We start from the raw sequence: 56865 nt of genomic DNA, 5'->3' as shown, positions 1-56865 counted from the left end.
CACGTTGGCGCTCTTGCCGCCCAGCTCCAGGGTGATCCGCTTGACCTGCCCGGCGCACTTGGCCGCGATCTCCTTGCCCACCTCGGTCGAGCCGGTGAACACGATCTTCGCCACGTCCGGATGGTCGACCAGCCGGGCCCCGGCCACCTCCCCGGTCCCGGGCAGGACCTGGAGCACCCCCTCGGGCAGGCCCGCCGCCAGGGCCAGCTCGGCCAGGCGCAGGGCGGTCAGCGGCGTCCACTCGGCGGGTTTGACGATCACGGTGTTGCCCGCGGCCAGCGCCGGGGCCACCCCCCAGGTCATGATGACCATCGGGAAGTTCCACGGCACGATCACGCCGACGACGCCCAGCGGCTCCTGGAAGGTGACGTCCAGCCCGCCGGCCACCGGGATCTGCCTGCCGTGGTTGCGCTCCGGCGCTCCGGCGTAGAAGTTCAGCACGTCACGGACGTTGCCCGCCTCCCAGCGGGCGTTGCCGACCGTGTGCCCGGAGTTGGCGATCTCCAGCTGGGCCAGCTCCTCGGCGTGCTCCTCCACCAGGGAGGCGAAGGCGCGCAGCAGCCGGGCCCGGTCTCCGGGGCCGACGGCGCGCCAGGTGGCGAAGGCGCGCCTGGCGCGCTCCACCGCCCGGTCCACCTCGGCGGCGTCCACCGGCTCGACCTCGGCGATCACCTCTTCGGTCGCCGGATTGATGATCTTCATGTTCACATCCGCTCGAATCCCCGGAACAGCTCCCAGTCGGTGACCGCCGCGTCGAAGGCGGCCAGCTCGACCCGGGCGTTGTTGGCGTAGTGCGCCACGACGTCCTCGCCGAAGGCGTCGCGGGCCTTGCCGGAGCCCTCCCACAGCTCCAGCGCGCCGCGGAGCGTGTGCGGCACGGTCTCCGCCCCCGACGCGTAGGCGTTGCCGGTGAACGGCTCCTGGAGCGGCAGCTCGTTGTCGATGCCGTAGAGCCCGGCGGCGATCAGGGCCGAGACCGCCAGGTAGGGGTTGACGTCGCCGCCGGGCACCCGGTTCTCGATCCGCAGCGACGGCCCGTGGCCGACCAGCCGCAGCGCGCAGGTGCGGTTGTCCACCCCCCACTTGACCGCGGTGGGGGCGAAGCTGCCCGCCACGTAGCGCTTGTAGGAGTTGACGTTCGGGGCGTAGAGCAGGGTCAGCTCGCGCAGGCAGGCCAGCTGCCCGGCGATGAAGCGCCGCCCGGTCTCCGACAGCCCGTACGGCCCGTCCCCGGCCATGACCGGTTCCCCGGCGGAGTCCCGCAGGGAGATGTGGATGTGGCAGGAGTTGCCCTCGCGCTGGTTCGGCTTGGCCATGAACGTGAGCGACATGCCCTCCTGGGAGGCGATCTCCTTGGCGCCGTTCTTGTAGACGGCGTGGTTGTCGCAGCTGGTGAGGGCGTCGGCGTAGCGGAAGGCGATCTCGTGCTGGCCGAGGTTGCACTCGCCCTTGGCCGACTCGACGTACATCCCGGCGCCCTCCATGCCGAGCCTGATCCTGCGCAGCAGCGGCTCGACCCGGGCGGTGCCCAGGAGGGAGTAGTCGACGTTGTAGAGGTTGGCCGGGGTCAGGTCCCGGTACGCGCGCCGCCAGGCCTGCTCGTAGGTGTCGTTGTAGACCACGAACTCCAGCTCGGTCCCGACGGACGCGCCCCAGCCCCGCTCGCCCAGCCGGTCGAGCTGGCGGCGCAGGATCTGCCTCGGCGAGGCGGCCACGTCCGAGCCGTCCTCCCACACCAGGTCGGCCATCAGCAGGGCGGTGCCCTCCTGCCACGGCACCCGGCGCAGGGTGGACAGATCGGGTCTCATCACGAAGTCGCCGTATCCCCGCTCCCACGACGACATGGCGTAGCCGTCCACCGTGTTCATGTCCACGTCCACCGCGAGCAGGTAGTTGCAGCCCTCGGAGGCGTGGTGCAGCACCTCCTCCAGGAAGTAGCGCGCCGACAGCCGTTTCCCCTGCAGGCGGCCCTGCATGTCGACGATCGCCAGCAGCACGGTGTCGACCCGTCCCGCGGCCACCTCGTCGCGAAGCTCGCTGACGTCCAAGCGGCTCCCCTCGTCGGAGTCTTATTGGGCTACTCTCATACCATTGAGTTCCATGTGAGGATCTGTTGTCAAGGGTGGAGGTGAGATTGGACGAGTCGCCGCGATTGACGACCGTGCTGCGGCCGGTGCGTGCGGGGAACGCGTTCGAGGAGACCGTGGAACGCCTGCTCCAGGCGATCAAGCTCGGGGTGGTGACCGAGAAGCTGCCACCGGAGCGGGAGCTGGCGGTGCAGCTGGGGATCAGCAGGGTCACCCTGCGCGAGGCCATCCGCGCGCTGCAGGAGGCGGGCTACCTCACCGTGCGACGCGGCAGGTACGGCGGCGCGTTCGTCACCTACGCCCCGCCGCGCCCGAGCCAGGGCGACCTGCGCAAGGTCGTGGCCGACATGGGCACCGACGAACTGGCCGACGCGCTCACCTTCCGGATGGCCGTGGAGTGCGGCGCCGCCCAGGTGCTGGCCACCGCCGAGCTGAGCCAGGCGCAGCGCGACACGCTGCGCCAGCGCCTGGCCGGGGTCAACTCGGCCGGGCCCGACGACTACCGCCGCCTCGACACCGCCTTCCACCTGGCCATCGCCGAGCTGACCGGCTCCCCGCTGCTCGCCGCGACCTGCGCCGACGCCAGGCTGCGGGTCACCGACCTGCTCAACGCCATCCCCGTGCTCCAGCGCAACATCGAGCACGCCGCCACCCAGCACGAGGCGATCGTGACCGCCATCCTGGCCGGAGACCCCGACGCCGCGCGCCGCGCGGTGGCCGAGCACCTTGAGGGGACAGCCGCGCTGCTGCGGGGATTCCTCGCATAATCTGGTGAAACCGTGGGAGATCTGTTAAGAGAGCGAATCGTGGACACAGGGCGGCTGCCGCTGTTCTGTTTCTTCGTCGCGCTGATCGTCGCCTTCGTGTTCACCCGGATCAACGTCCGGCTCATCCGCGCCGAGGTCGGCTGGTTCCGCAACGTCAACGTCGGTGAGATGCACATCCACCACGTGGTGTTCGGCGTGGTGCTGACCCTGCTCGGCGGGGTGTCGGGGCTGGTCGTCTCGGGCATCTCGCAGGGCTGGTACGCCGTGACGGCGGCCGTCTTCGGCGTCGGCGCCGCCCTGATCCTGGACGAGTTCGCGCTGATCCTGCACCTGCACGACGTCTACTGGGAGGAGGAGGGGCGCACGTCGGTCGACGCGGTGTTCATCGCGATCGCCCTCACCGGCCTGCTCCTGCTCGGCCTGCGCCCGCTCGGCTGGGAGCGTTCCGACGGCACGCCGCAGGGGACGTGGCTCACCGTCGGGATCATCGTCGGCAACCTCGTGCTCGCGGTGATCACCCTGCTCAAGGGCAAGATCTGGACCGGGCTGGCCGGGCTGTTCATCCCGTTCCTGCTGATCTCCGGCGCGCTGCGGCTGGCCCGCCCGGGATCGCCCTGGGCCCACTGGTTCATGGCGTCCGGCGCCCGGCGTCCCCGCCCCCGCCAGATGGCCAGGGCCGAGCGCCGCGAGGAGCGCTGGCGCCGCCCGGCGATCCGCGCCAAGATCGCCTTTCAGGAGTTCGTCTCCGGCCGGCACGACCTGCCCTCCAGCCGCCGCCGCGCCCGGTGGTGAGCGGGCGGGGCCCGGTGGTGGGCGGGCGGGCATACTGGGAGGCGTGAGCGCGCTTCCATCCCGCTGGGACGGTGTCGATCAGCGGGTCCCCGACTCCCTGGCCGACCTGCGAGGTCCGGCCACGGGGGTGGTCGCCCTGCCCGTCCACCTCGGCTGGTCGGGGCTCACCGAGTTCGACCTGATGAACCCGCTGCTGCGGATGAGCCTCTACCGCACGGTCATCACCGGCGGCGGCCGGGGAGACGCCGAGTCCTACCTGAACGCCGAGCTCCTGGTCGCCGACTGGCCCACGCTCCGCCGCGGCCTCGGGCCGAGCTACCGCCGGGCCTGGGAGGGCAAGATCGCCGCGCTGGGCTGGGAATGATGCTCCTGCCGCCCCTCCAGCAGCGGATGCTCCAGGCCGTGCTCCCGGTCTGCGCCCGGTTCGGGCTGGTCCTGGCCGGCGGCTACGCCATGAACGCCCACGGCTTCACCGAGCGTCCCAGCAACGACCTCGACTTCGCCACCGCCGCCGAGACGCCGCTGTCCGAGGTCGCGGACGGGGTCGCCCGGGCCCTGGCGGAGAGCGGGCTGGAGGTCACCGTGGTCGAGGTCACGCCCCGGATGGGCCGGCTGGTCGTGAGCGACCCGGTGACCGAGCAGAGCTGCGAGTTCGACCTGCTGCGGGAGGCGTTCCAGCAGCAGCCCGTGATCGTCGGCGACCTGTCCGTCGTCTCCCTGGACGACGCGGTGGGGCTCAAGATGCGGGCCCTGCACGAACGGAGCCTCGCCCGCGACGTCATCGACATCGCGTCGGTCTCCCACCTGTACGGCTTCCGCGATCTGGAGCGCCTGGCCCGCCTGCACAACGAGGAGTTCTCCCTCTCCGAGCTGGTGATGCGGCTGGAGTTCGTCGACCTGATCGCCGATGAGGACTTCGAGGCGTACGGGGTCACCGGGGAGCGCATCGCCGAGATCAGGCGCCTGTCCTACGCCTGGGTGGAGGACATCAAGCTCCGCCGGGCCGACGAGGGCGACGCCGAACACGGCGCCGACTACGACGACGTCCCCGACCCTGACTGACCGCGGGCCCCGCGAGGACGCCTGTCACGCCACGGCGGCCGGTCGGGCCCCGAGACGCATATCCGGCCGCCCGCCGGGCAGTCGACGGTCCTGCCTGCCGAAGGAGTGTGGATCGTGAGTCTCATCGAGAAGCTCAATCTGCGTGAGATGAAGGCCAGGGCCAAGCGGAAGCTGGGCAGCCGGACGGGCAACCGCCGGCTGGCGGCCGAGGGGCGGACCGAGGAGGCCGAGGCGAAGCTCCTCAAGACCCAGGACGAGATCCTGGACACCGTGGCCGAGATGCGCAGGGAGTACGGCGTCCGCCGCCGCGGCTGACCAGCCGCGGGCCCCCGGAGGCCGGTGCCCGGCGGACGTACGGCGGGCCGGTCCACGCGCCGGGGGCGCCCGGCGCGGAGCGCTCCTCACACCGCCCCGGTCAGGCCCCGTACGGCCGGCCCCAGGCCGAGCGCGACGACGACGGCACCGATGCCGATCAGAGCGCGCCGATTGATCCGGAGCTCCATGCGTCAGTCGGTCCTTTCGGCCGCCGGCCACGGGCGTGACCGGCCTGGTGGTGCTGGGGAGGGAGCCTGGTGGTGCTGGGAAGGGAAAGGACCCGGCCGGATTCCCCGCTCCTCCATTCGCCGCCGGGCCGCCTCCGGATTGGCCGATTTTCCGAGCAATGAATCATCGGTAAATGAGCGGAAATTTCCAGAATTTAGGCTGGTAGGGCATAGACAGAACTTGTGTCTGTTTCGCTATAGTCCGGGCATTGCGGGGACCTGAGTGGATCGATCCCTTTACTTTTAAAGGCGGGCGAATGGCAACCCTCGATTCAGCCACATCCGTAGTCCGGTCCGCGATCGCCGAGGTGCTCAGCGTGCCCAGCGATCAGGTCAAGCCCAGCGCCACCATCGCCGACCACCAGATCGACAGCCTGGAATGGGTGGAGATCGCCGTCATCATCGAGGAGAAGCTGGGCATCCAGCTCGAACCCGGCGACTTCGCGGGCGCGCGGACCGTCGCCGACATGGCCGGGATCCTGCACGCCGCGCTGGCGGCCCGGTGACGCGCGTCGTCGTCACCGGGCTGGGCGTGAAGAGTCCGGCCGGCAACACCGTCCGGGACGCGTTCGCCACGGTTCTGGCCGGCAAGTCGCTCGCGACCGTGATCCCGGCACTCGCCGAGGAGGAGACGCCGGTGCCGATCGGGTGCCCGCTGGCCCCTTTCGAGCCGCTGGACTACTTCACCGGACGCGAGCTCAGGACGCTGGACCGCACCTCCCAGATCGGCCTCGCCGCGGCGGCCGACGCCGTCACCGACGCGGGGGGCCTGCCGGCCGAGGGCTGCGGCGTCTACGTGGGCACCGGCGGCGGCGGGTTCGCCGCGCTGGAGAGCCTGATCGTGGGCCACACGCTCGGTCGGGAGAAGGTGCCCGTCCACGCCGTGCCGACGCTGATGTCCAGCTCGACGGCCGCGCGCATCGCCATCCGGTACGGCTACCGCGGCCCCTGCCTGACCTTCAACACGGCCTGCGCCAGCGGGGCCACGGCGATCGGGGAGGCGCTGCGCGCGATCCGCTCCGGGGTGGTCGGCGCCGCGGTGGCCGGCGGGCTGGACGCGCTGCTGTCCCCGCTGGCCATGTGCGCCTTCGCCCGGGTCGGGGCCCTGTCGGAGCGGATCGGCTCGCCCGCGGAGGCCTGCCGGCCCTTCGACGGGGACCGGGACGGCTTCGTCATGGGAGAGGGCGCCGCCTTCCTCGTCCTGGAGCGCGCCGACCTCGCCGAGGCCCGGGGGGCCCGTGTCTACGGTGAGATCGGCGGATACGCGGCCAACTGCGACGCCGCCCACATCGTGGCGCCGCTCAGGGACGGCTCCGTGGCTGCAGACTGCATGCGCGCCGCCCTGCTCGACGCGGGACTCGCCCCCGATGACATCGGCCATGTCAACGCGCACGGCACCTCCACCCCGCACAACGACAGCGCCGAGGCCGTCGCCCTGCGCGGCTGCTTCGGTGACCGCACGCCCCCGGTGACCTCCACCAAGGGCGTGACCGGCCATCTGGTCGGCGGCGCCGGGGCGCTGGAGGCGGTGATCGCGCTGCTGTCGGCCCGCGAGGGCCTCGTCCCCCCGACCGCCAACTTCACCGGCGGCCCCGAGGGCGACCTCATCGACCTCGTCCACGGCGAGCCCCGCCCCGTCCCCACGGCCCCGGTCCTGTCCAACTCCTTCGGCTTCGGCGGCAGCAACGCCTGCCTGGTGCTGATCCCCGCCTAGGTCCCGTCCCGCGGCCCACCGGCCGTTGAGCGGGGCCCGTGCCCGTTGAGCGAGGCCCGTGCCCGTTGAGCGGTCACCGGCCGTTGAGCGAGGCCCGTGTCTATTGAGCGGCCTGTGCCCGTTGCGCGGGGCCGTGCCTGTCGGCCTCCGCTGGGGCTTCGCGCCGCGCGGTCCGGGTTCGGGCCGCGCTCCGCACGAGCGCGTGAGGCGCTCGGACCCATGCCGGCTCTCGCCGTGGACCGGTCCGGCCGGGTCCTCCTCCGCCGGGGTGGGTGCGGTGTTCGGCCGGTCCGGCCGGGTTCTCCTCCGTCAGGGTGGGCGTGGCGCTCGGCGCTCGGTCGGCCACGCGGGATTCTCGCCCCGCTCCGCCCCCGATCCGGGAAAGGTGTTCCGCCCCGAGCCGGGACGGATCTCCCGCCCCCGAGCCGGGGCGGGTGTTCCGGAGATCTCACCTAACCCCTCAGCACCCCTAGACCCCCTGGCGGTCAACTTTGGTTGACATCGGTGATTGCGTCAACTTATGTTGACATCATCGACTTTCGTCTACGGATCCGGGCGGGACGCCCGGCGTGGGTCCGTGCGCGGTAGATAGGAAGGACGGCGACCGGGGGCCGGTCACGTCAGCTCAGAGGAGATGAAATTGCCCGAGACCGCCTCCTGGCGACTCCTGCTCGCCTACGTCCGCCCGCACAGACGGGCCCTGCTCCTGGGCGGCGTTCTCAGCCTCGTCGGCTCGCTGGCCGGGCTCGCGATGCCGCTGCTGGCGAAGGTGGTCATCGACGCCTTCGGCGAGCAGCGTTCCCTGGTCGGGCCGGTGCTCGGCCTGACGGCCGCCGTGCTCCTGGGCGCGGGTGTCGGCGCGCTCGGCAGATACGTGCTGGAGCGCATGGGTGAGGGCGTCGTGTTCTCCGCCCGGCAGAGCCTGGTGGGGCGGATGCTGCGGTTGCGGGTGTCGGAGGTCGACCGGCTCAAGCCCGGCGACCTGCTGTCGCGGGTCACCTCCGACACCACGTTGCTGCGGGCGGTGTTCACCGACGGCGTCGTCGAGATGGTCGGCTCGGTGTTCATGCTCCTGGGCGCCGTGGTGATGATGGCGATCATGGATGGGCTGCTGCTGGTCATCACGCTGGCGGTGCTGGTCCTGGTCGGCTCCCTCGTGGGCCTGGTCATGCCGCGCATCCGGCGGGCCTCGACGCAGGCGCAGGTGGCGGTGGGCGAGATGGGCGCGGTGCTCGACCGGGTGCTGCAGGCCTTCCGCACGGTCAAGGCCAGCGGCGCCGAGGAGCGCGAGATCGCCACCGTGGGAGAGGCGGCCCGCGAGGCGCGGGACCGGGGCATCGCGGTCGCCTGGTGGACCTCGATCGCCGGCATCTCCGCCTGGGTCTCCGCGCAGCTCGCCTTCGTGGCTGTGCTCGGCGTGGGTGGAGCGCGGGTCGCCTCCGGCGCGCTGGAGGTGTCCTCGCTGATCGCCTTCCTGCTCTACCTGTTCTACCTGGTCGCTCCGGTGGGGCAGCTGGTCCAGGGGTTCACCCAGATGCAGAACGGCCTGGCGGCGGTGAAGCGGATCCGCGAGATCGAGGAGCTGCCGGCCGAGGAGGCGGGCGGCGTGGCGGGGGAGATCGGCACGGCCCCGGCGGGGGTGACCTTCGAGGAGGTGGCCTTCCGCTACGGCGACGACCGGCCGGTCGTCCACCACGACGTCTCCTTCGCGGTCCCGGCGGGTGGCATGACCGCGCTCGTCGGCCCGTCGGGGGCCGGCAAGTCCACGGTGTTCGCCCTGCTCGAACGGTTCTACGAGCAGCAGGCCGGGACGATCACGGTCGACGGCCGCGACATCGGGCAGTGGCCGCTGCGCGAGCTGCGCGCTTCCCTCGGCTATGTCGAGCAGGACGCGCCGGTGCTGGACGGCACGCTCCGGGAGAACCTGGTCTTCGCCGCGCCGGGCGTGAGCGAGGCCGACATCGGACGGGTGCTCGCGCTGACCCGGCTGGAGGACCTGGTCGCCCGGCTCCCCGAGGGCCTGGAGACCATGGTCGGTCACCGCGGGATCATGCTCTCCGGCGGTGAGCGCCAGCGGGTGGCCATCGCCCGCGCCCTGCTGCGCCGCCCCCGGCTGCTCCTGCTCGACGAGGCCACCTCCCAGCTCGACGCGGTCAACGAGCTACGGCTCCGTGAGGTGATCGCCGAGGTGGCGAAGGAGACGACCGTGCTGGTGATCGCCCACCGCCTGTCCACGGTGACCAGCGCCGACCGGATCGTGGTGATGGAGGCTGGGCGGGTGCGGGCCGTCGGCACCCACCATGAGCTGCTCGACGACGACGATCTCTACCGCGAGCTCGCCGCCACCCAGTTCCTGCTGCCCACGTAGATCCGAGCTCGGGGCCGGTGTCGCCGGCGGCAAATTCTGCGGAACGTAACGTAATGATTCGGACACCCGTCCCGCTGACTGGTTGGCCGCCCAGGAAAGCGGGCATCCCGGCCTGTGCGGAGCTTCTCCTTCGCTCGGGGTGCCTGCCGGGCACCCGCCGTGTCCGGTCTCCGGTCCAGTCCGTGCGGGACGAGGGCCAGGGGAAAGATCGGGCCGGCGACCGGAAAACGGGGCATCCCGGATGAGCTGCCCGGGATGCCCCCCTCTGTCCAGGTTGACCGGTAGCCTCCAGGTGACAAATATGAATACATTCATTCAGTCCTGATGGGGAGGCTCGGTCATGACCGGCAGCCGGATCGTGCGCGCGCCGCGCGGCACCACGCTCACCGCCAAGGGGTGGCCGCAGGAGGCGGCCCTCCGTATGCTCCAGAACAACCTGGATCCCGAGGTGGCCGAGCATCCCGAGCAGCTCGTCGTCTACGGCGGATCCGGCAAGGCGGCGCGCGACTGGCGCTCCTTCGACGCGATCACCCGCACCCTGGCCACGCTGGAGGGGGACGAGACGCTGCTGGTGCAGTCCGGCCGTCCCGTGGGGGTCTTCCGTACGCACGAGTGGGCGCCGCGGGTGCTCATCGCCAACTCCAACCTCGTGCCCGACTGGGCCAACTGGGAGGAGTTCCGCCGCTTGGAGGCCGCCGGCCTGACCATGTACGGGCAGATGACCGCCGGCTCCTGGATCTACATCGGCACCCAGGGCATCCTGCAGGGGACCTACGAGACCTTCGCGGCCGTCGCCGCCAAGCGGTTCGGCGGCTCCCTGGCCGGGACGATCACGCTGACCGCCGGGCTCGGTGGCATGGGTGGCGCCCAGCCGCTCGCCGTCACCATGAACGACGGCGTGGTGATCTGCGTCGACTGCGACCCCAGGTCGATCGACCGGCGCATCGAGCACCGCTACCTGGACGTGCGGGCCAAGGACCTCGACGAGGCGCTGCGCCTGGCCTACGAGGCCCGCGACCAGCGCAGGCCGCTGAGCATCGGCGTCGAGGCCAACGCGGCCGAGGCCGTGCCCGAACTGCTCCGCCGGGGTGCCGAGATCGACATCGTCACCGACCAGACGTCGGCGCACGACCCGCTGATGTACCTGCCGATCGGCGTGGCCTTCGAGGACATGGCCGCCGAGCGGGAGAAGGACCCGGCCGGGTTCACCCGCAAGGCGCGTGAGGCCATGGCCAAGCATGTCGAGGCCATGGTCGGTTTCAAGGACGCGGGCGCCGAGGTCTTCGACTACGGCAACTCGATCCGCGGCGAGGCGCAGCTGGCCGGTTACACCCGCGCCTTCGACTTCCCCGGCTTCGTGCCGGCCTACATCCGGCCGCTGTTCTGCGAGGGCAAGGGCCCCTTCCGCTGGGCGGCGCTGTCCGGATCCGCCGCCGACATCGCCAAGACCGACCAGGCGATCCTGGAGCTGTTCCCGGACAACGAGCCGCTGGCCCGCTGGATCCGGATGGCCCGGGAGCGGGTCCACTTCCAGGGCCTGCCCGCCCGGATCTGCTGGCTCGGCTACGGCGAGCGCCACCTGGCCGGCGAGCGGTTCAACGACATGGTGGCCTCCGGCGAGATCGAGGCCCCGCTGGTGATCGGCCGGGACCACCTCGACTGCGGTTCGGTCGCCTCCCCCTACCGGGAGACCGAGGGGATGGCCGACGGCTCCGACGCGATCGCCGACTGGCCGCTGCTGAACGCCATGCTCAACGTGGCCTCCGGCGCCGCGTGGGTCTCCATCCACCACGGCGGGGGCGTCGGCATCGGCCGCTCCATCCACGCCGGCCAGGTCACCGTCGCCGACGGCACCAAGCTCAGCGCCGAGAAGCTCAACAGGGTCCTCACCAACGACCCGGGCATGGGCGTGATCCGCCACGTCGACGCGGGCTACGACGGGGCCGTCGAGGTGGCGCGAGAGCGCGGCGTCCGCATCCCGATGCAGGAGTCCTGAAAGGCCCGATGCGAGGGTTCCGGAGGGTCTGGTGCGGGTCCGGAAGGCCTGAAGTGAGGGTTCCGGAGGGTCCCTGAGACGGGAGTCCTGAAGGCCCGGCGCGGGAGTCCTGAAAGGCCCTGACATGGGGTCTCGACGGGCTCCGGCGGGCGGGTTCCGGAACGGACCGTCTCCCGCCCGTCCCGACGTGCCGGCGGGCAGGTGCGCCGCAGGCGGGCGGGTGGGAGACGGCGGGCGGGAGAGCGGGAGCCGGGCGGGAATTCCCGCCGACGATCGGGCGGTTGGAGGTGACGTGGGGGACGCACTCGATCGACTTCTGGAGGGCCGGCGGCTGTCGCCTGTGCAGCGGCGGATCGCGCGCTACCTCGACGACCACCTGGCCGAGGCCATCTTCCTGTCCAGTGTGGAGCTGGCCGAGCGGGCCGGGGTGAGCCAGCCGTCGGTGACCAGGTTCGCCATGGTGCTCGGTTTCGCGGGATACCCCGAGCTCAGGCAGGCGCTGCGGCCCTTCGTCATGGGCGAGCGGAGCCCGTCGCGGGCCAACGACCTGCAGACCGCGATCGACGTGGAGATCGAGAATCTGCGGAGGGTCCGAGAGGGGCTGAACGACCCGTCGTCCATCGCGGAGCTGGGCGCCGGTCTGGCCGGGTGCGAGCCGCTGCCGGTGCTCGGGCTGCGGGTGTCGAGCGGGCTGGCCACCACCTTCGCCTACTTCGCCCGCCGGATCCACCCCGACGTCCGGCTGCTGACCCACGGCGGCTCCGAGCTGGCCGACGGCCTGCACGCCGCGCGGCGGGCAGGGGCGGGCTGGCTGGTCGCGGTGGTGCTGCCCCGCTATCCGGCCGAGGCCGTACAGGCCCTCGCCGATGCCAGGGAGCTGGGCCTGCGGACGGCGGTGATCACCGACCGGCCGGACGTGCCGTTCGAGGCCGACGTGATCCTGGACGCCCCGGTCGGCGAGCGGCTGGTGTTCGACTCGCACGCGGCGCCGCTCGCCCTGGCCATGGTGCTGGTGGAGGCCATGGCGGACGCGGCGCCGCTGCGGACGCAGGCCCGGCTGGAGGAGTACGAACGGATGACCGACCAGGCCGGGGTCTTCGTCGACCGGCCGGCCGCACCGCGCTGAACGGCCAGCCACCCGCCGGCCGCGTACCTGACCTCACAGGGCGGTACGGCTAGCCGGCGAGCTTGCGCAGCGAGCGGACCGACCAGGTCAGGGCGAGCGCGCCGAGTACGAGGAAGACGCCGAAGGCCACCGGGACCGTGCCGTCGGACAGGTCGCCGGCGAACAGGGAACGGCCCGCCTCGACCGAGTAGTAGAGCGGGTTGAACCTGGCGGCCGTCTGCAGCCACTCCGGCCCGAGCGAGACCGGCAGCATCATTCCGGCGAGCAGGGTCAGCGGCAGCGCGAAGAACTGGACGAGCTGCGACATGCCGTTCTCGTCGCGGATCGCCAGCGCCAGGCCGTAGGAGAGGCTGGCGGCGAACAGGCCGGTCGCGGCCATGAGCAGCAGCATCAGGCCCAGGGCCGGCAGCGGCAGCCGCAGACCCATCAGCACGGCCACCCCCATCACCAGGAGCGCCTGCAGGACGAGGACGAGCATGTCCTTCATCACGCGGCCGAGGATGATCGCCGGACGCCAGGCCTGGCTGACCGCGAGCCGCTCCAGCACCCCGTTGCGGGTCTCGTTGATCATGCTGAAGCCGGTGAACAGCGAGCCGAACAGAGCGATCATCATCATCGCGCCGGGCGTGAAGACCCTCAGCGCGTCGACCAGCGTCCCGCCCGGGACCATCCCGGTCAGCAACGGGGCGAACAGCAGCAGATAGAGCACGGGTTGCAGGATGCCGAACAGCGGCCAGACCGGGTTGCGGCGGACGTTGCCGAGCTCGTAGCCGAAGAACAGCATGGTGTGTCGGAACATGGGGGTCCTAATGGGGGTCAGGCGGCGTCGCGGAGGGAACGGCCGGTGTGCCGCAGGAAGACGTCGTCGAGCGTGGCCCGGTCGAGGGAGATCGACCGGATCGCCAGGCCGCCGGTCTCCAGGGCGCGGAGCAGGGCGGGCAGGTTGTGCTCGCCGTCGTCGAGGTAGGCGCGCAGGCAGTCGTCCTCCGGCCGGGTCTCCTTGATGTAGGGCTGGGCGTTCAGGAGCTCCCCGGCGGCGGCCAGGTCGTCGAGCCTGAGCGTGACGACGTCGCCCGCCACCTCCTGCTTGAGCCTGTCGGGGGTGCCCTCGGCGACGATCAGGCCGTGGTCGACGATGACCAGCCGGTCGCAGAGCGCGTCGGCCTCGTCCAGGTAGTGGGTGGTCAGCAGCACGCTGGTGCCCTGGTCGCGCAGGCTGCGGACCTCGTCCCAGAGGTTGGCGCGGTTCTGCGGGTCCAGGCCGGTGGTGGGCTCGTCCAGGAAGACCAGCGGCGGCCGGTTCACCAGGCCGATGGCCAGCGCGAAGCGCCGCTTCTGCCCGCCGGACAGCGACCTCACCGGGCGGTCGGCGATCTCGGTGAGGCTGAAGGTCTCCAGCAGTTCGGCGGCGCGGGTGTGCGCCTGGCTCCGGGAGAGCCCGGACAGGCGCGCGGACAGCAGCAGGCTCTCCCGGCCGGGGGCGTTGTCGTCCACGCCCCCGGCCTGGCTGACGTAGCCGATCCGCTCCCTGACCTTCGCGGCCTCCCTCACCACGTCGTGCCCGGCCACCCGGGCGGTGCCGGCGGTGGGGGCGGTGAAGGTGGCCAGCATCCGGACGGTGGTGGTCTTGCCCGCACCGTTCGGGCCGAGGACGGCGAAGATCTCGCCCTCGCCGACGCTCAGGTCGATGCCCCGGACGGCCTCGACCTCCTCTGTCCTGCCTCGTCCGCGTCTGGCGGTGAAGGTCTTGCACAGGCCGTGCGCTTCGATGATCATCTTTCTCCGTTCCGGAGCGGGGGGTGGGGCCGGAGAGCCGCGGTCGCCGGCAGGGGCGGAGCGGTGGTCCCCGGCAGGGGTGAGGAAGGAGCGGTGGCCTCCGGCGGGGCAAGGAAGAGGATGGACCCTCTGGCCGGGGGAGGCTCAACCGGTTTCCGGGGCCCGGCGGCTCTCCGGGGGCGGGCGCCCCTCAGGGGAGCTCGCCGTTCCTGACCTTCTCGGCGGCTTCGTCGACCCAGGTCAGCTGGGCCTTGAGCTGGAGGATGTTGAGCCGCAGGCATTCGTCGATGTGCCGGGGGGCGCCGTAGGCCTGCTTGCCGCCGATGGCGCGCTCGGTCATCCCGATGGCGAACTGGAGCTGGGCGGCCCTGGCCTCCATCGCCGAGGCCAGCTCGGCGGGCGAGAGCCGGTCCATGAAGGTGATCGCCACCTGGAACGGATCCACGATCGGCTTGATCTCCCACCAGTGGCTGAGCAGGTGACGCCCGAACTCGGCCCGGCCGACGTCGGTGATCGCGTAGAGGGTCTTGCCACCTTTGCCTTCCTCCATCCGATCCAGCAGGCCCTCGTCGGCCATCTTGCCCAGCCCGTGGTAGATCGAGCCGTAGGCCACGTTGGCCCAGTGCTGGGTGCCCATGAGTTCGAGGCGGCGCCGTACCTCGTAGCCGTGGAGCGGGCCGTCGAGCAGCACGCCGAGAAGTAGAACACGGGTGGAAGACATATCCAAATTTTTATTAAAATTTGTATATGGTGTCAATCATGCGAGAGATCAGGCGTGACGACGACGGCGCCCTGCTGGGCTTCCTGCGGCCGGTGGACGGCGGATGGGAGCCGCTGACCGTGTTCGGCTACCCGCTGGGAGGGCCGCGCCCTGAGGGGGAGGCCGCCGAGGAGGTCCACCGGTCGGGGCTGGAGGTGCTGATGCGGCCGTGGGAGTTCCTGGAGGACGGCGAGTGGTACCGGTGCGTGATCCTGGAGGCCGCCGCCGGCGAGATCAGGATCCGCCCGAACGACCATCGCTACCCCCACGACGTCTACGCCCTGACGCTGGAGCGCCCCGGACCCGCCACGTTCCGCCCTCGGTAGCCGGGAGTGACCGGAGTAAGGTGACCTGCATGTCTGCACGACCGACCGCGCTGGTCACCGGAGCCTCCCGAGGGGTCGGGGCCGCCGTCGCGCACGCCCTGGCCCCCACCCACGACCTGCTGCTCGGCGGCCGCGACGTCGACGCGCTGGCCAAGGTCTGCGCGGGCCTGCCGCACGCGCGGCCCTGGCCGGTGGAGCTCACCGCCGTCACCGAGGCCGACGTCGCCGGGATCGACCGGCTCGACGTCCTCGTGCACAGTGCCGGGGTGGTGACGCTGGGGCGGATCGCCGAGACCCCCGCCGAGGTCTGGCGGCGGACGATGGAGATCAACGTGGTCGCGGTGGCCGAGCTGACCCGGCTGCTGCTGCCCGCGCTGCGCGCGGCCGGCGGCCACGTGGTGGCGGTCAACTCGGGGGCGGGGCAGCGGGCCAACCCTAACTGGGGGTCCTACGCGGCCAGCAAGTTCGCGCTGCGGGCCTTCGCTGACGCGCTCCGGCTGGAGGAGCCCGGCCTCAGGGTGACCACGGTCTACCCCGGGCGGATCGACACCGACATGCAGCGCGGCGTGCGGGCCCAGGAGAACGGGACCTACGAGCCGGAGAAATACCTGGCCCCCGAGTCGGTGGCCCGGGCGGTGGCGGCGGCCGTGACGGCCTCTCCCGACGCCCACGTCACCGAGATCACCGTCCGCCCGACGGCCGGGCCCGCGAGCTGAGCGCCGGGCCCGGGCGCCGGAGCGCGGGGCCGCGCTCCGGAGCGGATCCCGGTCCTGAGGCGGGGCCGTGTCCCGGGGCGGGGCGGGGTCCGCGCGCCGAAGGGGACGCGGGTTCGCCAATGAATGACCCCATTCACAATAATGGAGGGGTGTTCGACGAGATGTGGGGTGCCATCGCGCACCTCGGACGTGACGGCCGGACCCGGGGCTACCTGCGCGACGCGTGGTCGCCCGCCGATCTGGAGCTCCGCCAGTGGTTCCGCCAGGAGGCCGCCGGAAGGGGCCTCGACCTGCGAGAAGACCGAAACGGCAACCTGTGGGCCTGGTGGGGTGACCCGTCGGGCAGACCGGGTGTCGTCACGGGCAGTCACCTCGACTCGGTGCGGCAGGGCGGCGCCTTCGACGGCCCCCTCGGCGTCGTGTCCGCCTTCGCCGCCCTCGACGCCCTGCGGGCCAGGGGGTTCGAGCCCGCCCGCCCGCTGGGGGTGGCCTGTTTCACCGACGAGGAGGGCGCCAGGTTCGGCGTCCCCTGCATGGGCTCCCGGCTGCTCACCGGCGCGCTCGACCCCGACCGGGCCCGCGGCCTGACCGACGACGGGGGCGACTCGATGGCCGAGGTGCTGCGCCGGGCCGGACGCGACCCCGGCGAGCTGGGCCGCGACGACGAGACCCTCGGGCACGTCGGCGTCTTCGTGGAGCTCCACGTCGAGCAGGGCCAGGCGCTGGTCCACCGGGACGCCCCGGTCGGCGTGGCCGCCGCCATCTGGCCGCACGGCCGCTGGCGGTTCGACTTCCGCGGTCAGGCCAACCACGCCGGCACCACCCGGCTGGAAGACCGCGACGACCCGATGCTGCCCTTCGCCCGGACCGTGCTGCGCGCCCGCGAAGCCGCCGAGCGGGGCGGTGTGGTGGCCACCTTCGGCAAGCTCCGGGTGTCGCCCAACAACGCCAACGCCGTCCCCGGGCTGGTCAGCGCCTGGCTGGACGCCCGGGGCGGCGACGAAGCCGCGGTCCGGGCGCTGGTCGCCGAGCTGAGCGAGTTCTCCGGGGCCGAGGTCAGCGCCGAATCGTGGACCCCCGTCGTCGACTTCGACGTGGTCCTGAGGGAGCGGATCGCCGCCGTCCTGGGGGACGTGCCCGTCCTGCCGACCGGGGCCGGTCACGACGCCGGGATCCTGGCGTCCGCGGGCGTGCCCAGCGCGATGGTGTTCGTACGCAATCCAACGGGAATCTCACACTCCCCTGAGGAACACGCCGAGATGTCTGACTGCCACGCGGGGGTCGCCGCCCTCGCCACCGCCCTGGAGGAGCTGTGCCGGAGCTGAACTACTGGTGCGAGCTGGCCTGGCTGCCGCCCGGCGAGGTCGTCGCGGGGGTGCTTGTCCGGATCTCGGGCTCCCGCATCGAGGAGATCACACCGGGCATGGCCGACCCCCCTGCGGGGGCCGTCCGGCTCGACGGGCTGACCGTCCCCGGGCTGGCCAACGCGCACTCCCACGCCTTCCACCGGGCCCTGCGCGGGGTGACGCAGCGGGAGAAGGGCAGCTTCTGGACCTGGCGCGAGCAGATGTACGGCGTGGCCGCGACACTGGACCCCGACTCCTACCTCAGGCTGGCCAGGGCCACCTTCGCCGAGATGGCGCTGGCCGGGATCACCGGTGTCGGGGAGTTCCACTACCTGCACCACGGCCCGGGAGGCAGGCCGTACGACGATCCGAACGTCATGGGGCACGCGCTCGTCCAGGCCGCGCGGGAGGCCGGGCTGCGCATCGCGCTGCTGGACACCTGCTATCTGAGCGGCGGCTTCGGCACCCCGCTGACCGGCACCCAGCTCCGCTTCGGCGACGGCGACGCCGACAACTGGGCCGTGCGGGTCGAGGCCCTCGCCGGTGCCTACCGGGGCGCGGAGGACGTGGAGGTCGGCGTGGCCGTCCACTCGGTCCGAGCGGTCCCCGCCGAGCAGATGCCGACGGTGAGCAGGTTCTCCCACCACCACGCGCTCCCGATGCACGTCCACGTCTCCGAGCAGCGCGCCGAGAACGCCGCCTGCGTGGAGATGTACGCCGCCAGCCCGGTCCAGGTGCTGACCGAGCACGGCGTGCTCGGCCCCCGCTCCACCGCCGTGCACGCCACCCACGTGTCCGATGTGGACATCGCGCTGCTCGGCCAGTCGGGCACCCACGTCTGCATGTGCCCGACGACCGAGCGCGACCTGGCCGACGGCATCGGCCCGGCCAGGCTGATGTTCGAGGCGGGCTCGCCGATCACACTCGGCTCCGACAGCCACGCGGTCATCGACCTGTTCGAGGAGGCCCGCGCGGTCGAGCTGGACGAGCGGCTGGCCAGCGAGCAGCGCGGTCACTGGACGGCGGCCGAGCTGCTCCAGGCCGCCACCGCCGCCGGACACGCCTCGCTGGGCTTCCCCGACGCGGGCACGCTCGTGCCGGGCGCGTGGGCCGACCTGGTGTCGGTGCGCCTCGACTCGGTCCGTACGGCGGGCGCCTCGCACAACGGCGCCTCGGAGACGGTGGTCTTCGCCGCCACGGCCGCCGACGTGCACTCGGTGATCTCGGGCGGCCGCCGGGTGGTCGTCGAGGGCCGGCACGTCCTCGGCGACGTGGGCGCGCTGCTCGGCGCGGCGGTCGCCGAGGCGCGAGGGGAGAGCGCATGAGCGTCCTTTTTGACCGGATCGGCCTGCTCTACACCGGTGACCCGGCGCGGGAGGAGATCGAGGACGCCGCCATGGTGGTCGACGGCGGCACGGTGGTGTGGACCGGAGCCGCCGGCACGGACCCCGGCGCCGACGAGCGCGTGGACGTGGGCGGGCGCTGCGTGATCCCGGGCTTCGTCGACAGCCACGCCCACCTGGTCTTCGCCGGGGACCGCACGGCGGAGTTCACCGCCCGCATGTCGGGGGAGCGCTACAGCGCCGGCGGCATCCGGACCACCGTCGCGGCCACCCGCGCGGCCGACGACGCCGCCCTCGCCGGGCGGACGGCCGCGCTGGTCGCCGAGATGCTCGCCCAGGGGACCACCACCGTCGAGATCAAGAGCGGCTACGGCCTCACGGTCGAAGACGAGCGCCGCTCCCTGGAGATCGCCCGCAGGTTCACCGGGGAGACCACCTATCTGGGCGCGCACGTCGTGCCTCCGGACGCCTCCTCCGCCGACGACTACGTCCGCACGGTCACCGGGGAGATGCTGCGGGCCTGCGCGCCGTACGCCAGGTGGGTCGACGTGTTCTGCGAGCGCGGCGCGTTCGACGCCGACCAGAGCAGGGAGATCCTGCTCGCCGGGGTCAAGGCCGGGCTGCTGCCCCGGGTCCACGCCAACCAGCTCGGGGAGGGCCCCGGCGCGCGGATCGCCGCGGAGGTGGGCGCCGCCTCGGCCGACCACTGCACCCACCTGACCGACGAGGACGTCTCGGCGCTGTCCTCGGCCGGGGTGGTGGCCACCCTGCTGCCCGGCGCGGAGTTCTCCACCCGCTCGCCCTACCCGGACGCGCGCCGCCTGCTGGCGGCCGGGGTGACCGTCGCGCTGGCCACCGACTGCAATCCCGGGTCCTCCTTCACCTCCTCCATGCCGTTCTGCGTGGCGCTGGCCGTCCGGGAGATGCGGATGACGCCGCTGGAGGCGGTCCGGGCCGCCACGTACGGCGGAGCCAGGGCGCTGCGCCGCGACGACGTCGGCACGCTGCGGGTGGGGGCCCGCGGCGATCTGGTGATCCTGGACGCCCCGTCCTACGTCCATCTGGCCTACCGCCCGGGGGTACCACTGGTGGCGCAGGTCTGGAAGGAGGGACGCCGCCTGGTTTGAAGCCGGTCCGCGAGGGCAGCCGCAATGCCCGTGACGTCACGTTCGAAGACATCCTCCTTAAGGAGGAAATTCAAAACCGTTCTCCGGACGTACTTTTTTAGGGAATCTTTGCCCTGATCCGAGCGTTGATTAGGCAAGCGACATGTCTGCACGCGCGGGGCCTTGGGCGAGCGTGCGGGCATGCCATAAGCAGGCGGAGCGAGGTGCCATCGGATGGCAAGGCCGACGGGGAATCGGACGCAGGATCAGCACGTCTCGGATCGAGACCTGCTCGGGACCTACCTGGCTGAGATCGGGCGGGTCCCCCTGCTCACCGCGGAGGAGGAGGTCGAGCTCGCCAAGCGGATCGAGGCGGGCCTCTTCGCGGAGCAGTTGCTGGACGGCGGACTGGCGGAGCCGCGGATCGCGGACGCCGCCGACGAGGAGCTCGAACGACTGGCTGTTTCGGGGCAGCGGGCCAAGGACGAATTCATCCAGGCCAATCTACGTCTTGTGGTGGCGGTCGCGCGCAAATACTCCGGAAGGGGAATGCCGCTGATCGATCTGGTCCAGGAGGGAAACCTGGGCCTGGTCCGGGCGGTCGAGAAATTCGATTACCGGCGCGGCTACAAGTTCTCCACATATGCCACCTGGTGGATCCGCCAGTCGGTGGGCCGTGCGATCCACGAGCAGGCCCGGCCGGTCCGGCTGCCCACCCACGCGGGTGAGCAGATGACCCGGCTGATGCGGGTCCGGCGCGACATGCTGGCCGAGTTCGACCAGGAGCCGACGGACGCCGACCTGGCCGCGGTGCTGGAGCTGCCGGTCGAGCGGGTCCGCGAGCTGCGCCGCTGGGCCTCCGACCCCGTCTCCCTCCAGCTCGGCGTCGGCGACGAGGACGAGACCGAGCTCGGCGACATGATCGCCGACGAGACGTGGGCCGACCCCGAGCAGCAGGCGATGGACATCCTGGAGCGTGAGCGCCTGGAGCAGTGGCTGACCGGGCTGGAGGGCCAGACCCGCGAGATGCTCCGCTGGCGCTACGGCCTCATGGACGGCCGCGAGCACACGCTGACCGAGGTCGGCGAGCGCTACGGCATCGGGCGTGACCGGGCCCGCCGCATCGAGCGCGACGCCCTGGCGCGGCTGCGGAAGATGGCCACGGCGGCCTGACCGTCCGCCGGTCCGGTACGGCCGCGCCGTACCGGACCGGATCTTCCCAGTCCTACCGGCCAGGTGGCCGGCGACCGGTGAGGTGGCCGGACCTCTTCCCGTCCCCGCGGGAGCCGGGGCCGCGTCCCCGGCCGTCCGCGCGGGGGTCGGGGACGCGGCCCGGGTTCCGGGGGCGTCAGGGCTTGGCGTACTTCTCCAGGTCGTCGAGGATCTTCCCGGCGGCGGTGACGCCGATGCCGAGCATCCAGGTCTCGTCGTCCACGTTGTGCGCCCTGCTGTCCTTGACCGCCGGCAGGTTCTTCCACAGGGGGCCGCCGGTGACCGCGGCCTGGCTCTGCGCGGCCTGGGCGCCGTAGGCGCTGTAGAAGAGCACGTCGCCGTCGGCCTGGGAGAGGTTCTCCTGGCTCAGCTCGCCGAAGCGCTTGTCCTGGGCGTCGGCCAGCCGCTGCGGCTCGGGACGGCCGAAACCGGCGTCGCCGACGACGATGCCGCTGAACGACTCGGGGCCGTACATCCGGATCTGGGTGGGCATGAAGCGCACGATGCTCACCTCGACCGCGTCGGAGCCGCCCAGGGAGCCGGCCCGCGCCTGGTAGTCGGCGAGGAGCTTGTCCGCCTGCGCCTTCTTCCCCAGGGCGTCGGCGTCGAGCAGGAGGTTCTCCTTCCAGGTGATCCCGACCTTCTCGGTGAACACGGTGGGCGCGATCTGGCTGAGCTTGCCGTAGAACTGCTCCTGCCGGAACTTCGTGCCGAGGATCAGGTCCGGCTTGAGCGCGGAGATGGCCTCCAGGTTGGGCGCCTGGAGGGTGCCGACCGGCTTGGTGGCGTCGAGCGCGGATCCCAGGTATTTCGGCCAGGCCTGGTTTTCGGACGCCTGCGCCGCGCCGACCGGTGTGAGGCCCAGGGAGACCATGGTGTCGAGCTTGTCGGTGTCGAGCACGATGACCCGCTTGGGGGACTCGGGCACCTTCGTCTCGCCCATCGCGTGCTTGATCGTGCGGGTCGGCCCCTCGGCGGCCTGGCCGCCGCCGGAGGAGCCACAGGCCGCGAGGGCGAGGGTGGACAGCAGGACGGCGGCCGCGGCCCTGGCCGTGCGGAAGGTCATCGATTCCCCTTAGAGCTTTAGGTAAGGCATGCCTAAGCATAGTTGTGGTCATCTGCGGGCCAAGGGGCGCCCTGTCCGAAACACCCTCGAAACACCGTGTGGCCGAGTTTCACAGATGCGAAACACACCTGGTCGGGACCTGAAACGGCGGAAGCGGACGCTGTGGCGCAACGTCAGTGCGCGGCCGGTCGACGGAGCCCAGGAAGCGTTCACTGCGACTGTGAAAACGGCCACACGCCATTTGTAAGGGAGGGTCGCGTCGAATGAAGATCGATAGCGGCACCACTGCCTGGATGCTCACGGCCACCGCGCTGGTGTTGCTGATGACTCCTGGGCTCGCGTTCTTCTACGGGGGCATGACCAGGGCCAAGAGCGTCCTGAACATGATGATGATGTCGTTCGTCAGCATCGTCACCGTCACCATCGCCTGGGTTCTGTACGGACACTCGCTGACCTTCACCGACAACGGCAGCGACATCGTCAACAAGTTCGTCGGCGGCTTCGACGCCCTCGGCCTGCAGAGCCTGGTCGACACGGCCACCAAGGACGACGGCACCGGCATGCCGAGCCTCGTCTTCTCGGCCTTCCAGCTCACTTTCGCGATCATCACCGTCGCCCTGATCAGCGGTGCCATCGCCGACCGTGCCAAGTTCGGCGCCTGGGTGCTGTTCACCGTCGTCTGGGCGACCGTCGTCTACTTCCCCGTGGCCCACTGGGTCTGGGGCAACGGCTGGCTGTTCAACCTCGGCATCGAGGACTTCGCCGGCGGCACCGTGGTCCACATCAACGCGGGAGCGGCGGCACTCGCCCTCGCGCTGGTCCTCGGCAAGCGCGCCGGATGGCGCAAGGAGCCGATGCGGCCGCACAACCTGACCCTGGTGCTGCTCGGCGCGGGCCTGCTCTGGTTCGGCTGGTTCGGCTTCAACGCGGGCTCCGAGCTCGCCGTCGACGGCACCGCCGGCCTGGCGTTCATGAACACCCAGATCGCCACCGCGGTCGCCGCCGGCGCCTGGATCGTGGTTGAGAAGACGCGCGACGGCCACGCCAGCAGCCTCGGCGTCGCCTCGGGCGCCGTCGCCGGCCTGGTCGCCATCACCCCGGCCTGTGGCTTCGTCGACCCCTGGGCCGCCATGCTCATCGGCGCCCTGGCCGGCGCGGTCTGCGCCTACGCCGTGGGCCTGAAGTACAAGCTCGGCTACGACGACTCGCTCGACGTGGTGGGCGTGCACCTGGTCGGCGGTGTGATCGGCGCGGTCTCCCTCGGATTCCTCGCCGCCTACCCGTTCCTGGAGCAGCAGCACAAGGGTCTGTTCTACGGTGGCGGTGTCATCCAGCTGGGTCTGCAGGTCCTGGGCCCGGTGGCCGTCGGCGCCTATTCGTTCGTCGTCACCTGGGTCATCGCCAAGATCATCGACAGGGTGATGGGCTTCCGGGTCAGCACGGAGGAAGAGGTCACCGGCATCGACATCACCTCCCACGCCGAGACCGGTTACGACCTCGGCACCATCCACTCCTCGGGCGTGGCCTCCGCCAACGGCGCGGTCGCCGCCCCGGCGTCCAAGAAGGTCGGCGCATGAGACTCATCACCGCGGTCATCAAGCCCTTCAAGCTCGACGACGTGAAGGCGGCCCTGGAGCAGTTCGGTGTCAAGGGCATGACGGTCAGCGAGGCCAGCGGGTACGGCCGCCAGCGCGGCCACACCGAGGTCTACCGGGGTGCCGAGTACCAGGTGGACCTGGTGCCCAAGGTCCGGCTGGAGGTGCTCGCCGAGGAGGACGACGCCGATGACGTCATCGACGTCATCGTCAAGGCCGCGCAGACCGGCAAGATCGGTGACGGCAAGGTCTGGTCGGTCCCGGTGGACACGGTCGTCCGGGTCCGCACCGGAGAGCGTGGACCCGAGGCGCTCTGACCGGTGAGAGGCGACACCCGCTCGTACGCCGCGGCCCGCAAGGAACGGGCCGCGGACATCGACCGCTGGCTGACGGACCTGCTCCGGACCGCCTGCGGCACGCCGTACGGGCGCACGGGGAGGAGCGGGGACTCCAGGAGCACCGACGAGCGCGGCGCCCTCAGCGGTGTCGCGCTCGTCGCGGTGGGCAGCCTGGGCCGCGCCGAGCTCGCTCCGGGCAGTGACCTGGATCTGGTCCTGCTGCACAACGGCCGTGACGACGTGGCGCGCATCGCCGACCGCGTCTGGTATCCGGTCTGGGACTCCGGAGTCGGGCTCGACCACTCGGTGCGGACCGTGGACGAGGCCGCCACGGTCGCCAGAGACGACCTCAAGGCGGTGCTCGGGCTGATCCAGGCCCGGCACGTGGCGGGGGACCCCGACCTGACGCGCGCGGCCCGCGAGACGGTGCTCTCCGAGTGGCGGGCCGACTCCAGGCGCCGCCTGGGCGAGCTGCGCGAGGCCACCGACAAGCGCGCGGAGTCGAGCGGGGAGCTGGCGTTCCTGCTCGAACCCGATCTCAAGGACTCGCACGGCGGGATCCGCGACGTGCAGGCGATGCAGGCCGTGGCCGCCGCCTGGGTCGCATCGGCCCCGGGCCCCCGGGTCCGCGAGGCCTACGAACTCCTGCTCGACGTACGGCACGGCCTGCACCTGGTGACCGCCCGGGGCGCCGACCGGCTGGTCCTCCAGGAGCAGGACGCGGTCGCCGGGGCACTGGGCCTGCTCGACGCCGAGGCGCTGATGCGCAGGCTCGCCGAGGCGGGCCGGACGGTCGCGCACGCCTTCGACGCCACCTGGCGCACCGTCGACCGGCTGGTGTCGGGCCCCGCCCCCCGGGGCCGCCGCCCGCTCGCCGACGGCGTCGTCGAGCACGGCGGCGAGGTCGTGCTCGCCCGCGGGGTCAACCCGCGCAAGGACCCCGTGCTCGTGCTCCGCGCCGCCGCGGCCGCCGCGGAGGCGGGGCTGCCCCTCGCGCCCGCCACCGTGAACACGCTGGCGGCCCAGTCCCCGCCGCTCCCGGTCCCGTGGCCGGACGAGGCGCGGGACGCGCTGGTCGCGCTGCTCGGCGCGGGGCGCGCGGCGGTGCCTGTCTGGGAGGAGCTGGACCAGGCGGGGGTGCTGGTCCGGCTCCTCCCGGACTGGGAGCGGGTGCGCCACCGCCCGCAGCGCAATCCCGTGCACCGCTACACCGTGGACCGGCACCTGATCGAGGCCGCCGCCGGAGCCGCCTCCTTCACCCGCGAGGTGTCCCGGCCGGACCTGCTGCTCATCTCCGCGCTCCTGCACGACGTCGGCAAGGGCTGGCCCGGCGACCACTCCACCACCGGCGCGGTCGTGGCCCGTGACATCGGCACCCGGATCGGCCTGTCCCCGGCGGACGTCGACATCCTGGAGACCGTGGTCCGCCACCACCTGCTGCTGCCCGAGACGGCGACCCGCCGCGACCTGGACGACCCGGTGACGATCTCCCGGGTGGCCGAGGCGGTCGGCACGCGTGAGGTCCTCGAACTGCTGGCCGCCCTGGCCGTGGCCGACGGCAACGCGACCGGGCCGGCCGCCTGGAACTCCTGGAAGGCCTCCCTGGTCACCGACCTCGTGCGCCGGGTGCGCTCGGTCCTGTCGGGCACCCCGCCGCCGCCCGCGCCGGCGCTGTCGACCGCGCAGGCGTCGCTGGCCCGGCACGGCGGCGGCGCCGTACGGGTCAACGGGGGAGCGGTCACCGTGGTCGCGCCGGACCGGTCGGGACTGCTCTGGCGCGCGGCCGGCGTGCTCGCCGCCCACCGGATGGTGGTCCGCGCCGCCTCGGCCGCCTCGGCGGGGGCGACCGCCGTCATCGAGTTCTCGGTCGTCCCCGAGTACGGCTCGCCGCCCGATCCGGCGACCCTGGAGGCCGACCTGCGCCTGGTGCTGGCCGGCCGGCTCGACATCGAGGAGCGTCTGGCCAGAAGGGCCCGGTCGATGCGCCCGGCCCGGGTGCCGGTGGCCCCGCCGCGGGTCACCCTGGTGGACGACGCCTCCAACACGGCGACTGTCGTGGAGGTGCGCGCCCACGACCGTCCCGGACTATTGTGGCGAATCGGTAGAGCTTTTGGGGACTGCGGTCTTGACGTACGCGCTGCGCGTGTGGAGACTCTCGGCGCAGAGGCGGTAGACGTCTTCTACGTCGTAGACAGGGCCGGCCGTCCTCTGACCGATGAGGCCCAGCGGGCACAGGTGCGGGACCAGGTGCTTGCCGCCTTGCGGTAACCGTAATCCATCGTTCTCTTGTCACCTTCGTAACGATTAAGTCCGGTTTGTCGGTTTTGCCGATTATGTCCCGTGACCTTGTGGTCTGATGTTGGCCACTTATGTCGTGACGGTGAGGGGTAGCGAGAGCGGTGACGACGGCGACATCCGAGAGCGACGGTGCTCCGGCACACGACCGCGGCAAGCGGCCTGCCGCCCGGTTCGGCCTGCGGAACTGGCGCGTGCGGTCGCGCCTCACGGCCCTGATCCTGGTGCCGACCGTGGTGGGCGTCGCGCTCGCCGGCACCCGCGTGGTCACCTCCGTCGACAGTGTGGCGGGCTACCAGCGGACCGAGTCGGCGGCCGAATACTCCAGCGACATCCGCGACCTCGCCCAGGCGCTCGGTTTGGAACGTGACCGGGTCGCCTGGGCCTCCTTCCAGCCCTCCAACAAGGGGCTGAAGGACAACGCCGGGGCGCAGCGCAAGACCGTCGACGCGCTGGTCGGAAAAGTACTCCTCGACCTGCGGGCGATCGACGACTCCTACGGCCTCCGGGTGGCCGAGGCCGCCAGGGACGTGACCTACCAGCTCTCCGGCCTCAAGGAGCTGCGCGAGCTCTCCGGTACGGCCCAGGCGGAGCGGTACGGCCTCATGGTCGCCCCGCTGCTCCAGCTCCACGAGGAGCTCACGCTGGTCAGCGACGACCCGGAGATCGTCGGCAACACCCGTGCGCTCAGCGCGCTGGCCTACGCCAAGGAGGAGATCTCCAAGCAGCGGGCCCGCCTGCTGGCCGGCTACTACGCGCCCTCGCTGGTCAACGCCCAGGAGATCGAGAAGTTCATCGCCTCCCGGTCGCGCATGGAGGAGTACAAGGCGGACTTCGGCGTCGAGGCGAGTCCGCTCAACGGCCAGCTCCTCGTCAAGGCCATGATCGACGAGAGGGTGCACCGCGCCGAGCTGACCAAGGCCAGGGCGATCGTGCTGGCCAGCGACCCGGCCAACGAGGGCCGTCTGCTGTCCGACTTCAACGAGGTCAAGCAGTGGTTCTCCGACAACGGCGCGACCATCGACAAGATTCAGCAGGTCGAGGAGAAGGTCGCCGGTGACGTGATCACCCGGGCCCGGGACCTGGAGAAGGCCGAGCAGCGCAACGCGATCGTCACCTCCGGCCTCATCCTGCTCCTGCTGCTGCTGGTCCTCGGCCTCACCGTCCTCATCGCCCGCTCGATGGTCCTGCCGCTGCGCCGGCTGCGGGCCGAGGCGCTGGACGTCGCCGGATTCACCCTTCCCGAGGTCGTGCGCAAGCTCCGGGTCTCCGGAGACTCCCGCACCCCCGACATCGACCCCATCTCGGTCGACACCAAGGACGAGATCGGGGAGGTCGCCAAGGCCTTCGACGAGGTCCACCGGCAGGCCGTGCGGCTGGCGGCGGAGGAGTCCGAGCTCCGCTCCAACATCAGCGCGATGTTCGTCAACCTGTCACGCCGCACCCAGACCCTGGTCGAGCGGCAGATCTCGCTGATCGACGGCCTGGAGAAGGGCGAGGAGGACGGCGGCCGCCTGGCGGACCTGTTCAAGCTCGACCACCTGGCCACCCGCATGCGCCGCAACTCCGAGAACCTCCTGGTCCTGGCCGGTCACGAGCCGACCCGCAGGCGCAGCCAGCCGGCCAAGCTCGTCGACGTCGTGCGCGCCTCGCTGTCGGAGGTCGAGGACTACGAGCGGGTCCAGGTCAAGGTGCACCGCACGATCTCGGTCGCCGGGAGCGCCGCCAACGACATCGTCCACCTGGTCGCCGAGCTGGTGGAGAACGCCATCCAGTTCTCACCCCGGGCCAGCCAGGTCGTGGTCTCCAGCAGCATGATCGAGGGCGGTGCCGCGCTGCTCGCGGTCAGCGACGCCGGCATCGGCATGACCACCGAGGAGCTGATCGAGACCAACCGGCGCCTGGCCGACCCGCCCGTCGTCGACGTGTCGGTGTCGCGGCGGATGGGCCTGTTCGTGGTCGGCCGGCTGGCGCTGCGCCACGGCATCCGCGTCCAGCTCCGCCCGCAGGAGATCGGTGGCCTCATCGCCATGGTCCTCTTCCCGCCGGAGCTGATCGTCGAGGCGGCGCAGCCGCCGTCCATCACCCCCTCGTGGGGCGCCGAGCCGCAGGCCCAGCAGCCCGCCCCCGATCAGTCCCCCTTCGGCCAGAACTCGTTCGGGCAGACCTCGTTCGGGCAGAACTCGACCCCCTCGGCCTCCCCGTTCGGCCAGAACTCGTTCGGGCAGACCTCGTTCGGGCAGGTCCCCGACCCGCAGGCGTCCCCGTTCGGCTCCACGTCGTTCCCCGGCGGCCAACCGGCCCCGGACCGGCCGCAGCCGCTCAACGCCGGCCCGTCCGGCGCCCCGGCGCCCACCGGCGGATCCCCCCTTCCCAAGCGTCCGGTCCCCGGAGCGAACGGCGGCGGGAGCGTTCCAACCCCCGCGGCCCCGTCCTGGGGGCAGCCTCCTCAGGAGGATCCGGCGACCGCGTCGATGCCCGCCGTACGGGTCTCCCCGCTCGAATCCGAGCAGGAGGAGTTCCTGCCGATCTTCGCCTCCATCGAGTCGGCCTGGTTCCGCCGGGCCGACGACACGGGTGAGCAGGCGGCCGTCGCCGAGGAGCCCGCGCCCCGGGAGACCCCCGCGCCGCCGGACCCGCTCGGCTCGGTCGACCCCGCGGTCGAGGCGCCCACGCCCCCGGACGGCATGCCGGTCCGCGAGCCGGTCACGCAGCAGGCGCCGGTCCGGGAGCAGGGCGGTTGGCAGACCGCGGCCGACGCCGGATGGCAGGCGGCCCAGGCGGCCAGCGACCCGGCCCTCGGTGGGATCACCTCGGCCGGTCTGCCCAAGCGGACCCCCAAGGCCAACCTGGTGCCCGGCGCCGCGGCCAGCGCGCCGTCCAGCCCGATGCCGTCCCTCTCGCCCGAACGGGTGCGTAGCCGTTTGTCGAGTTTCCAGCAGGGCGTACGGCGGGGCCGTGCCGAACTGAACGAGGAGACCGCCAGAACCCTGGCAGATAAGGAGGAGGGCTCGTGACGACCCTGAGCCATGAGGCGCGCAGGTTCGACTGGCTGATCACCGAGTTCGTCCGCGGCACCCCCGGTGTCGCGCACGCGGTGTGCGTCTCGGCGGACGGCCTGCGGATCGCCAGCTCGGACGGGTTCCCCGACGACCGGGCCGACCAGCTCGCCGCCGTCGCGGCGGGCCTGCTCAGCCTGACCGTGGGCGCGTCCCGCGTGTTCGACGGCGGGGCGGTCACCCAGACGGTGGTCGAGATGGAGCGCGGGCTCATGCTGGTCATGGCGATCAGCGACGGTTCCGTGCTCGCGGTGCTGGCCTCTCCCGAGTGCGACATGGGGCTGGTGGCCTACCAGATGACGCTGCTCGTCGACCGGGCGGGCCAGGCGCTCACCCCGGCCCTCCGGGCCGAGCTGCAGTCCTCCAGGGGGCGGTAGTGTCCGAGTCCTTCGCGGCAACCGAGTCCTTCACTGGAGAGGGACGTGCTCGGGAGTGACGGAACCGGGGACGAGGAGCCCCTGTTCCGTCCATACGCGGTCACCGGCGGCCGATCCGAGCCCCGGTATCACATGGCGATGGAGACACTGGTCTCCTCCTCGTTCATCATGGACGAGGAGCTGGCCCTGCTCACTCCCGAGCAGGACGCCATCATCAGGATGTGCCGTTCGTTCCGTTCGGTCGCCGAGATCTCGGCGCTGCTGAGGGTCCCCCTCGGGGTGGCCCGCGTGCTGGTGGCGGACATGGTCGACGAGGGCCTCGTCCGTCTCCACCAGCCACGGCTCGAACAGGGACAACCGGATCTAAACATGCTCGAAAGGGTGCTCAGTGGACTTCGCAGGCTCTAACCACGGCGGCCTGACGTCGACGAAGATCGTTGTAGCGGGCGGGTTCGGCGTCGGCAAGACCACGTTCGTGGGCGCGGTTTCGGAGATCCTCCCCCTGACCACGGAGGCGGTGATGACCGACGCCAGCGCCGGCATCGACGACCTCGGTCTCACGCCGAACAAGGCGACGACCACGGTCGCGATGGACTTCGGCCGCCTCTCGCTCGACCGGGACCTGATCCTCTACCTGTTCGGCACGCCGGGCCAGCACCGGTTCTGGTTCATGTGGGACGACCTGGTCCGCGGCGCGCTCGGCGCGGTCGTGCTGGTCGACACCCGGCGGCTGGCCGACGGGTTCCCGGCGATCGACTACTTCGAGGAGGCCAAGCTCCCGTTCGTGGTCGGCATCAACGGCTGGGACGGGCGCTTCCAGCACACCGAGGACGAGGTGCGGGAGGCCCTGGCCCTCGCCCCGCACGTCCCCGTCGTGCGCACCGACGCCCGCTCCCGCGACTCCGTCAAGGGCACGCTCATCACGCTGGTCGAGCATGTCCTGCGGGTCCGCGCCGCCTACGGCATGTCGGTCTAGGCCGGGCGCGGCCCGTACGGTCTGTGGCCTTCCGGTCCGGGCCGAGCACGTCCTGCGGGTCCGCGCCGCCTACGGCATGTCGGTCCAGGCCGGGCGCGGCCCGCGGCGGTGTGTCAGTCGGGCACCCAGTCCTTCCACACGATCCGGTTCGCGTCGATCCACTTCTGGGCCGCCTGGTCGGCGTTCAGGCCGTTGTTGGTCATGTCATCGGCGACCGCGTTCTGCTGGCCGTTCGTCCAGGTGAAGTTGCGCACCAGCTCGTAGGCCCGGCCGCCGGTGTCGGCGAACCTCCTGCTCACGATCTTGTCGAGCAGGTAGGGCGGGTAGTCGCACGCGACCTTGGCGGCGTCGGCGTCGCAGCCGATCGCGTAGGGCGGCAGGTTGATCTTGGCCAGCTTGATCTGCGTGAACAGCCACTGCGGTTCGTAGAAATACATCAGCAGCGGGGTGCGCCGCCGTGTCGCCGTTCTGGCGGCCCTTATCAGGGCCTTCTCGCTGCCGGCGTAGACGACCTTGTAGTCGAGCTTGAGATTGCGGACCAGGGCCTCGTCATTGGTGACGTATGAGGCGTCCCCGTCAAGGAGCTGACCGAAATTACCTGATTTATCGGTCTTGAATAGGTGGGCGTACTTGTTGAGCTGCCGCCAGTCGGTGATATCCGGGTACCGGTCGGCCATCCACTGCGGGACATACCATCCGATCACCCCTCTGTTCCCGTTTCTTCCGGCGGATACGGCGACCTTCTTCTCCTCGATGTAGGTCTTCTTCTCGGTCTCGTGGCCCCAGTTCTCGACGATGACGTCCACCGTGCCCTTTTCGAGCCCCTCCCAGGACTGGGCCTCGTTGAGCTCCACCCTCCGCACCTCGTAGCCGAGCTCCTGTTCCAGGAGCCGGCCGAGCACCGCGGCGCTGGCCTCGTAGCCCGCCCACCCGTTGATGGCGATCTTCACGGTGCCGCCGGCCGGCGGAGGCCCCGCCTCCTCGCCGCTGCACGCGGTGAGGAGGAGGAGCGCCGCGACGGCGCCGGCGAGTTGTCTTCTCACGGAATCGGCCGATCGGTTACTTGGGGATCCAGGAGGCCCAGACGGCCGGGTTCGCCTCGACCCACTTCTTGGCCGCGTCCTCGGGGCTCAGACCGTTGTTGGTCATGTCGTCGGCCACCGCGTTCTGCGCCTCGTTGGTCCAGGAGAAGTTCTTGACCAGCTCGTAGGCCCGGCCGCCGGTCTCGGCGAACTTCCTGCTCACGATCTTGTCGAGGTCCAGCTCGGCGTAGTCGCAGGCGACCTTCTTGGGGTCGGCGTCGCAGCCGTCGGTGTGGGGCGGCAGGTTGACGCGGACCAGGTCGATCCGGCTGAACAGCCAGTGCGGGTCCCAGAAGTAGAACAGCAGCGGCTTGCGCTGCTTCTGGGCCTGGGTGGCCGACTCGATCAGCGCCGCCTCGCTGCCGCCCACGACCACCTTGTAGTCGAGCTTCAGGTTCTTGATGATCGCTTCTTCGTTGCTGACGTAGGACGGGTCACCGAACAGGAGCTGTCCCTTGCCGCCCGACTCCGAGGTCTTGAACAGGCCGGCGTACTTGTTCAGGTTCTTGTAGTCGGTGATGTCGGGATACTTGTCCGCCATCCATTTGGGGATGTACCAGCCGATGACGCCCTTGTTGCCGGTGGAGCCCGCCTCGGCGGCGACCTTCTTCTCCTCGATGAAGGTCTTCTTCAGGTCGTCGTGACCCCAGTTCTCCACGATGAGGTCGACGTCGCCGCTCTCGAACCCCTCCCAGGAGACCTGCTCGGCGAGTTCCTTCTTCTCGACCTTGTAGCCGAGCTCGTTCTCCAGCAGATATGAGAGCACGGCGGCGCTGGCCTCGTAGCCGGCCCACGGGTTGACGGCGATCCTCACGGTGCCGCCCGTGGCCGGTGCCGACGACCCGGTGGCGCCGGTGGGCGGCTGCCCCGGGCCGGCGCCGGTCTCCACCTTGGCGCCACCGCAGCCTGCGGCGGCCAGCCCGAGTGTCAGAACACCGGCGAGCAGGCGGACTCTACGTCCGATCCTCATGCGATCCTCTTCTTCTTTCGGGGGGAAGGGCGCCTGTCGGCGCCCTGCGTTATCCGGTCGAGCACGATCCCGAGCAGCACGGTGGCCACCCCGGCCGCGAAGCCCATGCCGAAGTCGGTGCGCTGGGAGAATCCCGAGACGACGTCGTAGCCCAGGCCGCCCGCGCCGACCAGCCCGCCGACCACGACCATGGCGAGTGTCATGACGATGCCCTGGTTGGCGGCGAGCAGGATCGCCGGGCGGGCCATCGGCAGCTGCACCTTCCACAGCAGCTGCCGGCCGGTGGAGCCGGACGACCGCGCGGCCTCCACGGCTGCCGGGGAGACGTTCCTGATCCCGTCCTCCACCAGCCGGACGACCGGCGGCACCGCGTAGACCACCGAGGCGAAGATCGCGGTGAACCGGGTCGCGCCGAACAGCGCCAGCGCGGGCAGCAGGTAGACGAAGGCGGGCATGGTCTGCGCGGCGTCGAGCAGCGGCCGCTGCGCGGCGGCGAACCGGGGGGAGCGGGCCGCCGCGACGCCGAGCACGAGCCCGGCGGCCAGGGTCGGCACCACCCCGGCCAGCACGGTGGTGAGCGTCTCCATGGTGTGCTGCCACAGCCCGAGCAGGGCGGTGGCGAGCAGGCACCCCACCGCGGTGACCGCGGGCCGCGCCCCGCCGGTCCGCCAGGCGAGCGCGAGCACGGCCGCCGCGACCAGCCACCAGGGGGCGGTGGTGAGCACCGTCTGCAGGGGGTTGAGGAGCGCCTCGGTGGTGGCGTTCCTGATCGCGTCGGTGACGCCGTACCAGGAGAACTTGGCCCAGTTCACGGCCTCGTTCACCGGCCCGGCCAGGTGGAGCACCCACTCCTGGGGGAACTCGGCGGGCAGGGGCCGGGCCGCGAGCCCGGTGGCGAGGAGGAGGAGCGCCGCGACGGCGAGCCGGGACCGGGAGGAGAGGGCGCCGGAGGGCACGGGCCCGCGCGCCGCGGCGGCCATGGTGATCCGGTCCAGCACGACGGCCATGACCACGATGGCGATGCCCGCCGGGAGCATGAGGCCCACGTTGGCCCGGGAGAGCCCTCGGACGATGTCCGAGCCCAGCCCCGGGGCCGCGATCAGTGCCGCGATCACCACCATGGACAGCGCCATCATGACGGTCTGGTTGATCGCCAGCGCGATCGTGGCGCGCGCCATCGGGATGTGGACCTTGCACAGCGTCTGCCGGCGGGTGGCGCCGAGCGCCGTGGAGGCCTCCACGGCCGTCGGGGAGACCTGCTCGATGGCCAGCGCGGTGATCCTGATCGCGGGCGGGATCGAGTAGATCATCGTCGCGACGGTGGCCGACGCGGGCCCGATCTGGAAGAACAGCACCATCGGCGCCAGGTAGGCGAATGTCGGCATGATCTGCATGACGTCGAGGACCGGGGTGAGCAGGCGGCGCAGCCGTACCGAACGGCCCGCCCACACGCCCAGCGGCAGGCCGACGAGCAGCGAGAGCAGGACCGCCGTGAGCACGAGCGCGAGGGTGTCGGCGGCGGCCTCCCACAGCCCCAGCACCGCGAACGAGCCGGTCCCCAGTACGGCGAGCAGCGCGGTCCGCAGGCCGCCGGCCAGCCAGCCCAGTGTCCCCGCGGCCCCGATCAGCCCCACCCAGCCGGCGCCGTGCAGCGCGAGCCGGAGAACGTCGTGGAGGGCGCCGACGGACAGCCGCACGTAGTTCACGAAGAACAGGAAGAGCGGACTCTCGTTGCGGTTGGCGTCCACCCAGTCCCGCGCGTCGTTGACGGCTGCGAACTGCGCGGCGTCGTCGTCGTGGGGGAGGAGCGCGGTGCCCCGGAAGAGCAGGTAGGCGGCCACCGCCACGGCCGCGCCGCCGAGCGGTGCCAGCCAGGACGGCAGCGGCGTCCTGGCGCGGGGGGTGGGTGGGGCCGCCTGCGCCGGGGAGAGCGCCGCCGGCGGGGAGGTCATGCCCCGGCCCCGCTGGCCGGCCGGGGCCGCTCCGGGCGGGCCCCGGAGCCCGGGGGGTCCTGCGGGCGGCCGGCTCCCGAGCGCGTGGGGTCCTGCGGGCGGCCGGCTTCCGAGCGCGTGGGGTCCTGCGGGTGGCGGGCGTCCGGTACGGCCACGCCCGGGCCGCCGGCCATCGCCGCGAGGATGTCGAGACGGTCGACCACGCCGATCAGCTCCCCGTCCCGCATGACGCGGATCGGCCGGGCCGACGCCATGGCGGCCGGTACCGCGTCGCGGATGACGGTGGCCGCCGGGAGCGCGGGACCGTCGAGGTGCTCCTCCTCCAGCGGGGGGCGGCAGATCCAGCGCAGCGAGAGCACCTCGCTCCTGGGCACGTCCCGGACGAAGTCGGCCACGTAGCCGTCGGCGGGTGCGCCGACCAGCTCCTCGGCGGTGCCGAGCTGGACGATCGCGCCCGCCCTCATGATCGCGATGCGCTCGCCGAGCTTGAGCGCCTCCGACAGGTCGTGGGTGATGAACACCATGGTCTTGCCGACCTCGCGGTGCAGGCGGATGACCTCCGCCTGCATGTCCCGGCGGATCAGCGGGTCCAGCGCGCTGAACGGCTCGTCGAACAGCAGCACCTCGGGGTCCACGGCCAGTGCCCGGGCCAGGCCGACCCGTTGCTGCATGCCGCCGGAGAGCTGGTCGGGGCGGGCGTCGGCGGAGCCGTCCAGGCCGACCAGGGAGAGGATCTCCCGGGCCCGCCGGTGCCGTCGCGCCCGGGGGACGCCCTGGACCTCCAGCCCGTAGGCGACGTTGTCGAGGACCCTGCGGTGGGGCAGGAGGCCGAAGTGCTGGAAGACCATGCTGACCCGGTGCCTGCGCAGGTCCCTGAGCTGGGCCGGGGAGGCGGCGCGCACGTCCTGGCCGGCGATCGAGATCTCCCCGGCGGTCGGCTCGATCAGCCGGGTCAGGCAGCGGACCAGGGTGGACTTGCCGCTCCCGGACAGGCCCATCACGACGAACACCTCGCCGGGCCGTACCGCGAAGCCGACGTCCCTGACGGCGGCGACGCAGCCGGTCTTCTCCCGGAGCGCGGCCGGGTCGAGCCGCGCGTCGGGGCCGTCGAGAACGCGCTCGGCCCGGGGGCCGAAGATCTTCCACAGCCCGCGGACCTCGATCGCGGCACCGTCGGATGGGGCCACTGTCTCCTCCAAAGCTCGGCGCCCGGATCCGGCGAGCCTCCGGATGTAAGGAGTCAACATATGGGGGAAATATCGTGAATCACAATCATGTGATCTTTTGGAGGCCGCCGCGCTTATACCCGTTCTCCTTTCTGGAACGGTGCAAACGGCCATACGGGCACGAGAAATACTTAATAAGGTTATATGGATGTCCGTAATAAGGGTTCCAGCCTTAACTGGAGCTCCAGATCTTATCCCTGCTGCCTCATAAGTAATCATTTGTGGAGCTGTGTTCGATTGGCCCCACCGGTAGAGATGTGCTCGAATTACCGGGAACCAAGGGAAATTCGGCCAGCGGGTTCGTCCACCGAGAGGCAGCGTCGGTGAGTACACACAACATCCAGGGTGCGGGGAGCGGGCTCCGCCTGCGGAACTGGAGGGTGCGCTCCAGGCTGGTCGCGCTCATCCTGGTCCCCACCGCGGCGGCGGTGCTGCTCGGCGGGGTCCAGGTCTTCGCCTCCATGCGGGCCGCCGCCGACTACCAGCAGGTCAACGATCTGGCCAGGCTCTCCGACCACATCGGCGCGCTCACCCACGAGCTGGCCGAGGAGCGCGACCGCACGGCCTGGTTCATCGCCCTCGGCCGCCCCGAGCGCGAGGCGGAGGGCGTGGGCAGGCAGATGGAGGCGGTGGACGCCGCCGTGGCGCACGTCCGCGACAGCGGCACCCTGCTCAGGAAGGCGGTGAGCGGCCGGACGAGGGACGAGGTCGAGACCGTGATCACCCGGCTGGACGACCTCGGGCCGCTGCGGGAGCAGGCCCTGAAGTCGGCGCTGCTGCCCGACGCCGCCATCGACGCCTACTCCCTGGTGATCGCCGACCTGCTCTCCCTCCACGACGAGCTCGGCAAGGGGAGCGCCGACGACGTGCTGTACGGCCAGGCGCTGACCCTGGACGCGCTCGCCCGCGCCAAGGAGGCCGCCTCGCTCCAGCGGGGGCTGCTGGCGGTGGTGCTGGTCGCCGGCCGGTTCGAGCAGGAGCAGATGGAGAAGTTCCTCGGCGCGCTCTCCTCCGAGCGCAACGAGCGCAAGACCTTCGCCGCCGAGGCCGGCAGCGGGCAGCGCCGGCTCTTCGACGAGACCGTCAACGGCCGGACCGCCGACCAGGCCGAGTTCCTCCGGGAGCTGGTCCTGCTCCGCGCGGCCTCCGGGGCCTCGCTGAAGGGGCTGGACCTGGCCGAGCGCGACGACGCCAGGCAGTGGTACGACGCGGCGACGGTCACGATCGACCGGATGCGACAGGTCGAGCAGCGGCACGCCCAGGACATCGTCACCCGCAGCCAGGAGCTCGGCGACGCCGAGCAGAGCCGTGCCCTGCTGGTCGCCGGATCGGTCGCCGGACTGCTGCTGGTCGTGCTGCTGATCACCACGGGGGTGGCGCGTTCGCTGGTCAGGCCGTTGCGGCGGCTGCGCCGGGAGGCCCTGGAGGTGGCCGGGGAACGGCTGCCCGCCTACGTCCAGCGGGTCCGCGAGGTGGGCGACGACGGGACCGCCGCCGAGGTGCCGCCGATCGGGGTCATCTCCCGCGACGAGATCGGCGAGGTCGCCCGGGCGTTCGACGAGGTCCACCGGGAGGCCGTACGGCTGGCCGGCGACGAGGCCAAGCTGCGCAACACGGTCAACGCGATGTTCGTCAACCTCTCCCGCCGGAGCCAGACGCTCGTGGAACGCCAGCTCACCCTGGTCGAGCGGCTGGAGCGCGGCGAACGCGACGACCAGCGCCTGGCCGACCTGTTCAAGCTGGACCACCTCGCCACCCGCATGCGCCGCAACAGCGAGAACCTGCTCGTCCTCGCCGGACAGGAGGTGGCGCGGCGCTGGCGGCAGCCGGTCGAGCTGATGGACGTCGTGCGCGCCTCGCTGTCGGAGGTGGAGAACTATGACCGGGTGGTGACCCGGGTCCAGTCCGAGGTCGCCATAACGGGTCCCGCGGTGAGCGACGTGGTGCACCTGCTCGCCGAGCTGGTGGAGAACGCGGTCTCGTTCTCGCCGGGGGCGAGCAAGGTCGTGGTCTCCAGCAGCCGGATCGACGGGGGCGGCGTGATGGTCTCGGTGACCGACCAGGGCATCGGCATGACGCACGAGGAGCTCTCCCAGGCGAACTGGCGCCTGGCCAACCCCCAGACGGCCGATGCCTCCGTGGCCCGCCGCATGGGTCTGTTCGTGGTCGGCCGCCTCGCGCTCAAACACGGCATCCGGGTCCAGCTCCGCCCCCAGGACACCGGCATGACCGCCATGGTCCTCCTCCCCGAGACGCTCTTCGCCGCCCTGCCCGGCCTGTCCCAGCCCGCCGGACCGCCCCGGCCTCCCGGGGCGCTCCAGCCGGCCGCGCCACCGGACTCCCCGTTCCCCGCGAGGCCCGACACTCCTTTTCCCGGGGTGCCCGAGACCGCGGCGGGCCCGACGTTCCCGCCCGTCCCGGGTGCCGTGCCCGCCCGGACGGGGGCCTCGCCCGCCGCCGTGCCCCTTCTGGCGGCGCCCGTCCCGCAGGAGACGGCCGTGCCGCCGCAGACCAGGTCCCGGTGGGCGACCGGCCCGAACGTGTGGAGCCCTCCGGCGGAGCGGCCGCGCCCTCCGGCGGGGGAGGAGGGACGGTTCCCGCCCCCGCCCGGCCTGCCCGATCACCGTCCGGGCCCGGCGGAGGCGGACGCCACCGGGCCGCTGCCCAAGGTGGAGATCTCGGCTCTGGACTCCGACGAGGACTTCCTGCCGATCTTCGCCTCGGTGGAGTCGGGCTGGTTCCGCGTCGGCGCCCCCGCCCCCGCCCCCGCCTCCGCCGGCGGCGGCGGCGGGCAGCCGGACGGGCCCGGTGAGTCCGGTGAGCTAGGTGAGCCCGGCGCCTCCGCCCCCGCCCCCGCCGAGCCCGCCGCCTGGTCGTCCCCCGCCGACACCGGCTGGCAGGCCGCCCAGGCCGCGAGCGCTCCCACGCTCGGCGGGATGACCACCTCTGGCCTGCCCAAACGGACCCCCAAGGCGAACCTGGTGCCGGGCTCGGTGAATCCGCCGCCCGACCCGGTCCAGCCGCCCCCGGCCGCCCCCGTCTCGGCGGAGCGGGTCCGCAGCCGGATGTCGAGTTTCCAGGAGGGCGTGCGCAAGGCCCGCAACGAGCTCCCGGACCGAGAGGGCTGAGCCATGTGGGGCGGATACCAGGAGAGCGGACAGGGAGCGGGACCAGGACCGGGAGACGGCTACGGCCCGGCGCCGGGCGGATCCCCCGACTACGGCCCACCGCGAGGGGAACCACCCCGGTACGGCGGGCCGCCGCAGGATGAGCCTTCATGGTACGGCGGGCAGCCGCCGGGCTACGGTCCCCCGACGGGGGAGCCCCTACGGTACGGCGGGCCGCCCGGCCACGGGGCGCCGGGTGAGGAGCCCCCTCGGTACGGCGGGCAGCCGCCCGGCTACGGTCCCCCGATGGGAGAGCCACCCCGGTACGGCGGGCCGCCCGGCCATGGGGCGCCGCAGGGGGCGCCGCCCGGGTACGGCCCGCCGTACGGGGAGCCCTCCGGTTACGGGCCGTCGCCGTACGGCGAGCCGCCCGAGGAGGAGAGCTCGCTGGTCCGGATGTACGCCGTCACCGGCGGCCGGACCGCCCCGCGGACCCAGCTCGCCATGGAGGCCCTGGTCTCCTCCGCCACCTCCGCCCAGCTCGGCCTGTCCTACATCCGCGAATACCGCGACATCAGCGAGCTCTGCCGGCAGATCCGCTCCGTCGCCGAGATCTCCGCCCTCCTCGGCATCCCCCTCGGCGTGGCCCGCGTCCTGGTCGCGGACATGGAGGCCGAGGGCCTGGTCCGGGTCCACCATCCCCGGATCGACAAGGACGGTCCCGGCCTCCAACTGCTGGAACGCGTCCTCAGCGGGCTGCACCGCCTGTGAGCGCGCTCAGTGCTGGGCCAGCCACCAGTGGGCGGCGACGAGCTCGGCCACCAGGGTCTCGGTGAGCAGTGCGACGTCGGGGTCGTCGTCGTGGAAATAGCGGACGGCGGCCCTGGCGTCGGGGTGCTCGCCGCCGACGGTGAGCACGGTGGAGCCGCGCTGACGGATCCAGTCCATGGCCTGGTCGTCGTAGCGGGAGCCGGGGAACAGGATGGCGCGGTAGTCGAGAGTCTTGGTCAGGTAGACGTCCACGTGGGACCAGTCGCCGGTCTCGCAGGCGTCGGCGGCGCGGCGGGGGCCCTCACGGAACATCAGGGCGGACTGCTCGGCCGAGGACAGGCGCTCGGCGGGGGCGATCGTGTAGACCCCGGCCGGGCCGTCGAGCAGGGTCATCGCCGGGTCCAGCCACCTGCCCCGGCGCTCCAGCAGGTCGGCGGTGGCCTCGGCCGAGCGTCGGAGCAGGCCGGGTACGTCCAGGGCGGTGCCGGAGCCGGCGGAGGTGGCGCGGCCCGGGGCGGTGAGGCGGTTCTGCAGGGCCAGGAGCAGGCCGAGGGTGTGCTGGAAGGTCCGGCAGGACACGCCGCCGCGCTCCTCGCCCGCCGCCATCGGCACCACCAGGTCGGCGCCCTCGGTGATCGCCGAGCCGGACCGGTTGGTCAGCGCCAGCACGTAGGACCGGCCCCGGTGGCGGGCGACCGCGTCGAGGGTCTCCCGGCTGCCACCGGTGGCGGAGACGGCGACGGCCAGGGTGTCCGGACCCGGCGGGTAGGAGACGGAGGCCGAGGCGTACTCGGCCACCGCGTCGACGCCCGCCGCCCGCAGGCGCAGCGCGGCGACCCCGGCGGCGTACCGGGAGCTGCCCATGCCGAGGAAGACCACCCGCCGGATCCCGGCCGGGATCCCGTCGAACGGGTCGCCGGCCTCCAGGGCGCTCGCCAGACCGGCCAGCGCGGCGGGCTTGGCCTCCAGATCGGCGAGGTACAGCTCGGGGTTCACATTCTCTCCTTGGGTTCAGTCGGCGGCACGGGGACCGGCCTTGGGTTCAGTCGGCGGCACGGCTCCGCTCCGGGGCGGTACCGGGTCCGGCCCCGGAGGGCGGGAGCGGTCACGGCCGCCGGAGGGCGGGGCCGGTCACGGGTGGTGCCAGGCGGTCACGGATACCAGGACCGCAGGACGCCCATGGGGGCGTAGCGCCAGCGGGGCAGGTGGCGGGCGGCGTAGATGAGCTCCCTGCACTCCTGCTCGATCTCGAACGGGCGCAGCAGGGAACGGTCCAGCAGGGTGGCGTGGCCGCGTCCGGCGAGGCGGGCGAGGTAGGCGGACTCCAGGGCGGCGCGGGCGGCGGTGGCCCACGCGGAGATCACCAGCGGGTGGGCGTCGCGGCGCCTGACGGCGACCTGCCCGACGTGTTCGAGGCTGGTGATCAGCTGGGCGAGGTCGCGGGCGGCGGGCTGGTAGGGGTCGGCGCCGGTGACCGTCGGGTTGCCGTCGAAGTCGATCACCGCGTAGCCGTCCCGCCAGCGGAGCATCTGCCCCACGTGCAGGTCGCCGTGGATGCGGATCAGCGGGGTGGCGTCCGCCCAGGCCAGGGGGGCGAGCTCGGCGCGGAGGGCGTCGGCGTGCGCCGCGAGCCACTCGCCGTCCTCGCCGTCGGTCAGCGCGAGCGCCTCCTCCAGGGCCTGCCCGGCACGGGCCGACCAGGCGCCCGTCCCCTCCCGCGGGGCGGCGGGCTCGTGCCGTACGGGGTCGGGGAAGGTCGTCGACGGGGTGGCCATCGCGGCGTGCAGGTCGGCGGCCAGCGCGCCCAGGTCGGCGGCGAAGTCCGTGCCGCCGGCGACGGCCTCGTCCACGCACCACTCCCAGCCGTCCCGGGCATCGGGCAGATAGGCGGTGACCAGGGCGAGCAGCAGCTCACCGCCGTCGTCGCCGCGGCGGGACACGGCGGCGTACGGCGTGGCGGTGGCGGTGAAGCCGACCGAGGTCAGGTGGGCGAACATGTCCGGGGTCGGCTGGGGGAGCGGAGCCGGCGGGGTGAGCCATTTGACGACCACGCTCTCGCCGACGACCACCGAGTGGTTGGTCTGGTCCACGTCGAAGCCCCGTTCGGGGGTCCCAGAGGGGCCGTCGACCGGTAACAGTTGAACATCGGTTGAAAAACCTGGTGTCGCCGGACCGGGTAGCGGGTGGAATCGACGGACGGTGAACGGTGTGGAGACATCGCAGCTCAGAGCGGCGATCAGCGCGCTACTCCGCCCGTCGCCGGCGCGGGGCACGGTGTCGAGCTGATCCCATATTGAAGGCGGATTCAACAGACAGACCAAACTTCCCTGGGGTGATGTCCGGCAAAGTCTTGCCCAAGTTATTCTTGGCTGCAACACTCCTGCTTTGGTCTGCCGTGTCCGTAACGGCCGGTCTACCCTAATTACACTTGAAATTTGAAGGAGTAGCGGTCGTGTCCCGTGCCCGGTACACCCGTCGTCTTCCGGCCGCCGCCCTGGTCGCCGGTCTCGCTCTCGCCGTCTCGGCCTGCGGCGGAGGGTCCACGGACAGTGCCGCCGCGCCCGCCGCGAGCGCCTCGTCCGCCCAGCTCGACCCGAACATGGACCTGTCCAAGCAGAGCATCACCATTTCGGTCTGGCCGGGCTACACCCCTGAAGACCTTCCCAAGAGGGTCAAGGACAAACTCAAGACCGATCTCAAGGTCACGCTGCACGACACCAACGAGATCATCATGGGCAAGCTGACCGCCGGCGCCGACACCGGCCTCGACGTGGCCTTCGTCTCCGGCCAGTATGCCCAGGCCCTCAACGAGGCCGGCCTGCTGGAGCCGATCCACCCCGAGCTCATCCCCAACCTGGCCAACCTCTACCCCGAGGCCAAGGAGCTCTCCTACGACAAGGGCAACGTCTTCTCCGTCCCCTACACCTGGGGCACCACCGGCATCTGCTACCGCAGCGACCTGGTGAAGACCGAGCCGACGAGCTGGAACGACATCCTCAACCCGCCGGACGAGGCCAAGAAGAAGGTCACCATGATGACCACCGAGCGCTGGCTGGCCCTGCCCGCCGTCAAGGCGCTCGGCCTGTCGGTCAACACCAAGAGCGACGAGGACCTGGCCAAGGTCAAGGCGAAGCTGCTGGAGGCCAAGCCCAACCTGCTCCGCTACGACGACGTCGACTTCGGCAAGCGCCTCACGAGCGGCGAGGCCGTGATGGCCGAGGCGTGGGACGGCTGGTGCCCGACCAGCGAGAAGAACATCAAGTTCGTGGTGCCGAAGGAGGGCAGCGACCTCTGGGTGGACACGATGGTCGTGCTGAAGGGCTCCAAGAACAAGGAAGCCGCGCACGCGTTCATCAACTTCATCCTGGACCCGGAGATCCACGGCTGGGCCGCGGAGAACATCCTCTACAAGGTCCCGAACAAGGCCGCCATGGACAAGCTGCCCAAGGACCTCGTGGAGAAGAACGCGCCGCTCCAGATGACCCCGTCGCAGCTGCTGGCCGGTGAGTCGATCATCGACCTGGGCGAGGACTCCACCAAGTTCACCCGTCTGGCCACCGAGGTTCAGGCAGCGAAGTGACAAGCTCTACCGTCTCCGGCGCGACCGCGAAGTCGCGGTCGCGCCGGTCGCGTGTGCTCGGAAGGCTGATCTTCCTCAGCCCTGGCCTGACCTATCTGATCATCCTCATGCTGATCCCGCTGGCGCTGGTGATCAGCTACGCGTTCTTCCGCAGGGGACGTTTCGGCGGCGTCATCTACGAGCTGACCGGGGAGAACTTCACCCGGCTGCTCGATCCGATCTACCTCGACGTCGTGCTCGACTCGCTGAAGCTGGCCACGGCCGCCACGGTGATCGCCCTGCTGGTCGGCTACCCCACGGCCTACGTGATCGCCCAGCTCCCCGCGAAGTGGAAGACGGTCGCGCTGGTCGCGATCGTGCTGCCCTTCTGGACGAACTTCCTGGTCCGCATCTACGCCTGGATCGTTCTCCTCAGCGGCCCCGGGCTGGTCAACACCGCGCTGGGCAAGCTCGGCCTGGGCCCGTTCGAGTTCCTGTACAACCAGGGCACGATCGTCACCGGCCTCATCTACTCCTACCTGCCGCTCATGGTGCTCCCGCTCTACGCGGCGATCGAGAAGCTGGACCCGCAGCTCCGCGAGGCCTCGGCCAACCTCGGCGCCAGGCCGGCCCGCACCTTCGCCTCGGTGACGCTGCCGCTGACCCTGCCGGGCGTGGTCACCGGGTGCATGTTCGTCTTCGTGCCGAGCTTCGGCAACTTCGTCATCCCCGAGCTGCTCGGCGGGGGCCGCTCGATCATGGTCGGGAACCTGATCCGGGACCAGTTCCTCAAGGCGCGCGACTGGCCGTTCGGCTCCGCCCTCACGCTCGCCCTCCTCGCCGTCCTGATCGTCCTGCTGCTCCTGCAGGCCTGGAGTTCCCGCCGTGCGTAGACCGCGTCTGCTGTACGTCCCTTTCTGGGTGACCTACATATTCCTGTACGCGCCCATCGTGGTGCTCGTCGTCATGTCGTTCAACGCCGGCAAGTCGCCCTACACCTTCGAGGGCCTGAGCCTGAAGTGGTACGGCAAGCTCGCCGGGAACGAGACCGTCCGTGAGGGCCTGGTCAACACCCTGATCGTGGCCGCCGGGTCCACGGCGCTCGCCACCGTGCTCGGCACCCTGCTGGCGGTGGGCCTGGCCCGTCACACCAGGTCGCGGCTGCTGGACGGGCTCGGCGTGCTGCCGGCCGTACTGCCCGACCTGGTGCTGGCCATCGGCCTGCTGGTGCTCTACGCCATGATCAAGATGACCCTCGGCCTGCACTCGGTGCTGCTGGCCCACACGGTGTTCGGCATGGCCTTCGTGACCGCGGTGGTCCGCACCAGGCTCACCCACGCCGACACCTCCCTGGAGGAGGCGTCCAGGGACCTCGGCGCGACGCCGCTGACGACGTTCGTCCGCGTCACGCTGCCCCAGCTCATGCCCGGCATCGCGGCGGGGGCCCTGCTGGCGTTCACGCTCTCCATCGACGAGTTCGTGATCGCCTTCTTCACCGCGGCGCCGACCACCCCCACCTTGCCCATCGTCATCTACTCAATGGTCCGCTTCGGGGTCACCCCGGAGATCAACGCGCTGGCGACCCTGCTGCTGGCCGTGAGCTTCACCGTGGTGATCGTGGCCCAGCGGATGACCCGACTGACGGAGTCGCTGTCCTAATGCTGCAGATCACAGGTGTCAGCCGCCGGTTCGGCGACGTCACGGCGCTGTCGGAGATCTCCCTGGAGATCCGGCAGGGGGAGTTCTTCGCGCTGCTGGGGCCCAGCGGCTGCGGCAAGACCACGCTCCTGCGGATCCTGGCGGGCTTCGAGTCCCCCGACTCGGGCACCGTCACGCTCGACGGCGCCGACCTGCTCAGCCAGGCCGCGCACCGCCGCCCGGTCAACCTCATGTTCCAGTCCTACGCGCTGTTCCCGCACATGAGCGTGGCCAAGAACATCGCCTACGGCCTGGAGCGGGAGAAGCTGCCCAAGGCCGAGATCCGCGAGCGGGTGGAGGAGGTCCTGGAGAAGGTCGGCCTGAGCGCGATGGCCAAGCGCAGACCGCAGCAGCTCTCCGGCGGCCAGCGGCAGCGTGTCGCGCTGGCCCGCGCGATCGTGAAGCGGCCGCGGCTGCTGCTGCTGGACGAGCCGCTGTCCGCGCTGGACAAGAAGGTCCGCGCCGAGATGCAGCTTGAGCTCAAGCGGCTCCAGCACGAGGTCGGCATCACCTTCGTCGTGGTCACCCACGACCAGGAGGAGGCCATGTCGCTGGCCGACCGGATCGCGGTCTTCAGCGCGGGCAAGGTGGAGCAGGTGGACGCGCCGGTGACGCTGTACGAGCGGCCCCGCACGCCGTTCGTCGCCGACTTCGTGGGCGCCAACAACCTCTTCGAGGGCAAGGCGTGCGCGGACGGCCTGTCCAGCGACGCGCTCGGCGTCCTGCCCGGCCTGTCCGACCTGGAGGAGGGCGCGCCGGCGCTGCTCGCCGTACGGCCCGAGCGGCTCAGGCTGGTCAGCTGGACCCCGGCGGACACCGAGGACGAGACGGCCGAGGACACAGCCGCCGAGGACGCGGTCACCGAGGACACAGCCGCCGAGGACGCGGTCACCGAGGACACAGCCGCCGAGGACGCGACACCGGAGGGTGAGAGCGTCGAAGAGACGGCGGACGGGGCCGAGAGCGCCGACGACACCGAAGACGCCGAAGGCACCGAGGGTGCAGAAGGCGCCGAGCGCGCCGAAGCCGCCGAAGACGCGGAGGGCACCCAGGACGCGGCGGGTGACGAGAGCGCCGAGAGCATCGAGGACGCGGCGGACGCTGGAGGCGTTGAGAGCGCTGAGGACGTCAAGGACGCGGACGCTGAGACTGCTGAGGGCGCCGACGACACCGAAGACGCGGAGGGCACCCAGGACGCGGCGGGTGACGAGAGCGCTGAGAGTGCTGAGGGCGCCGAGGACGTCAAGGACGCGGACGCTGAGACTGCTGAGGACACCGAGGCCGCCGAAGACGCGGAAGGCACCCAGGAAGCGGCGGACGCTGAAGGCGTTGAGAGTGCTGAGGGCGCGGCGGATGCTGAAGATGTTGAGAGCGCTGAGGACGTCAAGGACGCTGAGGCCGCCGAGGACGCTGGAGGCGTTGAGAGCGCTGAGGACGCGGCGGACGCGGACGCTGAAGACTCTGAAGGCGCTGAAGACTCTGAAGGCGTCGAGGGCTCTGGAGGCGCCGAGGCGGCCGTGAGCCCGGTGGCGGGGGAGGGCGTGCTGCGGGGGAAGGTCGCGGACGTCAGCTTCTACGGCGGCATCTCACACGTCTCGGTCCAGGTGGACGGTCGCCCGACGCCGGTCCTGGTGGCCACGCAAGGGGCCACCCAGGTCCAGGCGGGCTCCTCGGTCGCCCTCACCTGGGCGGCCGAGGATGGGGTGCTGATCCCTCAATGAGACGTCTTGAGCGGGTTGTTCGTGACGGTCCTGGCGTAGGAAAGGATCAGTTCCGCCGCCTCCTGCGGGCCGATCACCGGGTGGCGGGCCGTTATGCGGTAACCGTACGCATCTTCGAGCGCGACGAGGTTGCGCGCGATGACGAGGGAGTCGCCGGACAGCGTGAAGGTCCCCAGGGCGGCCCCGGTCTCCAGGACGCTCTGATACATGGAGACCTGGCGGTCGTAGAGCGTGGTGAGCAGCAGGGCGTACATCCTGTTGCGGGCGGCGGCCCCGCCGAGCTCGTTGAGCAGCCGCACGTCCGGGTCGTCCGGTCCGTGCGGCAGGCCCGAGCGGACGACGACGATGAGCTTGTCGGCGGGGTCGCGCATGCCGCTGATCCGCTTGAGACGCTGCTCATAGAAACGTTCCATCCCGGCGTGATGGGCGTCCACCAGCAGCTCGCTCAAGTTGGGGTAGTGGTAGAGAACCGCTCCGGAGGTCAGACCGGCCTCCTCGGCGACGTGGTTGAGGTGCACTCCCTCAGTGCCGTGCCGGATGATCGCCCGGTGTGCGGCTGCAATGAGATCCAGGCGACGATCCGCCCGGCTCTTGCGCGTCATAATCCCCCACTCGTTGAAAACCACGCTCTGTGCCGGGGTCCATAGTGACCGTTTTCCGGCGGTTTAGCTAGCTCTAAGAATTGAACCATTCTTCAAAGCCAGAATTTCCTCTCACTTGGAGGCATGATGTCTCTCACGATCCTGTTCATGCCGGAGAGCGCCTACGGGCCGACGAACAACTGCATCGGCATCGGCGACATTCTTCGCAAGCGCGGCCACCGGGTCGTCTTCGCAGCTGAAGCCTCCTGGAAGGGCAAATTGGAGGCTCTCGGATTCGAGGAGGACCTGGTCGATCTCGCGCCGCCGTCGGAAGAGGAGCAGGACCCGGGGCAGTTCTGGAAGGACTTCATCCGGGACACCGCGCCGGAATATCGCAAGTCGACCTCGGATCAGCTTGAGACGGTGACCAAGCCGATCTGGGAGGCGCTCGTCGACGGCGTGAAGTACTGCGAGCCTCAGCTGAAGGCGATTATCGAGCGGGTCCAGCCGGATGTGATCGTCGAGGACAACGTCATCACCTTCCCGGCACTGCTCACGGCCGGCAAGCCGTTCGTCCGCATCGTCTCCTGCAACCCGCTGGAGGTGCGTGGCGAGGGCGTCGCGCCGGTCTTCTCCGGCCTGCCGGCCGACGACCGGTCCGAGTGGGAGCCCTTCCGCGCCGAGTACGATCGGACCCACCGCGAGCTCTGGACCGCCTTCAACGAGTGGGTCGTCGCCCAGGGCGCCCGGCCGCTGCCGGAGCTGGACTTCATCCACGAGGGCGACCTGAACCTCTACGTCTTCCCGGAGATCGCCGACTACACCGACGCCCGGCCGCTGGGCGAGTCCTGGCACCGCCTGGACTCCTCGGTCCGCGAGACCGACGGCGGCTTCGAGCTGCCCGCGTCGCTGGCCGGGCGGGACGGCGCGCTGGTCTACTTCTCGCTCGGCTCGCTCGGCTCGGCGGACGTCGCGCTGATGCAGCGGGTCATCGACGTGCTGGGCACCACCCCCCACCGCTTCATCGTCTCCAAGGGCCCGCTGCACGAGGAGATCAAGCTCGCCGACAACATGTGGGGTGCCGAGTTCGTCCCGCAGACGAAGATCATCCCCATGGCGGACCTGGTCATCACGCACGGCGGCAACAACACCACCACCGAGGCGCTGCACTTCGGCAAGCCGATGATCCTGCTGCCCCTGTTCTGGGACCAGTACGACAACGCGCAGCGGATCCACGAGCTCGGCTACGGCGTCCGCCTGGGCACCTACACCTTCACCGACGAGGAGCTGACCGGCGCCCTGGACAGGCTGCTCGGCGACGGCGAGCTCCGCGAGCGCCTGGCGGCGGCCGGTGAGGAGATCCGCCGCCGCGACGGCCTGCGCAAGGCCGCCGACCTGATCGAGCAGGCCGGCGCCTGAAAGCTCTGAGCACCACCATTACGAGGGAAGTTCCATGGGCAAGTTGATCAACCCGGCAGACGGCCAGCTCCTCAGGGAGGTGGCCGACACCCCGGTCCCCGAGGTCGCGGCCGCCGTACGGCGGGCGCGCGCGGCGTATGAGGAATGGAGCAGGGCCACCCCGGCCGAGCGGGCCAAGGTGATGCTGCGCTTCGCCGACCTCGTCGAGGCCGACGCCGAGGAGCTGACCCGGCTGGAGGTCGCCGAGACCGGCAAGCCGGCGGCGGTGTTCCGCGACGGCGAGCTGCCGTTCGCGGCCGACAACCTCCGCTTCTTCGCCGGGGCGGCCCGCTCGCTGGAGGGCACCGGGGCCGGCGTGCTCAGCTCCGGCTACACCTCGGTGCTGGTCCGCCGCCCGGTCGGGGTCGTCGGGTCGATCGCCCCGTGGAACTTCCCGCTCGTGATGGCCATCTGGAAGATCGGCCCCGCCCTCGCCGCGGGCAACGCGGTGGTCATCAAGCCCGCCCCGCAGACGCCGGGCACCACGCTCCGGCTGGCCGAGCTGTTCGCCGGGGCGGGGGCGCCCGAGGGCCTGCTCCAGGTCGTCCTCGGCGACGCCGAGGTGGGTGAGGCTCTGGTCACCGATCCGGGTGTGGACATGGTGAGCGTGACCGGCTCCACCGAGACCGGCCGCGCCGTCATGCGCGGGGCCGCGGGGTCGCTGAAGCGGGTCCACCTGGAGCTCGGCGGCAAGGCGCCGGCGCTGGTGTTCGGCGACGCGGACCTGGCCGAGATGGCCAGGGGAGTGGCCATGGGCGCCACTTACAACACCGGCCAGGACTGCACGGCCGCGACCCGCGTCTACATCGCCCGGGAGGTGTACGGCGAGGCGGTCGAGGCGCTGCGCGAGACTCTGGCGAAGATCAAGGCGGGGGACCCCTGGGACGGGGCGACCGACATCGGTCCGCTGATCTCCGCCGGGCACCGGGCCCGCGTGCACGGGTTCGTCGAGCGCGCCGTCGCCGCGGGCGCCTCGCTCCTGTGCGGCGGCGCCCCCCTGGACGGCCCCGGCTTCCACTACCCGCCCACGCTGATCTCCGGCGCCCGCCAGGACAGCGAGATCGTTCAGGGTGAGCTTTTCGGGCCGGTGTTGGTGGCTCTGCCGTTCGACGGTGAGGACGAGGCGGTACGGCTGGCCAACGACACCCCCTACGGCCTGGCCTCCTCGGTCTGGTCCAGCGACGTGGCCCGGGCGCTGCGCGTCTCGCACCGCCTCGACGTGGGCGTGACCTGGGTCAACGACCATCTGCCGATCGCCTCCGAGGCGCCGCACGGTGGGGTCAAGGGCAGTGGATTCGGCAAGGACATGAGCCAGGAGGCGGTCCAGGAGTACTCCGTGACGCGTCATCTGATGATCAAACACCAGGCTCCCGAGGCGCGAGACTCCTTCCGGCCGGCCTGAAATTCTGAGCCGTATATCCCTTTTGTGGGGATTTGTCGACACTTACTCCATTCGAAGTGACATAAAGGATGTGCTCAAATTGCTTTCGCCGCATCCGCACCCGGCGAGGGGTTACGTAGGCCAGTGATGACACAAGACCGCCGGAGCCACCGCGCGTCAGGGGTGGGCAGCCGACTACTGCCGTCGAACTGGCGCGTGCGTCCCCGACTGGTCGCGCTGATCCTGCTCCCGACCGCGGCAGCTGTGGCGCTGACCGGACTCCAGCTCACCAGCTCGCTGGCCAGCGCCGGCGAGTATCGCAGGATGAGCGAGATCGCCTCGCTCGTCGAGCAGCTCGGCACGCTCTCCCACGAGATGGCCGAGGAACGTGACCTCACCGCCTGGTACATCGCCGACAGGCGCCGTCCCGCCCGGCTCACCAAGGTCAAGCAGCAGCGTGAAGTGGTCGACCAGGTCAGCGCGCAGGTGCAGAAGTCGATCGAGGGCCTCGACCGCGGGGAGGCGGCCCGGGTCGTCATCGAGACCTCCCAGGTGAACCGCTGGCTGAAGGGTCTGCCCGGTCTGCGCAGGCCCATGGAGCAGGGGGTGCTCCCGCGTGCGGCCCTCAGCATCTACTCGCGGATGATCGCCGACTTCATCACCCTCCACGACGACCTCGGTCGCAGCGGCGGTGACGAGCGTCTCATCGGTGACGCGCTCGCGCTGGGCGCGCTGAGCCGGGCCAAGGAGCAGGTCGCCAGGCAGCGCGGCATCCTCCTCGTCGGCCTGCAGGAGCGCAAGTTCGACTTCGACGACCCCGCCGAGTTCCTGGGCGCCTACAAGAGCCAGCTCAGCGAGCTGTCCGCCTTCCAGGCGACCGCCTCCCCGAACGACATCAAGCGCTTCCGGGAAGCGGTCAGCGGCCAGCGGATCGACCGGGCCGACGCCACGCGCGCCCTGGTCATGTCCCGCATGCGAGAGTTCCTCCCCCTGCCCCCCATGGGGATCCGGGGGATCAACAACTGGTACATCACCTCCTCGGCGACGGTGGACGGCATGCGGACCGTCGAGCGCGGCCTGTCCGCCGCGGTCGTCGCCCGCAGCCAGGAGATGGAGAGCAACGAGCAGCGCAGCGCCATCATCTCCGGTGCCGCGATCCTCGTCCTGCTGATCCTGATCCTGCTGATCACCGCCTGGGTGGCCGGCACGCTCGTCCGGCCGCTGCGCAGGCTGCGCAGCGAGGCGCTCGAAGTGGCCGACACCCGGCTGCCCGAGACCGTCCGCGTGCTGCGGGAGTCCGGGGACCTCGCGCCCAACGTCGAGGTGCCCTCCATCGGGGTGCTCTCCCGCGACGAGATCGGGGAAGTGGCCCGGGCCTTCGACGAGGTCCACCGCGAGGCCATCCGGCTGGCGGGCGACGAGGCCCGGCTGCGGAACAACGTCAACGCGATGTTCGTCAACCTCTCCCGGCGCACCCAGTCGCTCGTGGAACGCCAGATCGACCTCATCGACGACCTGGAGCAGGGCGAGCAGGACGACAACCGGCTGGCCAGCCTCTTCAAGCTGGACCACCTGGCCACCCGCATGCGCCGTAACTCCGAGAACCTCCTGGTCCTCGCGGGCCAGGAGCAGAGCCGCCGCTGGAGCGAGCCGGTCCCGCTGAGCGACGTCGTCCGCGCCTCGCTGTCGGAGGTCGAGAACTACGAGCGGGTGTCCCTCCGGGTGGAGGCCGGCACCTCGATCATCGGCTCGGCCGTCAACGACATCGTCCACCTGATCGCCGAGCTGGTCGAGAACGCCATCTTCTTCTCGCCGCAGGACACCAAGATCACGGTGAGCAGCAACGGCAACGAGACGGGCGCCATCATCCTGGCGGTCACCGACGCGGGCATCGGCATGAGCGACGAGGAGCTGGCCGAGGCCAACCGCCGTCTGGCCGAGCCCCCGGCCGTGGACCTGTCGGTCTCCCGCCGGATGGGCCTGTTCGTGGTCGGCCGCCTGGCCATGCGCCACGGCATCCGGGTCCAGCTCCGCCGTCCGGAGGTCGGTGGCCTCAGCGCCGTCGTCCTGCTCCCCGTGCAGGTGGTGGCCCAGTCCGGGATGCCGGAGCTGGCCATGGCCGGTCAGAGCATGTCGTCCCTGTCGTCGTTCGGCAGCATCTCCAACTCCGACCCGTTCGCGGCCGGGCCGAACCCCGACCCGTTCGGCACCGCCCCGGCACGCGGGCCGGCTGACCGGACGCCCGCGGCCCCGGCGGCCGCCGCCCCGCCGTCCACGGCTCCGGCGGCCGACATCTGGTCGGCGCCGGTGATGTCCGCCTCCGCGGTGGAGGACCTGTGGTCGTCGCCCTTCACGTCGGTCTCGCCGCCGCCCCCGGCCGCGCCGCCGACCCGGGCGCCGCAGCCGCCGGCCTCGGCCTCGCAGCCGTCGTTCCCGCCGTCCTCGGCCTCGCAGCCGTCGTTCCCGCCGTCCTGGCCGGAGATGCCGCCGGTCGACCCGTGGACGCCGCCGCAGGAAGCGGCCGACAACACCCAGAACCTTCCCGCGGTCGAGGTGTCGGCGACGGAGTCGGAGGATTTCCTGCCGATCTTCGCGGCGGTGGGATCGGACTGGTTCCGCAGCAGCTCCTCCACCGAGCTCGAACCCGAGCCCGAGCCCGGGTCCGAGGTCGGGTCCGAGGCGGAGCGGCCCGTGCCCAGGCCCCGGCCGCTGGAGCAGCCGGCCCAGGAGGCCGCCCAGCCGCTGCCGGTCCGCAAGCCCAGGCAGAGCATGCAGTCCGGTGAGAGGCAGCCGTGGAGCACCCCCTCCGACCAAGGCTGGGCCGCGGCCGAGGTGGCCAAGAAGCCCGTGGAGGGCGGCACGACCGGCGCCGGTCTGCCCAAGCGGGTGCCCAAGGCGAACCTCGTCCCCGGATCCGCCTCCGCGGCGCCGGCGACGCCGCCACCGCCGATGCCCCCGATCTCGGCGGAACGAGTGCGCAGTCGTCTGTCCAGTTTCCAGCAAGGCGTACGGCAGGGCCGCGCTGAGATGAACGAGCGGTCCAACGCCGTCGAGGGAGAGAAGCAGTGAACCACCAACTCAGTCAGGCCGCACGTGGCTTCAATTGGCTGATCACCGAGTTCGTCAAGGAGATGCCGGGAGTCGCCCACGCGGTGATCGTCTCCGCGGACGGTCTTCCACTGGCCTACTCCCAGGGCTTTCCGAAGGACCGCGCCGACCAGCTCGCCGCGATCACGGCCGGCCTGATCAGCCTGACCCAGGGGGCCTCCCGGGTGTTCGAGGGCGGCCCCGTCGCCCAGACCGTGATCGAGATGCAGCGGGGTCTCCTGCTGACCATGTCGATCAGCGATGGTTCCGCGCTCGCCGTACTGGCCTCGCCGGACTGTGACATGGGCCTGGTGGCCTACCAGATGACACTGCTGGCAGAGCGGGCCGGCCAGGCGCTCACGCCCGCGCTCCGGGCCGAGCTGCAGTCGGCTCAGCGATAGGGAGGTGATATGGACGCACCAGGTTGGCGTGGTCCGGGGGAGGAAACCCCGAACACGTCTCAGGCCAAGAGCGGGCGAGATCGTCTGATCCGCCCGTACGCTGTGACCGGGGGAAGGACCGCCCCTCGGATGCAGCTCGCACTCGAGGCGCTGGTCTCCTCGGCAACGTTCGTGAGCGTGGATACGGGCACGCTCTCCACGGAGTATCAGGCGATCATCTCGCTGTCCCAGCAGGTGCGCTCGGTGGCGGAGCTCTCAGCTCTGCTGCGGATGCCGCTGGGCGTGACCCGGGTCCTGATCGCGGACATGGCGGCCGAGGGCCTGGTGCAGATCCACCAGCCGTCACTGGATGCCGGAAAGCCGGATCTCAACTTGCTTGAAAGGGTGCTCAGTGGGCTTCGCAGGCTCTGACGCCGGAATGACGTCGACGAAGATCGTTGTCGCCGGAGGATTCGGTGTCGGCAAGACGACCTTCGTCGGCGCGGTCTCCGAGATCATGCCGTTGACCACGGAAGCGGTCATGACGGAGGCCAGTGCGGAGGTCGACGACCTCTCGCACATCCCGACCAAGCGGACCACCACGGTGGCCATGGACTTCGGTCGGGTCTCGCTGGACCGGGATCTGATCCTGTACCTGTTCGGTACGCCGGGTCAGCACCGGTTCTGGTTCATGTGGGACGACCTCGTGAAGGGCGCGATCGGCGCGATCGTGCTGGTCGACACCCGGCGGCTGGCCGACAGCTTCCCGGCGATCGACTACTTCGAGGAGGCCGGGCTGCCCTTCGTGGTGGCGCTCAACGGCTTCGGCGGCTCGCACATCCACGGTGAGGAGGAGGTGCGGGAGGCTCTGACGATCTCCCCGCACATCCCCGTCGTCCGGACCGACGCCCGGTCCCGCGACGCCGTGAAGTCGACCTTGATCACCTTGGTCGAGCACGTCCTCACGCTCCGGGTCTGAGACCGTGGCGTGGGGGGCGCCCCCCCCCCGGCCCCCCCCGTCGGTCCGGGCCCCGCGGCGCTGTCGCCGTGGCACTGTCCGGCGGCATGCTGTCCCGGCCGGCCGGCGAGGTCACCGCCCGCGTCGCGGCGGCCGGGGCGGCGGGCCCCTCCGCTCCGCACGATGATCCGGACGGAACGCCTAGTCGCCGTCGCGGCGGTCGTCGAGCAGGCGGGGGAGGATGCCCATGGTGGCCCCGCCCGCCGCTCCGGCGCTCAGCAGGGCGGTGGGCCAGGGCGCGCCGGCCGCCAGGGTGAGCGCGCAGGCGATCGCCGCCACCAGCACGGTGACGGTGAGGAGAAGGAGCACGGGCGTCGAGAACATCGGTTTCACTCCTGCGGTGGCACCGGCGGGTGGCCGGTGGCGGTCTGCTCGTCTGCCCAGAACGCGATGAGCTCAGCCTCGCTGAGCTGATCGGCCGGGCGGTTGGGCGGGACCCGCCCGGTGGCCAGCGCCCACGTCGTCACCAGGAGGATCAGCAACTGGTCGTCGCCGTGGACCCAGGGCGCCGGCGGGTGGCCCGGCCGATCGCCGGTGGCGCGGAGAAAGGCATGCGGACCAGCGGCGGTGCACGGCATGGGCTCTCGCCTCCATCGTCGGCAGTCGGGTGAGGCACCAACGATGCGGCAGCGGCCGGTCCGCCGCCACCGCTCCAAACATCTCCGGACGACCCCGGGCCGGTCGGCCGCCCGGCGGGACGGGAGCGCTTCCACATGGCGGGGGACCGGCCCGGCGTCCGGTGCCGCCCGACGGGGTCCGGGATCCTCCGATCCCGTCCGGCCCCGGCCGGGCTCCTCGCCGATGTCATCCGGACTTATCCGGAAACATCCGGGCAGGCCCTGCCGCGTCCGGCGCCTCACCCCAGGTCTTCTGTCCGTTATTCCGGACGAAGTGGGATATGCGATCTAGCCCGCTTGACCATCCGTTAATGCGAATATGACTCCCGTTACCTCATGTAGATCGTGGATCACTCATTTCCGGCTGGGGCGATGGTTGAACAACATCGCGTTGCGGCGCGCTGCGCCTTCATCGAGCAGCTCAACGAGCTGTGCGAGCTGGCTGGCTCCCCAACGCTGTCTGAACTGCGCAGGCTGTCGGTGCGCGTCGATGGTGGCGGTGGCCGACGCAGGGAACTGGCGGAGAGCACCACGAACGACATCCTGACCGGCAAGCGGAAACGGGTCCCGGACTGGTCGTGGGTGGCCTCGTTCGTGATCGCCTGTCATATGGCGGCCGAGCAGACCCACCTCGATGTCCGGGAGCTGGGCAGCCTCCAGGACTGGAACGCCCGGTGGCGGGCCGCCCGCACCCCTCAGCCGTCTCCCGCCGGCTCGGCGCCCGCCGGGACAGAGGCGGCCGCGCAGGCCGGGCCGCCCGTCGTGCCGCGGACCATTCCGCCGGTCGAGCCGTATGCGATGCCGCCCGGCGCGCCGCGGAGCGTGTCGTCAATCGAGCCGTATGCCGAGCCGCCGGTCGAGCTGTACGCGACGCCGTCCGCCATGCCGTCCGCGGGCAGGAGGACGGCCCGGCCCCAGGCCGCCACGGGCGCGCCGCCGCCGATGTCCGGGCCGACCCAGCGCCACCTGGAGATCTACGGCAGGACCGGTGCCCGGCTGCTGCAGCGGACCGACGCCGATGACGGCCGGGCCTGCATGCGCCTGGCGGTCATCGCCCTGCTGCGGGACTGGCCCGAGGAGGCCCATCAGTGGCTGCGCCGGGCCAACGACGCCGGTCACGCCGACGCGCCGGGCCTGTTCAACCATCCGCACCGGTGCGCGGCCGCCGCCGAGCTCGCCTACCGCTACGGCCGCGAGTACCAGAGCGCGACCCCGGCCCAGGTAAGCGTCGCGATGTTCTTCTACCGGCTGGCCGGCGAGTGCGGACATGCCGAGGCCGCCTACGAGCTCGCGGTGATCCATCAGCGCCAGGACGAGGACTGGGCGGCCGCGGCCTGGTTCAACCGCGCGGCCGGCCACGGTCATCCGCACGCCGCCGCCAAGTTCAACGGCGTCTCCGCGCAGATCAGCCACGCGCCCTGGAACGCGGACGGAGTGCTGCCGGTCGGCCTGATCGAGGCGCCCACCGCGGTGCTGCGCCCGCCGCCGGCGACCGGTGAGCCTCCCGTGGCC

Annotated in this window: 50 protein-coding genes and 1 pseudogene (1 of these 51 only partly in view); 36 read left to right on the top strand and 15 right to left on the bottom strand. The window is 71.4% G+C overall.

Annotation, left to right across the window (positions count from 1 at the left end):
• Together ACWDS7_RS04170 and ACWDS7_RS04165 are read right to left on the bottom strand one after the other, a co-directional pair.
• Positions 1–702, bottom strand: the 5' portion of a protein-coding gene (locus tag ACWDS7_RS04170) for an aldehyde dehydrogenase family protein (RefSeq protein WP_451928035.1). 645 nt of this gene lie to the left of the window's left edge; the window shows 702 of its 1347 coding nt (coding positions 1–702); the start codon lies at positions 700–702; its stop codon lies beyond the left edge, outside the window.
• A 2-nt stretch (positions 703–704) separates the two neighbouring features.
• Positions 705–2048 (bottom strand): glutamine synthetase family protein, encoded by a 1344-nt coding sequence (locus ACWDS7_RS04165; protein ID WP_451928034.1) that lies wholly within the window; start codon positions 2046–2048, stop codon positions 705–707.
• 65 nt (positions 2049–2113) lie between these two features.
• Here ACWDS7_RS04165 and ACWDS7_RS04160 point away from each other — a divergent pair, with 65 nt between their 5' ends.
• From ACWDS7_RS04160 to ACWDS7_RS04115, 10 genes are all read left to right on the top strand, one after another.
• On the top strand, positions 2114–2854 hold the full coding sequence (locus ACWDS7_RS04160; protein ID WP_451928033.1) for a FadR/GntR family transcriptional regulator: 741 nt from the start codon (positions 2114–2116) through the stop codon (positions 2852–2854).
• A 39-nt stretch (positions 2855–2893) separates the two neighbouring features.
• Positions 2894–3646 (top strand): hypothetical protein, encoded by a 753-nt coding sequence (locus tag ACWDS7_RS04155; RefSeq protein ID WP_451928032.1) that lies wholly within the window; start codon positions 2894–2896, stop codon positions 3644–3646.
• Between the two features lie 43 nt (positions 3647–3689).
• Positions 3690–4010 (top strand): hypothetical protein, encoded by a 321-nt coding sequence (locus ACWDS7_RS04150; protein ID WP_451928031.1) that lies wholly within the window; start codon positions 3690–3692, stop codon positions 4008–4010.
• On the top strand, positions 4007–4708 hold the full coding sequence (locus ACWDS7_RS04145; protein ID WP_451928030.1) for a nucleotidyl transferase AbiEii/AbiGii toxin family protein: 702 nt from the start codon (positions 4007–4009) through the stop codon (positions 4706–4708). Before ACWDS7_RS04150 ends, ACWDS7_RS04145 begins: the two co-directional genes overlap by 4 nt.
• A gap of 114 nt (positions 4709–4822) precedes the next feature.
• Positions 4823–5023, top strand: coding sequence for a hypothetical protein (locus ACWDS7_RS04140; protein WP_451928029.1), 201 nt, complete (start codon positions 4823–4825; stop codon positions 5021–5023).
• Between the two features lie 484 nt (positions 5024–5507).
• The gene (locus ACWDS7_RS04135; RefSeq protein WP_306856539.1) at positions 5508–5756 is read left to right on the top strand and encodes an acyl carrier protein; all 249 of its coding nucleotides are present in this window, start codon (positions 5508–5510) and stop codon (positions 5754–5756) included.
• Positions 5753–6964, top strand: a complete 1212-nt coding sequence (locus ACWDS7_RS04130; protein WP_451928028.1) for a beta-ketoacyl-[acyl-carrier-protein] synthase family protein — start codon at positions 5753–5755, stop codon at positions 6962–6964. Before ACWDS7_RS04135 ends, ACWDS7_RS04130 begins: the two co-directional genes overlap by 4 nt.
• A 634-nt stretch (positions 6965–7598) precedes the next feature.
• Positions 7599–9332 carry an ABC transporter ATP-binding protein gene (locus tag ACWDS7_RS04125; protein ID WP_451928027.1) on the top strand — a complete coding sequence of 578 codons (1734 nt, stop codon included), beginning with the start codon at positions 7599–7601 and terminating at the stop codon, positions 9330–9332.
• Positions 9333–9672: 340 nt separating this feature from the next.
• The gene (gene hutU / locus ACWDS7_RS04120) at positions 9673–11328 is read left to right on the top strand and encodes a urocanate hydratase (RefSeq protein ID WP_451928026.1); all 1656 of its coding nucleotides are present in this window, start codon (positions 9673–9675) and stop codon (positions 11326–11328) included.
• Between the two features lie 292 nt (positions 11329–11620).
• Positions 11621–12454 carry a MurR/RpiR family transcriptional regulator gene (locus ACWDS7_RS04115; RefSeq protein ID WP_451928025.1) on the top strand — a complete coding sequence of 278 codons (834 nt, stop codon included), beginning with the start codon at positions 11621–11623 and terminating at the stop codon, positions 12452–12454.
• Positions 12455–12503: 49 nt separating this feature from the next.
• Here ACWDS7_RS04115 and ACWDS7_RS04110 read toward each other — a convergent pair whose 3' ends face one another.
• The 3 genes from ACWDS7_RS04110 to ACWDS7_RS04100 form a co-directional block, all read right to left on the bottom strand.
• Complete coding sequence (locus ACWDS7_RS04110) at positions 12504–13253, bottom strand: ABC transporter permease (RefSeq protein ID WP_306856548.1); 750 nt, start codon at positions 13251–13253, stop codon at positions 12504–12506.
• 17 nt (positions 13254–13270) lie between these two features.
• Positions 13271–14230, bottom strand: a complete 960-nt coding sequence (locus ACWDS7_RS04105; RefSeq protein ID WP_451928024.1) for an ATP-binding cassette domain-containing protein — start codon at positions 14228–14230, stop codon at positions 13271–13273.
• Between the two features lie 190 nt (positions 14231–14420).
• On the bottom strand, positions 14421–14951 hold the full coding sequence (locus ACWDS7_RS04100) for a PadR family transcriptional regulator (protein WP_451928023.1): 531 nt from the start codon (positions 14949–14951) through the stop codon (positions 14421–14423).
• A 38-nt stretch (positions 14952–14989) separates the two neighbouring features.
• Between ACWDS7_RS04100 and ACWDS7_RS04095 the strand changes: the two genes are divergently transcribed.
• The 6 genes from ACWDS7_RS04095 to ACWDS7_RS04070 all read left to right on the top strand — a co-directional run bounded on the left by ACWDS7_RS04095 (position 14990) and on the right by ACWDS7_RS04070 (position 21000).
• Positions 14990–15316, top strand: coding sequence for a hypothetical protein (locus tag ACWDS7_RS04095; RefSeq protein ID WP_451928022.1), 327 nt, complete (start codon positions 14990–14992; stop codon positions 15314–15316).
• Positions 15317–15345: 29 nt separating this feature from the next.
• A complete protein-coding gene (locus ACWDS7_RS04090) occupies positions 15346–16032 on the top strand; it encodes an SDR family oxidoreductase (protein ID WP_306856552.1) in 687 nt (228 codons plus the stop codon).
• Positions 16033–16193: 161 nt separating this feature from the next.
• A complete protein-coding gene (locus ACWDS7_RS04085) occupies positions 16194–17357 on the top strand; it encodes an allantoate amidohydrolase (protein WP_451928051.1) in 1164 nt (387 codons plus the stop codon).
• Complete coding sequence (locus ACWDS7_RS04080; RefSeq protein WP_451928021.1) at positions 17345–18703, top strand: formimidoylglutamate deiminase; 1359 nt, start codon at positions 17345–17347, stop codon at positions 18701–18703. Before ACWDS7_RS04085 ends, ACWDS7_RS04080 begins: the two co-directional genes overlap by 13 nt.
• Positions 18700–19848 (top strand): imidazolonepropionase, encoded by a 1149-nt coding sequence (gene hutI, locus ACWDS7_RS04075; RefSeq protein WP_306856554.1) that lies wholly within the window; start codon positions 18700–18702, stop codon positions 19846–19848. Before ACWDS7_RS04080 ends, hutI begins: the two co-directional genes overlap by 4 nt.
• Before the next feature lie 213 nt (positions 19849–20061).
• Entirely contained in the window at positions 20062–21000 is a 939-nt protein-coding gene (locus ACWDS7_RS04070; protein ID WP_306856555.1) for a sigma-70 family RNA polymerase sigma factor, read from the top strand.
• Between the two features lie 175 nt (positions 21001–21175).
• Here ACWDS7_RS04070 and ACWDS7_RS04065 read toward each other — a convergent pair whose 3' ends face one another.
• Complete coding sequence (locus ACWDS7_RS04065; RefSeq protein ID WP_451928020.1) at positions 21176–22105, bottom strand: ABC transporter substrate-binding protein; 930 nt, start codon at positions 22103–22105, stop codon at positions 21176–21178.
• Between the two features lie 263 nt (positions 22106–22368).
• On the opposite strand from ACWDS7_RS04065, the gene ACWDS7_RS04060 reads away from it, so the two are divergent.
• The 7 genes from ACWDS7_RS04060 to ACWDS7_RS04030 all read left to right on the top strand — a co-directional run bounded on the left by ACWDS7_RS04060 (position 22369) and on the right by ACWDS7_RS04030 (position 30745).
• On the top strand, positions 22369–23682 hold the full coding sequence (locus tag ACWDS7_RS04060) for an ammonium transporter (protein ID WP_451928019.1): 1314 nt from the start codon (positions 22369–22371) through the stop codon (positions 23680–23682).
• Complete coding sequence (locus ACWDS7_RS04055; RefSeq protein WP_271216486.1) at positions 23679–24017, top strand: P-II family nitrogen regulator; 339 nt, start codon at positions 23679–23681, stop codon at positions 24015–24017. The genes ACWDS7_RS04060 and ACWDS7_RS04055 overlap by 4 nt, the downstream gene beginning before the upstream one ends.
• Positions 24018–24020: 3 nt before the next feature.
• Positions 24021–26306, top strand: coding sequence for a [protein-PII] uridylyltransferase (locus tag ACWDS7_RS04050; RefSeq protein ID WP_451928018.1), 2286 nt, complete (start codon positions 24021–24023; stop codon positions 26304–26306).
• Between the two features lie 221 nt (positions 26307–26527).
• Positions 26528–29350 (top strand): nitrate- and nitrite sensing domain-containing protein, encoded by a 2823-nt coding sequence (locus tag ACWDS7_RS04045; protein WP_451928017.1) that lies wholly within the window; start codon positions 26528–26530, stop codon positions 29348–29350.
• Positions 29347–29769, top strand: coding sequence for a roadblock/LC7 domain-containing protein (locus ACWDS7_RS04040; protein ID WP_370879580.1), 423 nt, complete (start codon positions 29347–29349; stop codon positions 29767–29769). Before ACWDS7_RS04045 ends, ACWDS7_RS04040 begins: the two co-directional genes overlap by 4 nt.
• 132 nt (positions 29770–29901) lie before the next feature.
• On the top strand, positions 29902–30177 hold the full coding sequence (locus ACWDS7_RS04035; protein ID WP_370879605.1) for a DUF742 domain-containing protein: 276 nt from the start codon (positions 29902–29904) through the stop codon (positions 30175–30177).
• Entirely contained in the window at positions 30158–30745 is a 588-nt protein-coding gene (locus tag ACWDS7_RS04030) for a GTP-binding protein (RefSeq protein WP_370879581.1), read from the top strand. Before ACWDS7_RS04035 ends, ACWDS7_RS04030 begins: the two co-directional genes overlap by 20 nt.
• 113 nt (positions 30746–30858) lie before the next feature.
• On the opposite strand, the gene ACWDS7_RS04025 is transcribed toward ACWDS7_RS04030, so the two are convergent.
• From ACWDS7_RS04025 to ACWDS7_RS04010, 4 genes are read right to left on the bottom strand one after another with little or no spacing between them, the layout of a single operon-like run.
• Positions 30859–31788 carry an ABC transporter substrate-binding protein gene (locus ACWDS7_RS04025; protein ID WP_451928016.1) on the bottom strand — a complete coding sequence of 310 codons (930 nt, stop codon included), beginning with the start codon at positions 31786–31788 and terminating at the stop codon, positions 30859–30861.
• A gap of 16 nt (positions 31789–31804) precedes the next feature.
• Complete coding sequence (locus ACWDS7_RS04020; RefSeq protein ID WP_451928015.1) at positions 31805–32797, bottom strand: ABC transporter substrate-binding protein; 993 nt, start codon at positions 32795–32797, stop codon at positions 31805–31807.
• Positions 32794–34749, bottom strand: a complete 1956-nt coding sequence (locus ACWDS7_RS04015) for an ABC transporter permease (RefSeq protein ID WP_451928014.1) — start codon at positions 34747–34749, stop codon at positions 32794–32796. Before ACWDS7_RS04015 ends, ACWDS7_RS04020 begins: the two co-directional genes overlap by 4 nt.
• On the bottom strand, positions 34746–35996 hold the full coding sequence (locus tag ACWDS7_RS04010) for a quaternary amine ABC transporter ATP-binding protein (protein ID WP_451928013.1): 1251 nt from the start codon (positions 35994–35996) through the stop codon (positions 34746–34748). Before ACWDS7_RS04010 ends, ACWDS7_RS04015 begins: the two co-directional genes overlap by 4 nt.
• Before the next feature lie 302 nt (positions 35997–36298).
• Here ACWDS7_RS04010 and ACWDS7_RS04005 point away from each other — a divergent pair, with 302 nt between their 5' ends.
• Together ACWDS7_RS04005 and ACWDS7_RS04000 are read left to right on the top strand one after the other, a co-directional pair.
• On the top strand, positions 36299–39103 hold the full coding sequence (locus tag ACWDS7_RS04005) for a nitrate- and nitrite sensing domain-containing protein (protein WP_451928012.1): 2805 nt from the start codon (positions 36299–36301) through the stop codon (positions 39101–39103).
• A 285-nt stretch (positions 39104–39388) separates the two neighbouring features.
• Complete coding sequence (locus ACWDS7_RS04000; protein ID WP_451928011.1) at positions 39389–39853, top strand: DUF742 domain-containing protein; 465 nt, start codon at positions 39389–39391, stop codon at positions 39851–39853.
• 6 nt (positions 39854–39859) lie between these two features.
• Here ACWDS7_RS04000 and ACWDS7_RS03995 read toward each other — a convergent pair whose 3' ends face one another.
• Entirely contained in the window at positions 39860–40849 is a 990-nt protein-coding gene (locus ACWDS7_RS03995; protein WP_451928010.1) for an SIS domain-containing protein, read from the bottom strand.
• A gap of 155 nt (positions 40850–41004) precedes the next feature.
• Entirely contained in the window at positions 41005–41943 is a 939-nt protein-coding gene (locus tag ACWDS7_RS03990) for a hypothetical protein (RefSeq protein WP_451928009.1), read from the bottom strand.
• 362 nt (positions 41944–42305) lie between these two features.
• On the opposite strand from ACWDS7_RS03990, the gene ACWDS7_RS03985 reads away from it, so the two are divergent.
• From ACWDS7_RS03985 to ACWDS7_RS03970, 4 genes are read left to right on the top strand one after another with little or no spacing between them, the layout of a single operon-like run.
• Positions 42306–43433, top strand: coding sequence for a polyamine ABC transporter substrate-binding protein (locus ACWDS7_RS03985; protein WP_451928008.1), 1128 nt, complete (start codon positions 42306–42308; stop codon positions 43431–43433).
• A complete protein-coding gene (locus ACWDS7_RS03980) occupies positions 43430–44305 on the top strand; it encodes an ABC transporter permease (protein WP_451928007.1) in 876 nt (291 codons plus the stop codon). The genes ACWDS7_RS03985 and ACWDS7_RS03980 overlap by 4 nt, the downstream gene beginning before the upstream one ends.
• Positions 44298–45071: an ABC transporter permease gene (locus tag ACWDS7_RS03975; protein ID WP_306856571.1), complete on the top strand. Its 774-nt coding sequence runs from the start codon at positions 44298–44300 to the stop codon at positions 45069–45071. Before ACWDS7_RS03980 ends, ACWDS7_RS03975 begins: the two co-directional genes overlap by 8 nt.
• On the top strand, positions 45071–46831 hold the full coding sequence (locus tag ACWDS7_RS03970) for an ATP-binding cassette domain-containing protein (protein WP_451928006.1): 1761 nt from the start codon (positions 45071–45073) through the stop codon (positions 46829–46831). The genes ACWDS7_RS03975 and ACWDS7_RS03970 overlap by 1 nt, the downstream gene beginning before the upstream one ends.
• Here the strand turns inward: ACWDS7_RS03970 and ACWDS7_RS03965 are convergent.
• Positions 46825–47433 (bottom strand): TetR/AcrR family transcriptional regulator, encoded by a 609-nt coding sequence (locus ACWDS7_RS03965; protein WP_306856573.1) that lies wholly within the window; start codon positions 47431–47433, stop codon positions 46825–46827. The two genes, ACWDS7_RS03970 and ACWDS7_RS03965, sit on opposite strands and share 7 nt — an antisense overlap.
• A gap of 123 nt (positions 47434–47556) precedes the next feature.
• Here ACWDS7_RS03965 and ACWDS7_RS03960 point away from each other — a divergent pair, with 123 nt between their 5' ends.
• The 6 genes from ACWDS7_RS03960 to ACWDS7_RS03935 all read left to right on the top strand — a co-directional run bounded on the left by ACWDS7_RS03960 (position 47557) and on the right by ACWDS7_RS03935 (position 54697).
• A complete protein-coding gene (locus ACWDS7_RS03960) occupies positions 47557–48831 on the top strand; it encodes a glycosyltransferase (protein ID WP_306856574.1) in 1275 nt (424 codons plus the stop codon).
• Positions 48832–48865: 34 nt separating this feature from the next.
• Positions 48866–50272: an aminobutyraldehyde dehydrogenase gene (locus tag ACWDS7_RS03955; RefSeq protein ID WP_451928005.1), complete on the top strand. Its 1407-nt coding sequence runs from the start codon at positions 48866–48868 to the stop codon at positions 50270–50272.
• A gap of 195 nt (positions 50273–50467) precedes the next feature.
• Positions 50468–53320 carry a nitrate- and nitrite sensing domain-containing protein gene (locus ACWDS7_RS03950; protein WP_451928004.1) on the top strand — a complete coding sequence of 951 codons (2853 nt, stop codon included), beginning with the start codon at positions 50468–50470 and terminating at the stop codon, positions 53318–53320.
• Positions 53317–53739: a roadblock/LC7 domain-containing protein gene (locus ACWDS7_RS03945; RefSeq protein WP_012888544.1), complete on the top strand. Its 423-nt coding sequence runs from the start codon at positions 53317–53319 to the stop codon at positions 53737–53739. Before ACWDS7_RS03950 ends, ACWDS7_RS03945 begins: the two co-directional genes overlap by 4 nt.
• A gap of 129 nt (positions 53740–53868) precedes the next feature.
• On the top strand, positions 53869–54150 hold the full coding sequence (locus ACWDS7_RS03940) for a DUF742 domain-containing protein (RefSeq protein WP_031158898.1): 282 nt from the start codon (positions 53869–53871) through the stop codon (positions 54148–54150).
• Positions 54151–54157: 7 nt separating this feature from the next.
• Complete coding sequence (locus ACWDS7_RS03935) at positions 54158–54697, top strand: GTP-binding protein (RefSeq protein ID WP_012888545.1); 540 nt, start codon at positions 54158–54160, stop codon at positions 54695–54697.
• A gap of 180 nt (positions 54698–54877) precedes the next feature.
• On the opposite strand, the gene ACWDS7_RS03930 is transcribed toward ACWDS7_RS03935, so the two are convergent.
• The gene (locus ACWDS7_RS03930) at positions 54878–55060 is read right to left on the bottom strand and encodes a hypothetical protein (protein ID WP_451928003.1); all 183 of its coding nucleotides are present in this window, start codon (positions 55058–55060) and stop codon (positions 54878–54880) included.
• A 5-nt stretch (positions 55061–55065) separates the two neighbouring features.
• Positions 55066–55314: a hypothetical protein gene (locus tag ACWDS7_RS03925; protein WP_306858469.1), complete on the bottom strand. Its 249-nt coding sequence runs from the start codon at positions 55312–55314 to the stop codon at positions 55066–55068.
• Between the two features lie 411 nt (positions 55315–55725).
• Between ACWDS7_RS03925 and ACWDS7_RS03920 the strand changes: the two are divergent.
• Positions 55726–56865: pseudogene (locus tag ACWDS7_RS03920) on the top strand (hypothetical protein); the annotation flags it as partial.

It is taken from the genome of Streptosporangium sp. NPDC003464, from assembly GCF_053588315.1.
The sequence above is the reverse complement of the archived record's forward strand: the minus strand, read 5'-3'. Positions and strand labels throughout refer to the sequence as shown.

What these genes read in the sequence shown, in the direction of transcription:
- ACWDS7_RS04065 (WP_451928020.1), bottom strand. Translation starts at nt 22,105, where the DNA reads ATGACCTTCCGCACGGCCAGGGCCGCGGCCGCCGTCCTGCTGTCCACC.
- ACWDS7_RS04020 (WP_451928015.1), bottom strand. Translation starts at nt 32,797, where the DNA reads ATGAGGATCGGACGTAGAGTCCGCCTGCTCGCCGGTGTTCTGACACTC.
- ACWDS7_RS04145 (WP_451928030.1), top strand. Translation starts at nt 4,007, where the DNA reads ATGATGCTCCTGCCGCCCCTCCAGCAGCGGATGCTCCAGGCCGTGCTC.
- ACWDS7_RS04125 (WP_451928027.1), top strand. Translation starts at nt 7,599, where the DNA reads ATGAAATTGCCCGAGACCGCCTCCTGGCGACTCCTGCTCGCCTACGTC.
- hutI (WP_306856554.1), top strand. Translation starts at nt 18,700, where the DNA reads ATGAGCGTCCTTTTTGACCGGATCGGCCTGCTCTACACCGGTGACCCG.
- ACWDS7_RS03965 (WP_306856573.1), bottom strand. Translation starts at nt 47,433, where the DNA reads ATGACGCGCAAGAGCCGGGCGGATCGTCGCCTGGATCTCATTGCAGCC.
- ACWDS7_RS03930 (WP_451928003.1), bottom strand. Translation starts at nt 55,060, where the DNA reads ATGTTCTCGACGCCCGTGCTCCTTCTCCTCACCGTCACCGTGCTGGTG.
- ACWDS7_RS04015 (WP_451928014.1), bottom strand. Translation starts at nt 34,749, where the DNA reads ATGACCTCCCCGCCGGCGGCGCTCTCCCCGGCGCAGGCGGCCCCACCC.
- ACWDS7_RS03935 (WP_012888545.1), top strand. Translation starts at nt 54,158, where the DNA reads ATGACGTCGACGAAGATCGTTGTCGCCGGAGGATTCGGTGTCGGCAAG.
- ACWDS7_RS04085 (WP_451928051.1), top strand. Translation starts at nt 16,194, where the DNA reads ATGTGGGGTGCCATCGCGCACCTCGGACGTGACGGCCGGACCCGGGGC.
- ACWDS7_RS03925 (WP_306858469.1), bottom strand. Translation starts at nt 55,314, where the DNA reads ATGCCGTGCACCGCCGCTGGTCCGCATGCCTTTCTCCGCGCCACCGGC.
- ACWDS7_RS04070 (WP_306856555.1), top strand. Translation starts at nt 20,062, where the DNA reads ATGGCAAGGCCGACGGGGAATCGGACGCAGGATCAGCACGTCTCGGAT.
- ACWDS7_RS04105 (WP_451928024.1), bottom strand. Translation starts at nt 14,230, where the DNA reads ATGATCATCGAAGCGCACGGCCTGTGCAAGACCTTCACCGCCAGACGC.
- ACWDS7_RS04100 (WP_451928023.1), bottom strand. Translation starts at nt 14,951, where the DNA reads ATGTCTTCCACCCGTGTTCTACTTCTCGGCGTGCTGCTCGACGGCCCG.
- ACWDS7_RS03970 (WP_451928006.1), top strand. Translation starts at nt 45,071, where the DNA reads ATGCTGCAGATCACAGGTGTCAGCCGCCGGTTCGGCGACGTCACGGCG.
- ACWDS7_RS04055 (WP_271216486.1), top strand. Translation starts at nt 23,679, where the DNA reads ATGAGACTCATCACCGCGGTCATCAAGCCCTTCAAGCTCGACGACGTG.
- ACWDS7_RS04090 (WP_306856552.1), top strand. Translation starts at nt 15,346, where the DNA reads ATGTCTGCACGACCGACCGCGCTGGTCACCGGAGCCTCCCGAGGGGTC.
- ACWDS7_RS04035 (WP_370879605.1), top strand. Translation starts at nt 29,902, where the DNA reads ATGGCGATGGAGACACTGGTCTCCTCCTCGTTCATCATGGACGAGGAG.
- ACWDS7_RS04095 (WP_451928022.1), top strand. Translation starts at nt 14,990, where the DNA reads ATGCGAGAGATCAGGCGTGACGACGACGGCGCCCTGCTGGGCTTCCTG.
- ACWDS7_RS04010 (WP_451928013.1), bottom strand. Translation starts at nt 35,996, where the DNA reads ATGTTGACTCCTTACATCCGGAGGCTCGCCGGATCCGGGCGCCGAGCT.
- ACWDS7_RS03955 (WP_451928005.1), top strand. Translation starts at nt 48,866, where the DNA reads ATGGGCAAGTTGATCAACCCGGCAGACGGCCAGCTCCTCAGGGAGGTG.
- ACWDS7_RS03940 (WP_031158898.1), top strand. Translation starts at nt 53,869, where the DNA reads ATGCAGCTCGCACTCGAGGCGCTGGTCTCCTCGGCAACGTTCGTGAGC.
- ACWDS7_RS04000 (WP_451928011.1), top strand. Translation starts at nt 39,389, where the DNA reads ATGGGAGAGCCACCCCGGTACGGCGGGCCGCCCGGCCATGGGGCGCCG.
- ACWDS7_RS04135 (WP_306856539.1), top strand. Translation starts at nt 5,508, where the DNA reads ATGGCAACCCTCGATTCAGCCACATCCGTAGTCCGGTCCGCGATCGCC.
- hutU (WP_451928026.1), top strand. Translation starts at nt 9,673, where the DNA reads ATGACCGGCAGCCGGATCGTGCGCGCGCCGCGCGGCACCACGCTCACC.
- ACWDS7_RS04060 (WP_451928019.1), top strand. Translation starts at nt 22,369, where the DNA reads ATGAAGATCGATAGCGGCACCACTGCCTGGATGCTCACGGCCACCGCG.
- ACWDS7_RS04110 (WP_306856548.1), bottom strand. Translation starts at nt 13,253, where the DNA reads ATGTTCCGACACACCATGCTGTTCTTCGGCTACGAGCTCGGCAACGTC.
- ACWDS7_RS03960 (WP_306856574.1), top strand. Translation starts at nt 47,557, where the DNA reads ATGATGTCTCTCACGATCCTGTTCATGCCGGAGAGCGCCTACGGGCCG.